The sequence below is a fragment of the Vibrio chemaguriensis genome (genome assembly GCF_012275705.1).
GTDB lineage: Bacteria > Pseudomonadota > Gammaproteobacteria > Enterobacterales > Vibrionaceae > Vibrio > Vibrio diabolicus.
Map to the genome: position 1 here is coordinate 1 of NZ_SHOE01000008.1, position 57671 is coordinate 57671.

Genomic DNA, 57671 nt, shown 5'->3' on the forward strand with positions numbered 1-57671 from the left:
TTGTATACGGTTAGTATGGGCTACGTTGCGTCGGATGTGTCCATGCCTCGCTTCACAGTGTGAGTGCATCGGCTTCTGTCTGTATTGTGTTTCTTAGTGTTTTTTTTTTTTGCTATTCGTCGGCAGCGTCAGATGTGTATAAGAGACAGTCTATACACAGATAGATCAAGAGAATGGTGATGGGGTTCAAGGTGTTAAGATTAATGAGTTGAATGATAAAAAAGAGAAAGGTGTTCAAGTAACTTTCCCTATAGGTTTATTTAATAATGAACCTAGAAATGATACTCCTATATATTTTAGATTCAGAATAAAAATTCTAGATAATAAAGCTATAAATAGAATATCCAATGTCACAAAATCGAAATCACCTACGATATTAGGAGACTTTTCCAAAATAGAAGTGACTGACTTTAGAATAAATGAGGCAAGAAATCTTCCATATAAAATAAGAAAGAAGGTTATTGATTTTCAGTCTATAAATGTTATCCATTTCTTTTTAATTCGTGAAGCTACATCGGAATTTAAAGTGTCTCACTCCAATTATGAGCGTTGTCGATTATTAGAAACAGAGCTTTGGGATAAATATTTAGGGCTAAAAGATACAAAATCCCAAAAATTAATTTATCATTGGAAACAGAAAACCTCCGGATACATTTCAGAAGAAGATGAAATGAGTAATTCAAAGTCAGATCTTTTTATTAATCATTTTTCTGCTTTTGCCAAATTTTCTTCAAATACGATCCCAAAAAGAGCAGCAGGGTTTGTATTGCTTTTATCCATCCTTATAGGTATAGCTTCAGGTTTGGCTACTAATTATATATGGAACTCAACGAGCAATAGTATTCTTGTTACAGAAATACAGGACAACGATGTAAATATGCCACTAAAGACCACCTCGACCTTTGCATGTGACATGTACTGGCCAACCCCAAAACCAGAGAATTTATAGTGACAGGTATAATAACCAAACCATCATTTAAGATTGAGCTAGTTGAAAGAAACTTTGATGTATCTAAGATTACTCCTGCGCTCGAGAATGTCGCCCCTCTATATCCTAACTTTAATGTCTGGTTAAGGGACAAGTTCCTTCGAAACTTTTATATTGGAGATAGAGATATATTAGTTGCACATAATGGAAGTGATCTCTGTGGTGTAAGTTTGCTAAAGAAATCGACTGAGGAAAATAAGATATGTACTTTCTATGTTATGCCTAAGTTTCAGGGGAGGGAGCTTGGTAACAAATTACTTGAGAAGTCATTAAACTACTTTGACGGTAAAGATGTTTTAATTTCTGTTTCTAACGAGCGCCTAAGCGAACTATACCCTACTTTAAGTTCAAAAGGCTTTGTACTAGACAGTTGTGTCGAGCATATGTATCGAAATGAAAATATAGAACATTTCTTTAAAACTAAATAGAAAGCACCACATTAGAGGTGCTTTCTATGCCATTAAAATAGTATCTTTTTATCTAACTCTGACAAGTCAATGATCGTTTCAAACTGCTTATCAGTTAGGTGCATTACACCCCAGTAATCATTGCGATCTAGACCTGCAACATCGGCTAGTAATTTTCTATTTGGTCGTTTTGGTAAAGCTGCATTGTATGTAAAATTAATCACATATATATATTGCTTCTCTCTATATATTTTTCTCAGTTCTTTTTCTGTGAAAACACTAAATTTAATACATTCTTCGACAAAGTTGTCTTCATTTTTGTACTTATGAATGGTGTGAACATCTTCGACAACACATAGTGAAGTGGCTACGCTTCTATGCTCTGCAGGACCTTGATTATCAGTGGTTCTATAGATAACAACGACATCACCACGATTAAATTCTAAAACGCCTTTCATTTTACAAATGTAAATTTTATGGATGCTATTGGAATGAGATATGTCTTTTACGATATTGTCGGATTCGTTGTGTAGCCTAGAGTCTGGAAAAAGCTTTGTATGAAAATTTGGGTAGATACTTAGCAAGTATTTTTTGTTATCACTAGTACTAATGAATGGATAGTCTTTATCAACATCCCCGACTTTTTGGCTTAAATCGCGTAACAATACATCTTCGATCCCATTTTTAGACGGTTTCGTGCCGTACTTTTTAAAACCATACTTTTCGAACAAAGATACTAAGTACTTGTGCTTATCTCCAAACACAGTCACATAAATATCATCAACTTGTGGGTCGTTTGCTAGAGCGTAATCGAAAATTTTCTTTAGATATCTATCTCCACGGCGTGTTTGCTGTGGGTTAAATTTGAAAGTCCCCACTTTCATATGTTGAGTGTTTGGAAGCAATGGAACAGTGTCATCACCAGGGCCCTGTTCAAATTTACAATATAAAAAGCCTTCGATGGTGCCTTCGGTGTTGTATAGAACTAGAGCCTTGTTATCAGACTTTTTTTTGAACCAATCTGAAAACTCCTCATAATCCTCTTTTAAAGTTTTAAAAAATGCATCTTCAAGGTTTATATCTGCAAAGCGTTGGATTTTTAAGTTGTCCATGACTTCTCCTAGCCTATGTTAATACGTTAATTTTTAAGAGTGTTTTATATTGAGTGTGGATGCTTTTTCCTCTATTTTTTCTTATCGTCTCTTCGTTTTTATGATTGGTTTAGTTACTGGTTATTACATTTGACTAAGCTATATAATCGAATAATAAATAACTAATAGAGAACAAGGGTAACATCATGTTTTACAGTTCATTGTGACAAATACCCCTTTTATTATGTAGGTATAGTAATAACTGCTTTTGTTAACAATTTAGTTACTAATCGAAGTTTTCCTTATATGTTAGTAACGCAATCTGCCTTCACCTGTTTACGTCTTCTCAGTTCCTCTCTGGCCCATTTTGAAGACTCCTGCATATCTTTCCTCAAATCTTTAAGTTCAGTGTCTGTGAGGCGCCTTAGCGGCTCTGTATTGGGTTCTTTTCTTTTCATGTTACCTCCATTGATCAAGTTACGTTGATCTCAATGGTTTAATTCATTCCCTTCCTGGCGTTCAACAATCAATCATCTCACCATATGCACTAATGCTCAATAAGTAACCTATGCTGACAGCTGGTGACCAAGTTACCAATGAGGGAGTCCAGAGGGGCTTGCCCCTTTGGGCATAGCGCAGCGTGAACTCCATACTTTTGTGAAATGTTTATTCATAGTGAGGAACGAGCTATGAATAAACTAGTGAAGTACTTAACCTTTAGGTTAATGAAAATACCGCTAGCAAAAACGGCACCTCCAAGCGACTCTAACTTTTCTGCAAAAGCTATCCCTACATTAATGATAGTGTTCACTTAAAACGGATTTAAGCTGTTTGATATGTATTACGAGGGCATTTCAGGGGGAAGATTGGCTTTTTTGTGTGAATATTGTGGTTTATTATCTTGGATGATTTGTTTCAGACGTGACGAGTTGACCAAAGTTAATTGGCATGAAAAATAATTGCTCTCAATAAAGCGGAGAGGGGCTGAAGTCTAGATAGTTAGGCCTTGTCTCAAACTCACCAAGTACCGATTCTGTTTGTATGCACTCGTCAGAAATTATTTTTTCTCGTTTCTCGTTTGCGAGCTTGCTGGAGTACTTTGGCCATACGTTACTAAGACCCCTTTTCTTTAGCTTTTGCAAAGCATAATTTCTCTGTTCATCAATCCAGCCTGGTTTGAAATTAAGCTCTGTCATCAATTTCATGGTGATACATTTTAGTCCGGCAGCACCACGTATTTTTCCTTCTCTATCCTTCATATCCATAGGCGTGCTAGTTAGATACCCAGCTTTAATTAGCTGATTTATATAGTTATACCAAGTGGATTTTGGTATTGCTTCGTTATACATTTTTTTATATCGCTTGATCATGGCTCTGTGCTTTACTGGATCATTAGAATCAGGTTTTGGGACTCCAATACGGAATGTTGCCCAATCCATATAACTGATTAGCACTGTTAAGACCCGAAACGCTTTGACTCTTGCACGTCGCTGCATATCTCTGTAGGGGCTATTCAAGGAGCGTAGTGACTCGAGCATATAGGGCTTATCTCTAAAGTGCTTCAGCGTATCGATGAAGCGGCGAGTCGCCTCGGGCACCTTACTTTTATTTATTCCGCGTAGAACAATACGTACTTCAGGAGAGTAGCCTTTGTTTGCTGTCGTCTTTGTGTTCTTGTGTGACATGATATCAGTCCTCACAAGCACATGTGGTAGGGTGAAAAAATGAGCACTTTATATATTTAAATCGTGCACTATAATGGGTACCTGTCATGTTAATTTCTCTGCGAAGTATTAATGTGAAAATGTGGGCCGGTGTTGAGAGCACCGGCCTATGTGTTTTTTACTTACGTGAGTTGAATGGCCAGCCTCTAAGGTGATTGAGGCTTTCATATATCGATAGTGTTCCTCGATACGCTCTGTATGCTACTTTGTTCTGGATTGCTTCTAGAAAGTCAGCTAGGCGATAAAGTTGCTTGCTATATTTGGTCGTATGAGCCCATTGAAAAAAGAAGTAAAGTACGAGCATGACCAGGGCCATGAACGCCCAAAAGGCCCCAAAGTCTGTCCAGTTTTGAGGTGGGAAATGCAAATCCATTGTGATTCTCCTATCTGATTAAATGTCTTCTTGGTTACTTCGAGTTTTGATTGTTTCAGCTACGCGGCCTCCCACAGTTTGACCGATACGGTTGCGTGCAATATCTCCAATCCCTTTTGCTAGATTTGCTCCAGTTCCTGCTGCAATTCGTCCTGCTTTAGCTGTGGATGCGATAACGCTGCTTGAGTCCATTTGCATTCCTGATGCTTGGGCGAAGGGGGAGCCACCTGTTCCATATTCTTCGGATGTTGTAGAAGAGTCGCCACCAATAGAGCCCGTCATCGTCTCGGCCATTTCAGAATTGGAAGCCGCCTTGAATGCAGCTTGCAGAGCAGAGGCTCCTCCTGCCGTTCCCATAACTGCACCAGCAGCCATACCACCAGTAGCCATTGCGGCTCCAGCCATCGCGCTAGCACTTACATTTCCTGAGCTAGTAGCAGCACCTGAGCCTGGTATTAAGTTCGCGACTATATTGGGTACGGAGTGAATGAGTAGCATTAGAACTACGGATACTACGAAAATAACCAGTAGCTCTTTCATTGATGTGTTTGCTGATAGTTCGGTATAAAAGCTATCCATAATTGACATAGCGACACCGATCATTAGCGTCATGGTCATAAGCTTTAAGGCTAGGCCGAGCACATTGCGGAAGTAGTTAATAGCAATATCAGAGGTCCATTTTGAGCCGCCAAAACCCAATACGAAGATTCCAGCGTAAGTAAGAACCCAGGCCGAAATTAAAGACAGTAAGACATTAGCTGCGACAACCGTCATGCAAACTAAAATCAGTAATGTGATGATAAATATTGCTAAATTATCAAAGGGGCTTGTATAGCTGTATGCTTCACTTGATTTTGCAATAATGTCGAAAGCTATACTGATTGGTTCTGACGGGGTCAGTTCACGGGGCAATCCGGCCGCTTGAGCACCAATTATTCTTAGTGAATCAATGATGGATGTAGCAAATTCGGGGCCGTTTCTTAGTAGCCACAGGAAGAAGCCGAAGGTGATTATGAATCGGGTAAGCTCGGCAAAAAACTCTCCTATATCAGCCTGCTTTAGTAAGAGAGTTCCTCCTGTCCACACAAGGGAAATCAGCCCCAATGTCCAAAACAACCAACTGGCATAGTTAGTTATCACACCTGCCCAAGAGCTGCTCACTGCAAGAAAGTGAACAGCTACTTCATCCAGTACACCGTTAGTTTCGATTGCTGCATTAGCTGTTGTTGAAACTATGGCTAACCCCGAAAGAGTGAGTAGTCGAAATATCATTACTAGAAACCCTTATTTTGGCTGCGTTCCGTTGGATCACCTAAGTCCCATAAGCAGTTTGCTTGTTCTTTTTCTGCTGTTGTTAGGCTAGGAGAGTCACAATCAATCTGTTCAACGTTTGAGGGCTGACCACAACCGCTCAAAAGAAATGAATAGCTAAGACATAAGGTCATCAATATGAATACTTTCATGCTTAAAACCTCCTGTTTTTCGAACGATCTGTAGATGAAGAAAAGTCAAAGAGCGCTTCATGTGCGGCTTGGTGTCGTGCTTTCTGATCGCTTTCAGCTTGTATGTGTGTTGTCACCGCATTGTATTGAACTGTCATCAGGCTACGTATCTGTAAAAGTTGGCTGCTTTGCTGGCTAGCAAATTGGTTAGCATATTGAATAGCTTCAAGCTGTCCTTCGGCCCCTTGAGCTTGTCGTTGTAGTTTTTCTAGCTGCTTAGCGTCGCTTTGTAAGGCTTTAAATTGCTGACTAATCCCCTTAATCACCGCCTTGCTCGCAGATACTTGAGATTCGGATGAAATACGACGGTTTTCATTCATTGCCGCCCATTCTGTGTCACTGCATCCTTGAGCTGAGAAACACGGGGAATTACGGTAATAAGAAACGTCTTGAAATTTGCCCAGGTAGTCATCGAGGCTACCAAGTTGGTTCTGATAGTAGGCGAGTGTATTGGTCGCTTGGTTAAGTTCATTAATAGTCGATTGAGCTTGGTCCCAGATATAAGAGGCTGGGGCCATTGTGTTTTTTAATTGGTTTTCATACTGCTGAAGCTGCGTTTTGTACTGTTGGATTTGTTGCGCGGTTTGAGTTACCGCTTCCATTGCGGAAAGTATGTTATGAGGCAGGTTTAGACTATCTACTACAGGAATACCTGACCAAGTGGGGCTTACATAGCTCCAAAGCATTCCAATAGTTAGAACGTGAGTTTTAGCGGCTAAAATTTTCCTTGTTAGTATCATTGTGATTCCCTTAACTGACGGTGTGATGTGTTTATCGACTTCTGCTTTTTCTAGATTGTTTTTCTTGTTTCTTTGCCATTTCAGCTACCAAACGAGCTTTACGCTGTCTGTATGCTGAATGTTCTTGAACTTGTGGCTTTTCAAAGCTCAGAACTGCAAGCTGAGAAAGGTTACTGAGCTTATTGCGTCTGATGATCGGTGGAGCTTTTCCAATTGGTGAGATATCACGACGTTGGTTGCTCTTCTTTACATCTTGATTGGAAGAGAGTAATGAGAGCCGCCTTTGCTCTAATGCTTTATCGCTAAAGGTGATAGGTAGGCGGGTATCAACCGCTGCACGAATCACGTAAGCCTTAAATTTAGGGGAGCCGTTAACGCTGATTTGGTTGCCATATCGTGCCATTGCGATTTTTAGTGCTTGGACTATGGATTCCTTATCCGCTTGGCCCGATACCTGAAGGCGTTTACCATCATCACGTATTGCTCCGTTTTTGGAGCGAAACAAAATGGTTCCAGTTTTGGTAATAGAATCAATGACGCTTGTGAAGTTTGTTTGTTCTTTTCCATTGCCTTGTAGAGTGTTGCCGTCTAGCGTTTGTGTTGCCTCTCTTGCTCGCAATGCGGCCAAAGCGTTCTGGTCACCCTGATGGGCTTGATGTTTTAACCAATCGGCCCAAGTTCTTTTGCTATAAGTTTTGTAGATTGCTTGGCGATCGTGCTGATATTGTTGTTGAACTAAAGCAATACTCTTTTGGAGAGATTGGCTTGCCTGGGCATACAGCAAGCGCTTAGTAAACTTACCGCTATTGGTGAGTTTTATTGCCATGCGACGCACTTTGCCTTGTTTCTTGGCATTTAGAACTTGCTGATTTTTCTTTTGACGAAGTGTCTCTAATGCGGTGGCTCTATTAGTTGCAAGGCTCTTTTGCTCTTTCTGATATCTGGCATAAAGATCCGTTGTATCTATTCGAGTCTGAACAGGCTTTTTTTGGTAGCTGCGTTTTGAGTAGGATTTATTATTAATAGTTTGGTGTGGCTGAAATGCGCCGAAGCGGGACTCCAACTTTGGTTTGGATAAATTTCGATCCAACGTGCTAGCCTTTATCGTGACTCCAGTTTCGGATGAAATCACTAAACCATTGCCTTTTGCTGAAAGTGTTAACCCATTTTGGCTTAGAGTCGCGTGTAGCTCAGACCAAGTTTGTGCGGCTTTGATTTCGTTTATACACTCACGCTTAATCCATCCAATTAAGCTTTCAATACCGGAGTGACGCTCCATATCAGCAGCGCGTGCTGCGCTACGATTTTGTTTGGGTGTGTGATTGTCTTGTTGTAGTCCAAATGCTTTTTCTAATCGTTCACATTGTTCTGCAAGCGTACGATGTGAATAGTACGGTTCATGAATGGTATGGCGTGATGGATGAATTTTATTGATCGCCACGTGAACATGAAGGTTGTCAGTATCATTGTGAACGGCACTGATACGTTGGTGTTCACCAAAACCTAGACTTTCACATATACGCTCTTCGATCTTAGAAAGAACATCAGAATTAACCTGTTCTCCAGCACGGAAGCTAATAATCAGGTGGTAAGTCTTGTCACCTTTCGCTCTAGTGTTTGTTTGCTGAGTGGCCAATACCTCGCAGATCGCATCTCTAATTGAATCTGCATCGCAGTTAGTCAGTCGCACCTGACCTAACCGATGTTCTTTACTTTGGGTATCAGTGAGGTAACGGACTAAGCCTGAAAAATCGGACTTACTCGATGAACGCATTGGGATGTGTTTAGCAATCATGGCTAGGACCTTTTCCTAAGAATAGATTCCATGAGCTCGCTCATCTGAGCTTGGGTTGAATCGATGCGATTTAATACTGCTCTAATGGTAGGTGTGCCGATTTGAGCGGTCTTAGCATCATTAGTTAGCCAAAGCTTTAGTAACCCACCAAGTCTGCCAAGATCACCATTAACTCTAACTAGTTCACGTACTTGTTCTGCATCAACGACACTTTTCACTTGGTGTCCTTGTCCAATTCGTCGTAGATAGGTTGAAACACTGAGGCCAGCTTGTTTGGCATTAACCTCAATCGCTTCACGTTCATTAGGTAGGCAGTAGACTTTAAGAGGACTTGTGTTCTTCCTAGTGACTTTTTTTTCATGCTGCATTACGTGTTCTCCTATCGAATCTTCTATCACTGAATTGATCCCGCAGGGCAGGATTACCGTTGAGCGCCGCAGGTGCGAATAAGGGAAGTGAAGAGTCATCGCTATGCTTGCATAGTGGGACTCCTTCACACATCCTGCCCGCAATATCGCCCACATCAGTCATCAAGAAAGGGCGGCGCTACCGCACGGTTATCACGCAATTGCGTAGAAATAGACGTAAAATGGTGCCAAAAAAGGCCTAAAATATGCGAAGTGGCGTGGAAGTTGTGCTCTGGTTATGTTTTAACTTCGATACAGCTGCGTATGCACAGTGTTTGAATATATTCATATCAAGTCCTCTTTATTTGGCTGTGAATTAAAAGAAAAACCGTTTATGTCACGAGAGGTTTTCTGCTTTTCTGATTTCTCTTTTTCGGGTGGAGTAGCCACTGAGGTTTGTGTAATGTATTCCTTCACATAACGCAGGAAAGTCTCGTAGCGAAATGCGATGAGATTTCTTTCTGTTAGGTAAGTCCAAATAGTTTTTAAGTTGTAACCAGCGTTAATTGCTTCCTCTACATCGGTTTTAACGCCAAGAAAAGTTGCAAGTACTTCTTGCTTATTTGGAGGACGGTTGTTTTGTTGTCTTTGAATAACCCAAGCCTGTAGTTCTTTAACGTAATCAGACATATCAAGCCTCCATGTATTGCGACGAAGCTTGGTCAATCAAATTAGCGATATCGGAAACTTTAAAGTAAACACGTCTACCTATTTTGACTCGGTTTGGCTTGAGTTGATTTGCGAGTTCACAGTTAGTCCGAAGAGTAATTCTTAATCCTTCAGGACTGCGATGTAGGATCTCCGCAACTTGAGAAAACGAAAGAAGTGGTGAGCCTCCGTATTTTCGGTACAAAAATTCCTCAGTGGTCATGTCGCTCTCCTTAGTAATATTTAGTAATTATTTCAACTTAAGAGTTGATAATTGCAAATTAACAATATGAATAAACCACTATATCGTCAAGGTACTTAAGTGTTTGATTATTAAAGATGTGTAGCTAAACTTTTCTGGTTTTTGTGTGATTTTTTTCGATATATTGCTAGTCGATTAAGATATATTTGATGAGATTTTAGCGGCTAAATTTTTTGACGAGGGAATATAAAAAGTATTTGGTTTCGATATATCGAATACACAATACTTTATTGTTAAGTATATTTTTATTTGTGTCTGATTTAAATTATATTTTAGTGAAAAAGAAATCCAACTATAGATTGGAGTAATTTCGATATGTCGGAGGTTAATGGAGAGAGTAATAGTCGCTCAATATGTTTAGTAGAGTAATAATTTTTCCAGGAGAATTACGCCAAAGCCATAAATTCTACCGTTTTATTACTGGTGGTAATTTTGAAAGTTGTGATTGTTATCTCACTAATTGTTATGTTAGAACGCGAATTCTGTAGGGCATCATTGGTGGTAGTGAGGAAGTGTGAGGTTTATTGGATAATATTTAATGGAATCTCTTGTTAGATGCTACAAGAGGGTTTTGTAGAAGATGAGCATGTTGGCACTTATTTAGATATTACTGTGTTCACGGTTTTTCGAAGCTATTATGCTCTTAGCTCTTCGACTGTATTTGATACCGTTCACTTGTACGCGCATCGTCAAATCAACGATAATGAATTCACGAGCATGGGCTGAGATGAAAGCAAAAAAAAACCGCCAAAAGGCGGTTTTTATGAAATAAAGTTTGTTTTCGTCGGCAGGGCAATTTTTCAGCGTCGCTTGAGAGAGTGCCGTCTCTATATCTCAAACCAGTGACAGAAGTATATTAAATGCAACGCGAATAGTCAAGACGTTGCAATTTCCGTGAACTCGATTAGCTCATTGTCGATTTGTTCATCCACTTCAGACGTAGTATATAATTCGGCACGAAGATACTGGTCTTTAAGTAGCTCGCGCAACGTTGCGTGTTCCCTCAGGATTTTTGCAAACTCTTGCTTAAGGATATCATTCTCGGATTCTAATTCTGATACGGTGGTCGCCAGTTTTTCTTTATCGTGAGTAAGTATCTCGACTTCCTGCTTACTATCGTTCATGGATTTTTTGATAGTGTAATAGTCACCAAGACCGACATTGTGGGCAAGAGCAGTATTTAGACGTTTTTCATCATCGCGACAGATGCGAACTCTATATGTATCTAAGCGTTGTGCCTGGTGGGAGCTATATTTGCTTAAAGGGGGGAGAATACGGCTATAACCGACTGTTTGAATAAAATGTGACAACACGTACGATTCTTTTCCCAGTTGAGTGCAATCCTTGAGGCTCTCTTCACTTAATTTAAAGACCGAACTATTGGTGGTGTAGTCGTCCGGTTCTTGTGAAGTCAGAGGTACAACTTGCACGCCTCGTCGAGTTGTCTTCAGAACGATCGCGGGTCTTCTTTTATACAATTCTAGATGTTGTACCACATCAGGGTATCGCTTGGCTGAGGTTTGTAGATCAGTCCCTTTATAAATCTTCGGCTTGAACCCGAAATCTACCTCGACAATTGTCCCAAATCGTAATAACTGCATAGCAGACTTATGAACCCGTTTCATAGTCTGCGGCAGGAAAACCTCACCTTCGGTGTCTCTCGGAGAGAGATAAACTGATACGTCATGACCTTTGAATTCAACAACTTTGACAATCCATCGGTGAGCAGTATGTCCATCGAAATAGCAGGTGATGGTGATATTTGCATTGGAAGAGTCAGGGAGCAGGATCTCATTAATATTTGTATACGACTCCACACCAAGCACCGCTGGTTTTTCGGTAGTTTCTTCGACTTGGGTGTCATCGACTAAATAGTAGGTTACTGTTAGCGCCACACGTATCTCGCTGCTTTTATTGGAATTAGCTTTTAGGTCATTATACATGGTCGATAACCTTGCGGTGAATATATCTCAACAAAACACAGCAAACACCAAATGACTGTTGTGCACCTCATATGTCAGCACATCATACGTATCTTTAGCTGCCTGGCCCCTCAAGTGTCAATAAACAAGGCTTATGTAATGAGAATAAGCCGTTATTACTGGGCTAATTCCTATCGTATTGACATTTGAGGGGCGCTTTTAGCTAAGCCTTTTTCCCTTTTGCAATCGCGTCCAGTTCTTCAACCAGGTCTTCAGCTCTTAGGTGAGTGTAGCGGCGTAGCATCTGCATCGATTTGTGGCCGCTGATAGCAGCGACCTGTTGATCACTTAAACCACCTTCTACTAATCGGCTGACGCTTTCGTGTCGCAAGTCGTGAAACTTAAAGTCCTTTAGCCCAATCTTGGCTTTAATCTTCATCCATACTTTATTGAAATTGTAAGGACGTCGTTTGCCGTCTTTGCCTGGTTCGCCAAAGAAGATCAGGTCAGTATCAATTGGCCGTACGGGGTTATTAATCGCTTGCTTAAAGGATTCTAACGCCAGGAGGGAAAGCGGAACGGTTCTCGGCATCGTGTTTTTGGTTTCAACCAGGAAAACTACACGTTTTTTCAAATCAACTTGAGAGCGGCGTAGAGAGGTTATCTCTGATGAACGCATACCCGTTTCTAAAGCTATACGGACAATCCAGGTTAACATCGGGTTCGAGTGTGCCTCAACGGCTTCTAGGAGCTTTAATTCTTCTTCTGGAGTCAAACGTCGTTCTCGCCCAGAAGGAGGGGAGGGCTTACGGATATTTTGTACCGGATTAATTACTAAGCCTATGCCCCATTCTTTAATCGCGATGTTGTATAGGTGACTGAGTAGCGCCAGGTCTATACGAACTGTGTTTGGCGAACGAGGTTTCGGCGCAGGACTCCCTTTAGCGTCGCATCGGTCTAAGCCAGCTAGACGGTCATCACGGTATTTGGCAATGATATCAGGAGTGAGGGCTGCTAGAGAGTATTGGCCTAAAGCTTTGATGATAGGTTTGGAATGTCTTGCATCACATGCAGCGGTGGCCGGACGCTTCGTGGGAGATACTTCAGCTAAATAACGTTGCAGAGCATCCTCTATCGTCATCCGTTCTGAAGAAGAGCGTTTGATATACACGCCACGAACAATTTCATCTTCAGTACGCCTAGCCCAATCTTCTGCATCACGTTTGAGGCGAAAAGTTTTGGATGTAGTTGGCCAGCCTGTTTTTCTAATAACAGCTTTCCATGTGCCTGAAGGGGTTTTGACTAAGGTTGCCATAAAAGTACTCCCGAATACTCACTGTACTGATTTTGTACCTCGGGAAGGATAGAAAGGCAACATTCAAAAGAAGATAAGCGGTAAGTGCTTGATTTGAATGGTGGCCCCTCCCAGACTTGAACTGGGGACCAATCGATTATGAGTCGACTGCTCTAACCACTGAGCTAAGGGGCCTTAATAGGACAACGATTATAGGGGAAGCGTTGCAAGGTGTCTAGATACCAACTAGGGCAATTGCGCTTAGTTTTTATCCACTTAGCACAGTCGATAATAAAAAAGGTGACCTAAAGTCACCTTTTTTTGATTTCTAAAGCTTATATGCGCTGCGTTTATTCGTCTAGGAAGCTGCGCAGAGTCTCTGAGCGGCTTGGGTGACGAAGTTTACGTAGTGCTTTTGCTTCGATCTGACGGATACGTTCACGAGTAACGTCGAACTGCTTACCAACTTCTTCTAGAGTATGGTCAGTGTTCATGTCAATACCAAAGCGCATACGAAGTACTTTCGCTTCACGTGGCGTTAGACCTGCAAGCACGTCTTTTGTCGCCACTTTAAGGCTAGTTGCAGTTGCAGAATCTAGCGGCAGTTCTAGCGTTGTATCTTCGATAAAATCACCTAGATGCGAATCTTCGTCGTCACCGATTGGTGTCTCCATTGAGATAGGCTCTTTAGCGATTTTCAGAACTTTGCGAATCTTGTCTTCTGGCATCTGCATGCGCTCAGCCAGTTCTTCCGGTAATGGCTCACGACCCATCTCTTGCAGCATTTGACGAGAGATACGGTTTAGCTTGTTGATCGTTTCGATCATGTGTACCGGAATACGAATCGTACGTGCTTGGTCCGCGATTGAACGAGTGATTGCCTGACGGATCCACCACGTTGCGTAAGTCGAGAACTTGTAACCACGACGGTATTCGAACTTATCTACCGCTTTCATCAGACCGATGTTACCTTCCTGGATAAGATCCAAGAACTGTAGGCCACGGTTGGTGTATTTCTTCGCGATAGAAATTACAAGACGCAAGTTCGCTTCAACCATCTCTTTCTTCGCACGGCGAGCTTTTGCTTCACCGATAGACATACGACGGCTGATGTCTTTAATGTTCTGTACGTTTAGAGAAGTCTCTTCTTCAATCATTTTTAGCTTAGCGATTGAACGACGGATTTCTTCTTCGTTACGTTTGATCTTTTCAGCGTATGGCTTGTCTGAAGCAAGAACTTCATCCAACCAAGCTTCACTTGATTCATTACCAGTGAACAGCGCGATGAATGATTTCTTCGGCATTTTGCCGTATTCAACCACAGACTTCATGATCAGGCGTTCTTGAGTACGAACGCGATCCATAGCAGTACGCAGTTCATTCACTAGGTGATCAAACTGTTTAGGCGTTAGACGAAACTCGCGGAATACGTCTAGCATCATTTCATTAGCAACGGTTGCTTTCGGGCTGTTATAGCCGTACTCGTTGATTGCTAATTGAAGATTTTGATAGGTGCTGCGTAGTTGGTTGAATTTCTCTAGCGCTAACTCTGGATCGATACCTACATCTTCTTCAGAATCATCTGAATCGTCATCGCTATCTTCGTCGTCATCAACGTCTTCATCGTCTTCTTCTTCTAACTGAGATTCAGTCAGTTCAGAACCGATGTGTGTTGCTGTTGGGGCAGCGGTGTCGTCAGCATCTGGGTCTACAAAACCTGAAATAAGGTCAGTAAGACGTAGTTCTTCAGCTTGAACTTTGTCAAATTGCTCAAGAATGTACGGAATCGTACCTGGGTATTCAGCAACAGACGATTGAACTTGGTTAATACCTTCTTCAATACGTTTTGCGATGTCGATTTCGCCTTCGCGAGTTAGAAGTTCGACAGTACCCATCTCACGCATGTACATACGTACTGGGTCTGTTGTACGACCAATCTCACTCTCTACGCTAGACAGTGCAGCGGCTGCAGCTTCGGCTGCATCTTCATCGGTAATATTTGTGTCATCGTTCAGTGCTAAATCATCAGCATCAGGAGCAGTTTCTACTACCTTAATGCCCATGTCGTTGATCATCTGAATGATGTCTTCTACCTGTTCTGAATCTACGATTTCAGCAGGTAGGTGGTCATTTACTTCGGCGTAGGTCAGATAGCCTTGTTCCTTGCCTTTAATAACAAGTGACTTTAGCTGTGACTGCGGATTGTGATCCATAGACGGTATCCAACTTCGTAATCTGGTGAAGGAATCAGTATGCGAAATGCAAACCACTTACTATAACAAATTAAATCGTTGCTGACTAATTAAACAGGGTTACGCTTTTAAATCTAGCATAAGTGCTAGCAGCTCCCTTTTCTCTTCGGCTGATAAACCGACACTTCTTGCTTTGGCCTGCAGGTTTTCAATTTGTTTTTCTACGCACTGGGCAATAATTTTATCCAGTGAGTCTAAAAATATTTCTTCTTGGTTGTCCTCATCGAGTGGAATGTCCCAACTCGCGAGACGAGACAGAAGGGTCTCATTTTGGCTGTTTCGCCAATGCTCTAATAATTGGCCTGTGTTGATATGGGGATGCGCTTGGCATTTATCAAGTACATCAACAAATAAACTTAGACCAGGAATGGGCAAATCTCTAACGCTAGTTAGATCTGGCACCATACTTACGTATTGTGGGTTTTGAATCAGTAACGCGATCACTTCTCGCATCGGCGTTCGCTTGATTTCTTTATGAGGTTGAGGCCTTTTATCCTCTTTACCTTGTTTTGAAATTAGCTGCTGTAGTTGGCGCTCATCAACCAAACCCAAACGGCGGCCAAGCAATTCTCTCAAGTATAGTCTTAAAGTGCCGCCAGGGACTTTATCAATGAGAGGAACCGCAAGAGTACTCAGTTTTGCCATGCCTTCTTTCGTGCTCATATCGACCTGCTGAGTCAATGAGCTGAACATGAATTCAGACAAGGGCATCGCATTAGACACTTGCTGCTCAAATGCTTGTTTTCCGTTTTGTCGGATATAAGAGTCGGGATCTTCTCCATCCGGCAAAAACATGAATTTTAACTGGCGACCATCAGTTAGGTAAGGCAATGCATTTTCCATGGCACGCCACGCGGCTTCACGGCCTGCGCGGTCACCGTCGTAACAACATACGACGGTGCTTGTTTGCCTGAATAACACTTGCAAGTGATCGCCCGTTGTAGAGGTACCCAATGAGGCAACGGAATAATCTACGCCATATTGAGCAAGCGCGACAACATCCATATAGCCTTCAACCACTAAAATTTGTGGTGGCTCACGGTACGCTTGTAGTACTTCATAAAGGCCATACAATTCTTTACCTTTATGAAATATCGGGGTTTCGGGTGAGTTGAGATATTTCGGTGTCCCATCACCTAATACTCGACCACCAAAGCCTATTACTCGGCCGCGTCTGTCTCGAATAGGAAACATCACTCGACCACGGAATCGGTCGTAGCGGTTGCCTTTGTCGTTTTCGATCAACATGCCGCCTGTGACGAGCATGTCTTGGTTTTCTTTATTCTGGCCAAAGTTCTTACGAACTAAATCCCATTCATCAGCCACATAGCCGATGCCAAATTTCTGGACGATTTCACCAGACAGGCCGCGATCTTTTAGATACTCAATCGCCACTTTACTTCCTGGCTGCTTGAGTTGGTTACGATAAAATTGAGCAATGCTGCCCATTAAGTCGTATAGATTACGTTTTTCACTGCTGCTTGCTTGTGGGCCTGACTGGAACGAACCATTACCGCCGCTACGTTGTTCGCGAGGAACATCTAAGCCCAAGTATGAAGCGAGTTCTTCAATGGCTTCGACGAATTCTAGCCGGTCGAATTCCATCAAAAAGTCGATGGCATTTCCGTGCGCACCACAACCAAAACAATGGTAGAACTGCTTTTCTTGACTGACGCTGAATGACGGCGTCTTTTCGTTGTGGAACGGGCAGCATGCGCCGTAGTTTTTGCCTTTTTTCTTAAGTTTCACACGTGCGTCGATGATATCGACAATATCAAGTCGAGCTAGAAGGTCATCGATAAAACTGCGAGGGATGTGTCCAGCCATAAAACCTAACAAAAAAAGAAGATGATGAGTGGAGTGAATGCTTTAAAAGAATAAGCGTGTTGCTCACTTATTTCATTCCATTCATCCAGATACAAACAAGCCGTGCGTTCCAAAGGATAGCACGGCTTGCTGCAATTGGGTGGGGTATCTTAAGCCAGTTTAGCGCGAACTAAACCGCTTACTTTACCCATATCTGCGCGCCCTTGAATTTGCGGTTTCAGAACGCCCATTACTTTGCCCATGTCTTGCATGCCAGCTGCGCCAGATTCAGCAATCGCGTTCTCGATAAGAGCCGCTACTTCTTCGTCTGTCAGTGGTTGAGGCATAAAGTCCTCAAGAACGGTAATTTCTGCTTGTTCCGCATCAGCAAGATCTTGACGACCCGCTGCTTCATACTGCGCTACAGAGTCGCGACGTTGTTTAACCATTTTGGTCAATACTGCAAGAATGTCGTCATCGTTCAGAGTGATCTGCTCGTCAACTTCACGTTGCTTGATTGCTGATAGGGCTAAACGAATAGTACCAAGGCGTAATTTGTCCTTGGCTTTCATCGCTAATTTTTGCTCTTCTTTGAGTTGATCAATCAGAGCCATAACTAAATTCCTTTTGGAGCTCAGTTATTAGTACAGGCGAACGCGACGAGCGTTTTCGCGAGCTAGCTTCTTAGCGTGACGCTTTTGAGCTGCTGCTTTAGCGCGTTTGCGAACTGTAGTTGGTTTTTCGTAGTGCTCACGACGACGCACTTCAGAAAGGATACCTGCTTTTTCGCAAGAGCGCTTGAAACGACGTAGAGCAACGTCGAACGGTTCGTTTTCACGTACTTTAACTACTGGCATATGCCTTTCACCTCAGGGGTTATTCGTTAACGCTGGCATTCAACAGACCAAATCACAATTGTTTGGTCTCTTACCAGCTTGATCAAAAATGGTGCGGAATTTTAATCCGATCACAACTACTTTGTAAAGCCTTTTGTCGATTATTGTCTGTACAAAATTTGTTTGCAGCACCAAGGCGAGGTAATATGACGCCCAAATTTCCTCTATACAGAAAGCATACTGAGAAAACCATGCGCATTATCGGTATTGAAACCTCTTGTGACGAGACTGGCATCGCGATTTATGACGATGAAAAAGGTCTGCTGTCACACAAGCTTTACAGCCAAGTAAAACTGCACGCAGATTACGGTGGTGTGGTGCCTGAGTTGGCTTCACGTGACCATGTAAAGAAAACCATTCCTCTTATTAAAGAGGCACTAAAAGAAGCGAACTTAACTTCGAAAGACATTGATGGTGTCGCGTACACCGCGGGGCCGGGTCTCGTTGGTGCACTATTAGTGGGCGCTACTATTGGTCGCAGTATTGCTTATGCTTGGGGAGTGCCTGCTGTACCTGTTCATCATATGGAAGGTCACCTGTTGGCTCCAATGCTGGAAGATAACCCACCGCCATTCCCGTTTGTGGCAGTGTTGGTGTCGGGTGGTCACTCGATGATGGTCGAAGTGAGAGGCATCGGTGAGTACAAAATTTTGGGTGAGTCGATTGATGATGCGGCGGGCGAAGCGTTTGATAAAACAGCGAAGCTAATGGGGTTGGATTACCCAGGCGGCCCGCTGTTGTCTAAACTGGCAGAAAAAGGCACGCCGGGTCGTTTTAAGTTCCCGCGCCCAATGACTGATCGCCCTGGCTTGGATATGAGTTTCTCTGGCCTGAAAACCTTTACAGCAAATACGATTGCTGCGAATGGCGATGACGAGCAAACTCGCGCAGACATCGCATTGGCATTTGAAGAAGCCGTGTGTGCAACATTGGCGATTAAATGTAAACGCGCGCTTGAGCAAACAGGCATGAAGCGTATTGTTATTGCTGGTGGTGTGAGTGCTAACCGTCGTTTACGTGCAGAGTTAGAGAAGTTAGCGAAGAAAGTTGGCGGCGAGGTTTACTACCCACGAACTGAGTTCTGTACGGATAATGGTGCGATGATCGCTTACGCTGGTATGCAGCGTTTGAAGAATGGCGAAGTGGCCGATATGTCGGTAGAGGCTCGCCCACGTTGGCCGATTGACCAACTGACGCCAGTCGCTTAATCAAACTTATGCGGTAGGTTTGAAATAGATTCACTACGATAAAGGTCTCTGCTCATAAGAGGCCTTTATTTTTAGTTATTCAATGAAAAGCTTCGTTTACACTCTGACTGATGCGAGCAGTTCGGTATCGCTTCAGTGATAGGATGGTGCGGAAGAATAAGAAATGGATATAACAATGAATAAGTTTGAAATTGAAGGTCAGCAACTTGCTTACCTTGATAAAGGTGATGGTCCAGTATTACTGTTTGGTCACAGTTATTTGTGGGATAGCCAAATGTGGGCGCCACAAATTGAAGTTTTAAGCCAGTCATATCGTTGTATTGTGCCAGATTTGTGGGCACATGGTGAGTCAGAAGCAGCCCCTACATCGACAGAGTCATTAGTTGATTATGCACAACATATGTTGGCGTTGATGGATCATTTGGATATTGAAGAGTTTTCGGTGGTGGGCTTATCTGTTGGCGGCATGTGGGGAGCGGAACTGACGGCTCAAGCACCGCAACGTGTGAAATCACTGGTATTGATGGATACCTTCATTGGCTGGGAGCCAGAAGTTACGTATAAAAAGTACTTTGCAATGCTTGATACCATCAGCCAAGTCCAAGCGGTGCCTGCGCCAATTATTGAAGCTGTCGTGCCATTGTTTTTTGCTAATAACGCTGAGCAGGTGAATCCTGAGTTGGTCGCTGCATTCAAACGCAGTTTAGAAAGCCTGAGTGGTGAGCGTGCGGTGGAAGTAGCTCGCATGGGGCGCATGGTGTTTGGTCGCCGTGATGTGATTGAAGATTCGGAAAAATTCGCTCTGCCGACGTTAATTGCGGTGGGCTGTGAAGATAAGCCTCGCCCGGTTTTCGAATCGTATTTAATGAAAGACTGTATCACGGGCAGTGAGTTGGTAGAAATTCCGCAAGCGGGACACATCAGTTGTTTAGAACAGCCGGAGTTCGTCAACCAAATGTTGTTGAACTTCCTGAATCGAGTTCATGCATAACCAATGCATCCCTCTTTAAACGAAAAACTCGGCATTAAGCCGAGTTTTTTTGTGTCAGTTTCTTCTCGCCGATTTTTGGCTCGTCGCCAGACAAAAGCCGACGAATATTTTGATGATGCTTAAATACGATTAAGCAACACAGCATAGCAACAGGTAACGTGTATTGCGGTTTAAACATCCAAGTATAAAACGGAGTGACCAAAACCGTGACGAGAGCCGCTAAGGATGAATAGCGGAATAGCGCGGCTACTGACAGCCAAGTTAACATCACCAATCCTGTTAAGTCCAAACCAATCGGAGCGATAGCGCCAAGCGCGGTTGCGACACCTTTTCCGCCTTTAAAGTGGAAAAAGATGGGGTACATGTGGCCAAGACAGGCAGCAATGGCGATGACGCCAAGAATGATAGGGTCGATACCAAGAAAGTATCCGCCCCATACGGGGATGGTGCCTTTGAGCATATCGCACAACAAGACTGAAACAGCGGCTCCTCGTCCGCCAATACGCAATACGTTCGTTGCTCCAGGGTTGTTGGAGCCTACACTGCGTGGATCTGGCAGTTTTAAGAGTCGACAGATCAAAACCGCACTGGAAACCGAACCCAGTAAATAGGCGGCCATTGTCATTATCAGTGCCAGTGCGTCCATAGAAGTCCTTGATGGATTGGAATTTAATGCTCGGTTCCCGCGTAGTTGCTATCATACCTCGAATTCACATAATGCAGAAATCCTCACTGTGATAGAGCTTGCATTATGTGATTTCTTGTATATAAAGATGCTTTCGCAGTTTATACCTAAGTAACATTGTGATGACCCAAGTAAATGTTACTTAGGTATAGAATACTACGATCAAATTACCCCTCACGGGTATCCGACCTCTGTAATAGAAGGACATAAGATGGCTCTGGATAAAGTTTTTATTGAACAATTAGAAGTAATCACCACGATTGGCGTGTACGACTGGGAACAACAAATTAAACAAAAGTTGGTTCTGGATATCGAAATGGCGCACGACAACAAGCCTGCGGGTAAAAGCGATGATGTGCAAGATGCGCTGGATTATTCACAAGTGAGTGAGGCGGTACTGAGCCATATTGAAAATGGTCGTTTTCTGTTGGTTGAACGTGTAGCCGAAGAAGTGGCAGAGCTTATCATGCAGCGTTTCTCTGTGCCTTGGGTGAAAATCCGTTTAGCAAAACCTGGTGCCGTGCCACAAGCTCGCGCTGTTGGTGTCGTGATTGAGCGAGGTCAAGCATGATCACCACCTATATCGGTGTTGGTACGAATGTAGAAAGAGAGCAACATGCGCTCGCTGCGTATCAGGAGCTGCTACAGCTTGGAGAAAGTCTCCTCGTATCGCCGGTATATGAATGTGAACCTATTGGCTTTAGCAGCCAGAACTTCTACAACTTTGTCGTTGCAATGCGTACCGAGTTGTCATTAGAAGAGTTGAGTCATCAGCTGCGTGAGATTGAATTTAAGTGGGGACGCGAAGAAAATGCGCAAAAGTATCAGGATCGAACACTGGATCTCGATATAGTGTTGTTCGGTGAATGCGTCTCCAAGAAAAAACCTGAGCTACCTCGCAGTGATATCTACAAATATCCTTTTGTCACAAAGCCTCTGTATGATCTCGAACCTCAATTAGTGATCCCAGGCGATGGACGCACAGTCGCAGATATTTGGCATGCAATGCAGCCAGTCGATTCACTCAAACCTGTTTCTTTTTCATTTTTAATTTGAGTTGTTTACATGAGTTATTTTGAAGCCTTTATTCTGGCTCTGATTCAGGGTCTGACAGAGTTTTTGCCTATTTCGAGCTCTGCCCATTTGATCCTGCCCTCCGCCATTTTGGGATGGGAAGACCAAGGTCTAGCTTTTGATGTTGCTGTTCACGTCGGTACATTAATGGCGGTAGTGATCTATTTTCGCCATGAAGTGATCACTCTGTTCCAGGCATTATTTGCTTCGATCTTTAAAGGAGATCGGAGTAAAGAAGCAAAACTTGCTTGGATGATCGTGATCGCCACGATTCCAGCTTGTGTGTTTGGCTTGTTGATGAAAGACATCATTGAAGTGTATCTACGTAGCGCTTATGTCATCGCGACCACAACGATCGTATTTGGTTTGTTGCTTTGGTGGGTAGACAAAAACGCTAAGTTGGTTGCGGATGAATACCAAACGGGTTGGAAGAAAGCCGTGTTTATCGGTATTGCTCAAGCCTTAGCGATGATTCCTGGAACGTCGCGTTCAGGGGCGACCATTACGGCTGCACTTTACCTTGGCTTTACTCGAGAAGCGGCTGCGCGCTTTTCATTTTTAATGTCGATCCCCATCATTACATTGGCTGGTAGCTACTTGGGCATGAAGCTAGTGACCAGTGGTGAACCTGTCCATATTGGTTTCTTACTGACTGGTATCATCACATCGTTTATCAGTGCGTACATCTGTATCCACTTCTTCTTAAAGATGATTTCACGCATGGGCATGACACCGTTTGTGATTTACCGTCTGATTCTAGGTTTCGGCTTGTTTGCGTTCTTGCTTAGCGCCTGATAACGCGACGGATTGGCAGCTTGCTTAACCGCAAGCTGCATACCTAAACCACAACGTCATTCTGAACAGCGACGAAGGAGCGAGATTCAGAATCTTCTCTCCGAGTTTCTTGTGGCGTTGGTCACTTCTAAAACTTCCCTGCGTGCTGATATTATATTCCTAGTCTCGCTAAGGCTCGCTGGAATGACCTGGCATGAATACAATTCGGTTAATTAAGCTGAGCTCAGATCACTTATTCAAAGCGACTCTTACCGCTTCAATCCGTCTCTTTTCTTGTTCATCACGTATTGCCGGGCCTTTAAATCCATCCTTAATGATGCTCTGAACATCTACGGCGGCTGCGGCTTGATAAGCGTGGGTAAAAATCTCAGCTTGAGGATAAGGCTTCTCTTCTAACCCTTTTCGACCTGCATGGTCAGCCTGACAGCATATTAAAATATCTTCTAAGCGCTCAGCTTTGCGCCACACATCGAATTTGTTGAGTATTTTTATGATGGTTTGCGGCTTTAACTCGGCCGCACGATGGATATTGGAGTGCTGTTCGCACACCATCAAGGCTAAATCACGAAACTCATTCGGTACACGGACACGCTCGCACAGCTTTTTGATCAGTTTTAATCCTGTATGACAATGCATTCTGTGGCTTGGCCATTCGCTCTCTGGCGTCACCCCTTTGCCCAAGTCATGCACTTGAGCGGCAAATCTGACGGGGAGTGAGTCACTCAATCTTGCGGCTTGCTCTGCCACCATCAAAGTATGGATGCCTGTATCGATTTCTGGATGCCATTTTGCTGGTTGAGGTACGCCAAATAGAGCATCAATTTCAGGTAAAACAACGGCCAATGCACCACAATCTCTTAGAACCGATAAGAAGATATCAGGGCGAGGGGTGGAGAGGGACTTATGCCATTCTTGCCAAACACGCTCGGGAGTCAGTGTGCTCAGCTCTCCAGATTCTGCCATGTGGCGCATTAACTGCATGGTTTCGTCGGCAACCGTAAAGTTTAGATCAGCAAGCTTTGCAGCGAAGCGAGCGACACGTAAAACGCGTAGAGGGTCTTCAATAAAGGCGTCTGAGACATGGCGTAGCAGTTTATCGTTGAGATCTTTCTGGCCGCCGTAAGGATCATGGAGCTTACCTGCATCATCCATTGCCATTGCATTAATGGTTAAATCACGACGAATTAAATCTTCTTCTAAGGTGACACTTTGATCAAAGAAACACTCAAAGCCAGTGTAACCAGAGCCTGATTTTCTTTCTGTTCGCGCAAGTGCATGTTCTTCTTTGCTTTTGGGGTGCAAAAATACAGGAAAGTCTTTACCAACGGCGGTGTACCCTTGGGACAGCATCGTCTCGGGAGTCGCACCTACGACCACCCAGTCGTTGTCATAACTATCAATTCCGAGCAATTTATCTCGAACTGCGCCACCTACTAAATAAACTTGCACGAATTACCTCTTAATTTATTGATATGCCGTTGGACATTGTAGCAAGCAATGGTACTTTTCTTTACTCCCGAGAGTAGATGCAGCTATGTTTATATTATATCTGACTATTTCCTGGTGGTTTTTTAGCTGGAGAGCCTAATGTATAAGGACTTTTTTGGGTTTGTAGAACAACCATTTTCGATTGTTCCAAACTCGCGTTATTTGTATTTAAGCCAACGTCACAAAGAGGCAATCACACATCTCCAAGCCGGGTTAGGCGATGGCGGTGGTTTTGCTATGCTTACTGGCGAAGTGGGTACAGGCAAAACGACCGTCGCAAAAGCGATGCTGGCGAATTTAGGTGATAACACCAAAGCGGGTCTGATCCTAAATCCCACGTTTTCGAGTCGAGACTTGCTCGAAGCTATTTGCGATGAATTCAAAATTACTTATCCGCCAGATGCAAACCTCAAACAGCTAAACCAAGTGATTCACAAATACTTGCTGCGTAATTATCGCTCAGGCTGGCAGACATTGCTGGTCATTGATGAGGCTCAACACCTTGCTGCCGACGTTTTAGAGCAGTTACGTTTGTTGACCAACTTGGAAACTGATACCAGAAAACTGCTCAAAGTGTTGTTGGTCGGACAGCCTGAATTACAGCGGCTATTACAAACGACGCAACTACGCCAGCTCGCTCAGCGCATTACTGGGCGTTATCACTTGTTGCCGTTGGATGAAAAAGAGACAGAAGATTACATCGCGTTTCGATTACATACGGCAGGTGGTGACCAGCAACTGTTTAATCGTGCTTCTTGTAAACTCATTGCCAAATACAGTCACGGCATCCCGCGCTTGATTAATCTTATCTGTGATAAATCTCTCAACATCAGTTATCACCAAGGTAATGTGGTGGTGGATAAGCAAACCGTTCAGCAGGCTTGTGAAGAGGTGATGCAGTTTCAGGCAGATATTTATCAGCAAGATAAAAAAGAGCGCCGTACTTTCCGTTGGCCTGCTTGGGGCTCAGTCACGGTGGGTCTTATTGCGGCATTAGGTACGGGGTGGGCGGTCGTGAATTATATGCCAGCTCAAGCAACGTCGGTGTTGGCGCAAGTGACCGCACCAAGAGAGGAGCCAACGCCAATAGTCGTCAACCAACAATTGACAGATGATCAGCGTGACTTATTGTTAGCACAAAAACAGTCGAATCTCGCCGTGAATGATTTGTATCGTTTGTGGGGTTATCAAGCATCGGTTCGCGACAATCTTTGTTTGTCAGAGCCCCAATCGACCATGCGTTGTGAGCGTAAAATGGCGACCTGGCCGCTGCTGATGCAACAAAATCGCCCTGTAATTTTGGAGTTGAATTATCAAGGTGATGTTGGGTATGTCATTTTGTACGCCGTCGGCAATGACAAAGTCGAAGTGCTCAATGGTAAGCAGCGTCTGCGTCTGCCTATTTCGTGGCTAAAGCCGATGTGGCAAGGCAATATCATTGAACTGTGGCAAGCACCGTTGAAAGAGACATTACGTTTAGACATGGAAGGTCCTGCGATCGAAGTATTAGACCGATTATTAGCAGAAGCGGTAAGTGAGCCACTGCTTGAAACGTCTATTTTTGATGGTGCGATGAAAGAGCGCGTTGAGTTATTCCAACGTTGGCAAGGTATCGGGGTCGACGGCATTGCAGGTAAGCGAACGCTAGACCGACTTCAACAAAACGTGCAGCCAGATGCGCCTCAACTGGCACGAATCGAGAAGGAGGACGCATAATGTCAGCCATGAAACATATTGGTTTGTTCTTGTTGCCGATCACCGTTGCTGCAATCGGAGTTGCTTGGTATTTAGATCTCCTTACGCCTCATGCTGAAGCTAGTACTTCCGCCCCTAAGGCTAAGATGGAAGCGGAACAACCGTTCAAAGCATTGGACTATCCTGAAACTACTCAGTTGGCGCAATTGCCGAGAGAGTGGCCAAGTGCAGAGCTGTCTCGTGATTTTGGTACGTTTGCAACATCTGATGAATACGTGAGTAATACAGCAAACAAAGACGAGATAGAAACATCTGTATCAACTCAAGGCACTTCAGTAGTTGAAGAGGACCTAGGTTTGTCTCTGGATGATCTTGACTTGTCCTCATTATCTCCTGATTTGGCGCGAAAGGTCGAAAATGCGTTATCCCGAGATGATGCGCCTTCACCACAAACGGTGCGCGTGAACGATTTAGAGCGCAACGCTCACCAATGGCAAGGGCGTTTACCTGCGCTCAATTTGCAAACTCACATGTACGCCAGTGATGAAAATCGCCGCTGGGTGAAAATTAACAATGTTGAATATCATCAAGGAGACGTTGTTGATGGGCAGGTCACATTAAGAGAAATACAACCGCAAGCGGTGATTGTCGAGTTCCAAGGTGAGCAAATTCGTATACCAGCGTTGTATGAGTGGAAAGGGTAACTGTTATAGCAACACATCAAGCCAGCGAAATCATATCGCTGGCTTTTTTATTTTTCAGAACACCTTTTGCATCTATTCTGGTGATGATTTTTAGATACTCAAACAAGCAAAATATAGCTTTTCTAAGTCGTTTAAATAGCACCAATATCGTTCAACTATTGATAGCGCGATTCCAGTCAGCGTTGTGTAAAAAAACGCCACATTGACGAACTTCGTCATCACGACCTGGTCCACGTTAGACCCCATGAAATAACAGGAGTCTACACAGAGACACATGCGTATTCTGATTTTTTCTTTAAGTGTTGTTGCGTCGTTAAGTTACGCAGCAAAGCCGACCCCTTTCCCTATAACACCAGATAATAACGGACAAGATTTTATGGTCAGCGCGACCAACCCTTACGTGAGCAGCACTGGTTATTCAATATTGAAAGAGGGCGGGAACGCCGTTGATGCCATGGTCGCGATGCAGATGGTGATGTCTGTAGTTGAGCCAGATATGACGGGAATTGGCGGCGGTACTTTCGCGCTGTTTTATCAACATGGCAAGCAGAAGTTTTTAGCCCTTGATGGGCGAGATGAAGCGCCGTCTAGCGCTCACCCTGAGATGTTTATTGAAAATGGGAAAGCACTCAGCCGCGATGAAATTTTGGGGCCTCGCTCCGTTGCGGTACCGGGCACCTTACGTTTGCTTTATTCCACTCATGAGCAATACGGCAAATTACCATGGTCTGAGTTGGTTCAACCTGCGATTAAGCTCGCGCGTGATGGGTACGCGATGAATAGCTATACCTATGATATCGTCGTGCGAGAGCAAACGCGTTTGGCTCGCGACCCAGAAATTAAAGCCTTGTATTGGCAAGATGATGAAGTGAAGCCAACAGGGACGTTAATGAAGAACCCTAAAATGGCTGAGACGCTAGAGAAAATAGCTCAGCAAGGCGATCGCTATTTGTATGGTGGTGCACTTGGTCAACATATTGTTGATACGGTGAATAGTCGTATTAACGATCAGCATGAGAAATTGTCGTTAGAGGACTTTAAAAACTATCAGGTGAAATCTCGCGATATTTTTGAAAGCGATTATCGAGGCAACAAAATCGTTTCGTTTGGTTACCCGGCCTCTGGCGGTGTGATGGTTGCTCAAAGTCTGAAATTGCTGGAGCCGTACGATATATCTCAGATGGCATTAACTGATGTAGAGCCTTGGCGTTTAATGACCGAGGCGATGCGCTTAGCAAAAGCTGATCGTATTGCGTATGCAGGAGATCCGGATTATGTGGAAGCACCAGTTGAACAATTGTTATCTAAAACCTATTTGGACCAGAGACGTGATTTAATCCCTGATAATGGCACCTCGAAAGAGAATCCAAAAGCAGGACAGATAACGCAAACTCAGTATGCGCAATATCAAGGCTTCGAGAGCAAAGATACAGGGCATATTTCTATCGTCGATAGAGATGGAAATGCAATAGCGATGACTAGTACGGTAGGAACGGGTATGGGCTCGGGTGTGATGGTCGATGGCGTTATCTTGAACGCGCAAATGGCAAACTTTTCACCTCAACCAACGCTTAACGGTAAGCCTACTCAAAACTCGATTGAAGCGGGTAAGCGTCCACGCTCAGCCATTACGCCATTAATGGTGATGGACAGTGATGATAACTTGCGTTTGGTTGTCGGTTCACCAGGAAGTTCGCAAATCCCGGGGTATGTACTCAAAACTGTGGTTGGCGTGCTCGATTGGAACTTATCAGCGCAAGAGGCTATTGACCTACCAAATATCCAGTACGGCACCAAGATAGACCGCACCAAGCCGTATGACCCAACAGGCTTGCTAGTGGAGAAGAAAACCTTCGCAGAAATGTTGGTGCCGGAGTTTATGGAGCTTGGCTACCCAGTACACGTTATTCCAGTGGTAAGTGGTTTGAATGCAATTGAGCTAAAAGATGGCAAGCTTTATGGCGCAACGGATCGTCGTCGAGCGTCTAGTTCAATGGGGGAGTAGTGCAGATTTCCGTAAAACTAAGCAAACAAAAAAGCCAGTCGAATATCGACTGGCTTTTGCATTCTTTTTATAGATAAAAGGGCGAAGGACTTATGCCCAACCCGCAGGTGAACGTTTTCTACGAGGCATGACATGCGGAAGAATCAAACCAAATAGCAAACCTAAACCTGCAACACCGCCGCCATAAGTGAAGTACTTAAGCAGCATGTCGTCTTTTTGTGTATCCAGTTTAGCGCGCAGTTCGCGGTTTTCTGTCTCAACAGAAGTAAGTTGGTCGCTGATCTCAGAGTATTTATTCTCAAGATCGGAAATTTGTTGGTTACGCGTTTCTAGAGAGGTAACAAGGCCGGCTTTCTCTGCATCAGAAGTTTTACGAGCGTTAGCAAGCTGCTCTTTCACTTCTGCTAGCTCTTTCTCAATGCGAGGAAGGCGAATCGCCATGCTTTCTTGGTTTGTCACAAACTTGCTTTGTACCCAACCAGTACGACCGCGGTCATCACGAACTTGCGTATAGCCAGTATCTCGGTTGGTTTTAATCAGTTGTACTTTAGAACCGGCGTTAACACTACCAATAATACGGTAGGTGTTATTTGGACCTGAGTGCATAAAAGTGAAGAGGTCATCAGAAATATAACGGTCTGCTGCTAGGGCCGCTGGCGCTGCTAGCAAAGTAAACAAAACCGTGATGATTAGTTTTTTCACAGTAAATCCCTTAACGATTTTTCTTGGAGACAGCGTTGGCACCGAATGATTGGAGCCGGAAATAGACGAATAGTATGCAGTTTCAAACTTCGGTGCAACAAAGAAGGGAGGCAAAGCCTCCCTTTCTGTGCGTTTGAGTCAATAATGACAAAGCGCTTACATTCTATTGACGAGTGTCTTAAGCGAACATCGCTTGAAGTCCGTAGAAGAATACAACGGCCAATAGTGCACCTGCTGGTAGTGTAACGATCCATGATGCCACGATGTTACGAACCACGCCCAGGTTTAGTGCCGCGATACCACGAGCAAAGCCAACACCGAGAACCGCACCAACCAATGTTTGAGTGGTTGAGATTGGCAGACCAGTACCAGAAGCTAGAACAACAGTACAAGCGGTTGCTAGCTGAGCTGCAAAACCACGGCTAGGAGTTAGCTCAGTGATACCTGTACCAACGGTTGCCATTACTTTGTGACCCAGTGTAGCAAGACCGACCACGATACCAATACCACCAAGAGGTAGAATCCACCAAGCGATGGTGCTTTTCGTGCTGATTTCGCCCATGTGTTCAACAGTCGATACTACAGCAGACAGTGGACCAATGGCGTTTGCAACGTCGTTTGAACCGTGTGCAAATGCCATTGCACAAGCGGTGATAACCATCAGAACGCTGAAGATACCTTCCACGCCAGAAAAGCTGCGGTCTTCTTCGCGATTAGCGAATTTTTTCTGGATGTATACGTAGCCGCCAACCATCACGAGTGCTGAAACTGCTGCTGCCCACATCCAAGCTTCGCCATTGGTTAGGTGAAGACCAACGTGTTTTAGACCTTTTTTGATAGTTACAAGTGCAATCACCATTGTTGTGATGAACATGTAAACAGGAACAAAACGTTTGGCGTTGAATAACGGGTTCTCAGTATCAAAAATCAGACGTTGTGCGCTGACAAAGATAACGTAAGCAAAGAAACCTGAAATCACTGGTGTAATAATCCAGCTGCCAACAATGCCTTGAACGCTGCCCCAGTCAACCGCTTCAGTACCTACTGATACGCATGCAAAACCAATGATTGCACCGATGATTGAGTGAGTCGTAGATACTGGCCAGCCCATGTAAGAGGCAAGAAGTAACCATGTACCCGCAGCCAAAAGAGCAGACATCATACCGTAGACAAGAACGTCAGGTTGACTAGCAAATAAAGAAGTTTCGATTACACCTTTACGGATAGTGTCGGTTACTTCACCGCCTGCAAGGTAAGCACCTGCAAATTCGAAGATCATCGCAATGATGATAGCTTGTTTTACGGTTAGCGCTTTTGAACCTACTGATGTACCCATCGCATTAGCAACGTCGTTCGCGCCAATACCAATCGCCATCATGAAACCAAAAATCGCTGCAACAATAATCAGGACAGTGCCGTAGTTCGCAAGGATATCCATCGTAATACCTAGTTGTTTTATAACAAGCGGAACAAAATTTTACGCGCGCCAAACCATAAGACGATGAAAATAGTCATCGTCCCTATGACACGTGTTCATTATGCTCTTCGTTATGTAGTTAACTTTATGTTTTAAGATCGAGATAGCATGACTTCCAAACGAGCACCTACGCGCTGCGCTTGGTCGGCAATACCACCTACCCATTCAAGAATCTTGTACAAGAACATGACATCGATAGGGTTCATGTCAGACTCAATCGCCATCAACTGTTGACGAAGTTCAATCTGCATAGCATCGGTATCATCTTCGATGACATCTAATTGATGAATCATTTCAGCGACGAGCGTCACTTCACGACCTTTGAAGCCGGTTTCTAGCAATTCATCAAGTTCGTTGATTACCTTTTGCGCCTGATCGGCCGCATCAAGACAACGTTGAACGTAAGCGAGGAAGTTTGGTTGGAGAGCCTCAGGAATGACAAGTTGACGACCATATACACGGCCAGCAATGTCTTTTGCCAGGTTTGCAAGTTTGTCCTGCTGAGTCAGAAGCTCAAGCATGTCAGTACGGTCTACTGGCATGAACAAACCGCGAGGCAGTTTTAGACGGATTTCACGTTTCAGCACGTCCGCTTCTTTCTCTAGGTGAGAAATTTGTGCACGGATTTCAGATGCTTTTTCCCAGTCACCCTTTGAAGATACTTCAAAGAATTTCACCAAGTGTGAACAACATTCGTTGACACACACAACGTGGCGTTGCAAAGGCTTAATTGGGGACTTTGCAAATAACCCCATAATTGTATTTACTGGCATGGTCATTCAACCTAATAACTATAACCTTAAAAAAACATACACCATTTCTGAGTGCTTGGCGAAATGTTGAACGATGGCTATAAAGGCGCGCATGGTAACGCATTAAATCGCTCATTAAAACTGTTTTAGATCATCATTCCGGCGATATTTCTCTCTTGCCGTGCGAGAAATTACGCAATATCCTGTTTCTATCTGCTTTGAAAGGTATAGCTATGGAAACCGAAATAGAACTGAAGTTTTTTGTTTCTCCTGAATTTTCAGAAACTTTAAAAGAAAAAATTTCTGAGACAAAAGTACTTCAGCATAGTTGTCGTGACTTGGGTAACACCTACTTTGATACCGCCGATAAATGGCTGAGAAAGCACGACATTGGTTTAAGAATTCGCCGTTTTGATGATGTATTCGTCCAAACCGTAAAGACAGCAGGACGCGTCGTCGCAGGCTTACATCAAAGACCAGAATACAATGCTGAGCACACTAGCGACGAGCCTAACCTGTCGCTTCATCCTGTAGACATTTGGCCGCCAGGCAAAGACGCAGCAACGCTGCAATCTGAGCTTATGCCGTTATTCTCGACCAACTTCACACGTGAACAGTGGCTGATTGGCATGCCAGATGGTAGCCAAATAGAAGTGGCGTTTGACCAAGGTATGGTCGTAGCCAAAGGTGAAGATGGGGAAGAGAAACAAGAACCGATTTGCGAAGTTGAACTGGAACTTAAATCGGGCCAAACCGATGCCCTATTTACACTAGCACGTAGCTTTTGCGAGCAAGGTGGCATGCGTTTGGGTAACTTGAGTAAAGCGGCGAAAGGCTATCGACTTGCAAGTGGCTATGCAGGTGATGAAGTAAAATCGTTGGCGCTTGTGGACAGTAGCCCGACGGATACCGTTGAATACTGCTTGATCAACTCTTTAGAACACGCCCTATCTCACTGGCATTATCACGAGCAAATTTATGCTGAGCGTGACAATGTGGAAGCGCTACGTGAAATCAGCAATGCCATTCGTTTTATTCGTCAAACATTGACCATTTTTGGTGGTGTTGTCCCTCGTCGCGCGAGTGCGATTCTGCGCCAAGAGCTTAAATGGTTGGAAGAAGAACTGAGTTGGTTGGATGAGCATGCACACCTTGAAGAGCTCTTAGATGACAAAGGCAATGTGCTGCGTAAGTTGGATGCGCGTAAGTTCTTAGTATCTGAGTTGACTCAGCAGTTACAAGAGCTGCCAAGCCGTGAAGAAGTGCTAGGGTTGCTCAATTCCGCGCGTTACACCGGGTTATTACTGGATCTTAGTCGCTGGATCTTAGCGCGTGGCTGGCAGCCGTTTCTTGATGAAAAAGCGCGCGAAAAAATGGCAAGTAATATCATGCCGTTTTCAGTCACTCAGCTCGATCGCACTTGGGCAGAACTAATGGAAGCTTTCCCTGCAGAGCGCGACCTGACGGCGCAAGAGTACGTTGATCAGCGCTATCGCTTGCTGCGTAACCTCTATACCGGTATTGGTTTCGCGAGTCTATATAACTCGGATGAGCGTAACAGCTTCCGTTTGCCATGGGCGGATCTGGTGCATGGTATTGATGATCTGCTAATGCTGAACCACTTACTTCCGTTGGTTGATATGTTGGAAGACGCAGAAAAAGAGCAGTTAGAACGCTGGTTGCACCGTCAAGAGCGTTCAATTTTGCATGCAATGGATCAAACCCGAGCGATCAGTGTGGAAGTTCAGCCTTATTGGCGTGAATGATCACCTTGAGTACCTGTACAAAAAATAGGACCGCATGGTCCTATTTTTTTGTCTTTGTTTTGCTTTGTTGCAGCTCTTTTTCTATGAAGTCGAGTCGTTCTAGTATTTGCGTTTGTTGGCTTAGGAGCTGCTCGAGCATACGTTCTTTATTGATTAAGCTGTGCGTCTGTTGTTTTGTCGGGGCAGTAAGGATAGAGGTGATAAGACCCGAAATCATACCAAAGATCCCCACACCACAAACAATGATGATGACGGCTAAAAACTTTCCTATTGAGGTCACCGGATAATGATCGCCGTAACCAACGGTTGAGATCGTTACGAATACCCACCACAAAGCATCGGCGCCAGTGCGAATATTCGCTTCTGGGTTTTTCGCTTCAATAAACAGCATTGCACTAGAACCGAGCGTAATGAGGATCACCATCAACAGTAATATTGAGGCGACCGTGGTTTCGCGGCGGTTCTCTTTGAGCTGATGCAAAATGAACTTCGACGAGCGCAGTACTAATACCACTCGAAGAATATGAAAGATACGAGCAAAGCGCAGTGGCTCTATTAATGGGATGCTCGCCACGAAATCTATCCAATGACGTCTAAGAAATAACCACCGATCTGTGGACCGGATCAAATCAATGGTGAGCTGTAATAGAAAAATACTACAGATTATGAAATCCAGACCGATAAGAACTTGACGGGTTTCGTGATCGATCGGGAAAAACAACAAGCCAGAGATCACAAATAGTGCCATAAAAGACAATATTAGTGACAACAGGCCCATCGGTCGTGTGCTGTCTTTGATATCATTGTTTTTCATACGAAGCTCAAAATAAATCGCGTAACCACGCTAAACGCGAACATAACTATAAGTAATATAAAGATTATAGATAAAGACTATATAAGACTCGGTGGAGAACTGACAATGGAAAAGCTGGCATTTAAGCCATGGGAAAGGGTCATATCCGACATTCGACTGGTTCCTAAAATGGTCATGTTGATGGTCTTCAGTACTGTCCTGATAGTGGCAAAACAACTGTGGGACGCGAACACCTTTTACGATTCACTTTTAGCGGCGACACAAAACGCGCAAGTTGCCCAACAGCATTACGAAGCATATTTAACGCAAGTTGCTTGGCAAACTGCCTTATTGATTGTGGTTTTTGTCGTGCTCTTATTAGCGGCGGCTAGAGTGATGCTGCGTCAAACACAGTATCTGAGCGACGCGATCAAACTGATGGCGAGCAAGAACCTCTCCGTGCCATTTGGTATGGATTGTAAAGATGAATACGGAGACGTGGCACGCGAGTTAGAAAAAACACGTCGCCAACTGCACGATGTGATTCAAATGCAAATTAATGCTTCTGATGAGTTATCTACACTTACGGAAGTGATGACGCTGAGCATGTCGGAAACGAAAGAGTCGGCGCAAGAAGAGTTTAACGAAATTGATCAACTTGCGACGGCGATGAGTGAAATGTCGTCGACGGTGCAAACCGTCGCAGAACATGCCCAGACGGCGTCTTCTCTTACAGAGCAAGCTTCCGCACAAGCGATTTCTGGTCAACAGTTCTTGCAAAGTACGATGGCGAAAATGAGTGAACTCTCGTCGGACATCGCTTCATCGGCGCAGGCGGTTAACCAGGTCGAAGAACGTGTTGAATCCATTGGTAGTGTTGTGGGTACGATTCAAGGTATCTCTGAACAAACTAACCTGCTTGCACTGAATGCGGCTATTGAAGCTGCGCGAGCTGGCGAGGCGGGTCGTGGTTTTGCGGTGGTTGCAGATGAAGTTCGTAACCTTGCACAGCGTACACAACAAGCGACGGTAGAAATTCAAGAGATGATTGCTCAGCTGCAAACCAGTGCAGAATCTGCTGTAGAACTCATGGAGAAAAGCGTAGTGGAAGCGGCCGATGGAAACGAGCTGGTTTCTAATGCTGGATCTGAGCTCGATGGTATTGTTGGGCAAGTGACGCAAATTAATGACATGAACTTCCAGATCGCGACGGCGTCTGGTCAGCAAAGTAGTGTTGCAGAAGAGATGAGTCAAAACCTCACCAATGTACGTGAGCTGGTGGAAGCCTCGGTTGTGGTTGTGACAGAGCTGCTAGAAACTTCTGAAATGATGCAAAATAATGCTGGCGAGTTAGACAAGAAGATCAAATCTTTCCAAGTTTAATATTCTATCCAGAACTTTTGATAAAACGCCCACAAACCTTTTGTGGGCGTTTTTATTTGCTTTAAGTCTGGTATAAAGAATGAGTTACCGTGCTTTTCAAACAAGGAAGAAAAATGCAGCTGCCTTCGCCACTGATTTCTATCGCTGAATCTGCCGTACAAAATGCTCAAGAGGCAGGTTATTTTCCCCTTTGGCCAGATGAGATTGCGCAGCAATTTCGCTATGTGGCGGGCTTAAGCCAGTTTATTACCGAGGCCATTCATCGCGATGAAGTTTTAGCCCGTGAGTTGCCAAGCATGTTAGCGCAATCAAGTCGTCAGGAATCTTACCGCTCACGTCTTGCTGCACTGTTGGGACAATGCCCGGATGAGATGTCTGGTCATCGCGTGTTGCGTCAGTTTCGCAACCGAGAAATGGTGTACATTGCGTGGAAGGATTTCACGCATACATGGTCGCTAGAAACGTCTTTAAGCCACTTATCCGAGTTGGCTGAAGCGATGATTTTTGAAACCTATCAATGGCAATATCAAGCGTGTTGTCAGGAGTGGGGAACGCCGACGAGTGAGGAAGGTGAAGTTCAGCCGATGTTGATTATCGGCATGGGGAAACTGGGTGGTGGCGAGTTAAACTTTTCTTCCGATATCGATCTGATTTTCACGTATCCAGAAAACGGTGAGACTCAAGGCGCGCGCCGCAGCATTGCCAATGCCCAGTTCTTTACTCGTCTTGGTCAACGCATCATCAAAGCGCTCGACCAACAAACCTTCGATGGCTTCTGTTACCGCGTAGATATGCGTTTGCGTCCGTTTGGTGAGAGTGGTCCATTAGTCATGAGCTATGCGGCACTAGAGGATTACTATCAAGAACAGGGACGTGACTGGGAGCGTTACGCAATGATCAAAGCTCGAGTGATGGGGTGCGAAATGTACCCGCAATACCAAGAGCTACGTCAAATGCTGCGTCCTTTTGTTTTTCGTCGCTATATTGATTTCAGTGCGATTCAGTCTTTGCGTCGGATGAAATCGATGATCAGTAGTGAGGTTCGCCGCCGAGGTTTGAACAACAACATTAAGTTAGGTGCAGGTGGCATCCGAGAAATTGAATTTATCGCCCAAGTTTTTCAATTAATTCGAGGTGGTCGCGAGCCTTCTCTTCGTAATCGAGGGTTGTTGGAAACGCTGCAAGGCATTGAAGAGCTGGCGTTACTCACTTCGCAAGAAGTCAGCAGTCTAGAGGCTGCATACAAGTACTTGCGTCAATTAGAAAACTTGTTGCAAGCGATGGCGGACAAGCAAACCCAGACGTTACCTGATTGCGAAACCGAACGTTTAAAGCTCGCCACCGCGATGCAAATGACCTCTTGGGACCAACTGATTGAGCAAACTCAGCAGCACATGGCGAATGTCCATCAAGTGTTTGAGTCGTTAATTGGTGATGATGAAGAAGACGAGGGTACTACGGTTGCTCGTCATTTTCATGAGTTATGGGATATGGCGAACAAACAAGATGTGCTTGAACATATCTTGCAGCAGGATATTCAGGTTGAAGACTTTGCTTCATGCGCGAAAACCATCATCAACTTTAAAACCGATCTGGCTAAAAAAACGTTAGGACCGCGTGGACGCGAAGTGTTAAACCGTTTGATGCCGAAGGTGTTTGATGCGGTGTTTGCCCACCCTGATGCACAGTTTGGTTTACCGCGAGTGCTGCATTTACTGCACAATATCTGCACTCGTACGACTTATCTGGAGTTATTGGATGAGCACCCAGCGGCTCTAGTACAGCTCGTGCGTTTGTGTACCGCAAGCCCAATGATTTCAGAGCAGCTATCTCGGTATCCGATCTTACTCGATGAATTGATCGACCCTGCACAGTTATACAATCCAATTCCATTAGACAGTTACCGCGCAGAGCTACGTGATTATCTGGCCCGTATTCCAGAAGATGATATGGAGCAGCAAATGGAAGCGTTGCGTCAGTTTAAGCAAATCTGCATTTTACGTATTGCGGCGGCGGATATTGCTGGTGCATTGCCGGTGATGAAAGTGAGTGATCACTTAACCTATTTGGCGGAAGCTATCGTTGATGCGGTGGTCAGTCAGGCTTGGTTGCAAGTGTCCGAAAAATACGGCGAGCCAACGCATGTAAAAGATCGTGAAGGCAAGGGTTTTGCCGTCATTGGCTATGGCAAAGTCGGTGGTTGGGAACTCGGCTATAACTCCGACTTGGATATCGTCTTCATGCATGACTGCCCAGTCAATGTCTATACAGATGGCAAAAAGGAAATCGACGGTCGTCAGTTCTACCTTCGCCTAGCGCAGCGCATCATCCATATTTTCTCGACTCGCACCGCTTCCGGCATTTTGTACGAAGTCGATACCCGCTTGCGCCCATCTGGCGCGTCAGGTTTGTTGGTTAGCCCAACCGATGCGTTTGAAGATTATCAGCATCAAGAAGCCTGGACATGGGAGCATCAAGCACTTGTGCGCGCGCGCTTGATTTACGGCGATGAACCCCTTGCCATTGCATTTCACAATACGCGACATGATGTGTTGTGCAAAGCGCGCGATCGGGCGGAACTGAAAAAAGCCGTTGTCGAAATGAGAGAGAAAATGCGCGGTCATCTTGGGGGGAAAAAGCCCGGCCGTTTTATGCTCAAGCAAGATGTGGGAGGGATTACCGATATCGAATTTCTCGCTCAGTACTTAGTGCTCAACTATAGTCACGATAAGCCGAAATTAACGCGTTGGTGTGATAATGTGCGCATCTTTGAAACACTCATTGCACAAAATGTCATGGACGAAGACCAGGCAATGCAGTTGATACGTGCCTACACGACAATGCGAAACGAAATACACCGACGAAATCTACTCAATTTAGATGCTGATGTGGTGGAAGATAAGTTTGTTGCCGAAAGGGAGTGGGTAAAACAGGCTTGGAATCAGTGGTTCAGTTAAGACCATATATTTAGCCTCGATAAGGGCTGTGATAAACTCACTTCGATTTAATTTTTGGAGACCAATAATGAAACCAATTCTACCTGATTACAACAGCGCTGGTGTGCTCATCATCGGTGATGTCATGCTAGATCGTTACTGGTATGGCCCAACCGGACGTATTTCTCCTGAAGCGCCGGTTCCTGTTGTAAAAGTAGAAAACAATGAAGAGCGTCCTGGTGGTGCTGCGAACGTTGCGATGAACATCGCATCACTAGGTGGCCATGCTCACATTGTTGGTCTAACAGGGGAAGATGAGCCTGCAAAAGTGCTGACGGAGACGCTGAGCTCACTCAATGTGAAGTGCGATTTCGTTGCACTGCCTGATTACCCAACGATCACGAAGCTTCGCGTAATGAGCCGTGGACAACAGCTTATTCGTCTCGACTTCGAAGATAAGTTTGAAAACACGGATTCTGCACCTGTGCTATCGCGTATGGATGCCGCTCTGCCAAACGTTAAAGCCGTGATTATGTCTGACTACGCAAAAGGCTCGTTAGAGCATGTTCAGGCATACATCCAAAAAGCGCGCGCAGCAAACATTCCAGTTTTCATTGACCCTAAAGGTGCGGATTTTGAACGCTACCGCGGAGCAACACTCTTAACACCAAACATGAAAGAGTTTGAAGATGTTGTTGGCAAAGTAAAATCAGACCAAGAGCTGGTTGAAAAAGCACTTCAGCTTGTTGAAGAGTTTGATTTTGAAGCGCTACTGGTTACGCGTAGTGAAAACGGCATGACGTTGATCCGCCGTGGTCAAGAGCCATTCCACCTTCCGACTCAAGCGAAAGAAGTGTACGACGTGACAGGTGCGGGCGACACGGTTATCTCTGTATTGGCAGCGTCTGTTGCCGCAGGCAAATCCTTCGAAGAAGCGTGTGCACTAGCGAATGCGGCGGCTGGCGTTGTTGTTGGTAAGCTTGGTACCTCGACCTTGTCTGAAATTGAACTGGCAGAAGCGGTACATGGCAGCCAAGACACGGATTACGGTGTAATTTCAGAAAAAGCGCTGATTGAAGCAGTGAAAAAAGCCCGTGCACGTGGCGAGAAAGTCGTTATGACAAACGGCTGCTTTGATATTCTTCACGCTGGGCATGTGTCTTACTTAAACCATGCTGCTGAACTTGGTGATCGCCTGATTGTTGCGGTAAATACCGATGAATCAGTGAAGCGTCTTAAAGGGCCTGGTCGTCCTGTGAACCCAACCGATCGCCGCATGGCGGTATTGGCAGGTTTGGGCGCTGTGGATTGGGTAGTACCATTTAGTGAAGATACGCCGCAACGTTTGATCTCGGAAGTTCTGCCAAGCTTGCTAGTAAAAGGTGGTGACTACAAACCAGAAGAGATTGCTGGTGGTAAAGAAGTCATTGCTGCAGGTGGCAAAGTTCGTGTATTGAACTTTGAGGATGGGTGCTCAACCAGTGAAATCATCAATGCAATCAAAGGCGGTAAGGGCTAAGCCTACGATTTGTTGGCATTGAAACGCTATTTGTTTGTAAAAGGTCGCCAAGTGCGGCCTTTTTGATACTTGATGTTCTGAGATACTCTTCGTCTCTTAACTGCAAGCAATAAAAAACGCCAGCTGATAAATCAACTGGCGTTTTTATTTATTGAGAACTGAAGCATTCAGTCAGCAATTATTTTGCTGCTTTCAAACCTGCATCAACGTCTAAGATGTCTTGTTCGCTTAGCGTACCAACGGCTTGGCGTAGCTGAAGAACACTTAAGATGTAGTCGTAGCGAGCGTTCGATAGGTTTTTATTCGCATCGTATAGACGACGAGTTGCGTCTAGCACGTCAACGATAGTACGAGTACCCACATCAAAACCTGCTTCTGTTGCCTCTAGTGCAGAGCGCGCAGAAATAACGGCTTGCTCATAAGCACGTAGTGCGCCGATAGAGGCGTTAATGTTGTTGTTTTGTGCGCGAACATCTTTTACTACGCTACGGTATTGTGCTTCAAGATCTTCACTTGCAGCCACGTACGCGTATTCAGCCTGTTTGGTTTGAGAGGTGACCTTACCACCCGTGTATAGCGGCACCGCAAGGTTCACACCGATATTGAAGTTGTCTGTGGTGTTGTCACGAGAGCTATGAGACGTATCACCGTAGTTATAACCACCGTCTAGAGACAGCGTTGGTAGATGACCAGAACTTGCTAGTGAAATATTGTCACGTGCGATATCTTGAAGAATACGTGAAGATAGCAAGGTCAGGTTTTTGGTTTTTGCTTCGTCAATTAGCGACTCAGCAGGCACGGTCGATGGACTAGCAGTGAAGCGGCGAGTGTCCAAGATGTTGAGATCTTTGTGCTCTTGACCGGTGATTTCACGTAATGACTCGTAGCTGTTAGTCAGTGCGTTTTCTGCTAACACCTCATCCGCCAGTACTTGGTCGTACTGAGCTTGCGCGTCGTGTACGTCAGTGATCGCAGATAAACCTACTTCAAAACGCTGTTTTGTTTGCTCTAGTTGACGACCCACTGCGGCTTTTTCTGCACGGACGAAGACAAGGTTGTCTTGTGCGCGTAGAACTTCAAAATACGCTTGTGAAACACGAAGAATTAGTGCTTGTTGAGTCGCAGCGTAAGTTGCGTCTGCTTGGCGAGCACTTTTCTCAGCGGTATCTAGCGAGATCCAAGATGCGCGGTTGTAAAGTGCTTGTGAAAAGCTAACGCCAGCGGTTAGAGCGTTGGCATCGTTTGATACGTCATTGACTAGATTTGAGTCGTATTCAGTATCGCCACGAGTTAAGTTGTAACCTGCTGTTAGGTTAATTTGTGGTAATAGAGCACTACGGCTTGAGGTGATTGCTTCGAAAGCTTGGTCACGTTGTGCTGCTACACTGAGCAATTGTGGATCATTTTGTTTTGCTAAGTCGTAGATTTCAGCCAAAGAGTCTGCGAACGCAGACGTACTCATGCTACCTAGCGCTGCACTGATAAATAGTGGAAGCAATTTTTTCATTTTCTATTCCCGCGGTCAATAGATTGGTTAATTCTCAGTAGTTTAACTCAATTTGCACGATATTTACTCTAAAGTTTGCACTTTTTTACACGTAATTATCCAGTTGTGCAATAAATTTTCACCAAAGACTTAAATTAATTTGTAACTATTGTACAAAAAGTTGAGCCAAGTCCTTTGAGCAAGCGAATAACAATGAGTAAACTACAAGATTCACTCAGAGAGGTGTCGAATGCAACAGTGTGACAAACAACAAAAGGATTTTACTTCGCAAGATGTAAAAGTCATCTCGAAAGAAACCTTATTTGAAGGCTTTTTCAAAATGGTGAAATATCGCTTTCAGCATAAGCTATTTGCTGGAGGTTGGAGCGAGGTTGTCGAACGAGAAATGTTCGAGCGTGGTCATGCTGCAGCGATGCTTCCTTATGATCCAAATACGGATCAAGTGGTTATCATTGAACAGATTCGAGTAGGAGCCTTAGAGCATCAACACCCATGGCAGCTAGAGATTGTCGCGGGTATGATTGACCGTGATGAATCAGCTGAAGCCGTCATTCGCCGAGAAGCTGTCGAAGAGGCGGGGATACAAGTGGGGCGTGTTGCGCCAGTCACCTCTTATTATCCTTCTGCTGGCGGTTGCTCGGAAAAGTTGGACGTATTTGTTGGTGAAGTGGACGCATCTAAAGCGCACGGCATTCATGGTTTAGACTATGAGAATGAAGATATTCGCGTACATGTTTTGAGTCGCGAGCAAGCATATCAATGGGTGAAAGACGGAAAATTTGAAAATGGTGCGTCGATTATTGCGTTGCAATGGTTGCAATTAAACCATCAAGAGTTGAAGTCACAGTGGGGGCAACCCCAAATGGTGGAGAGTAAGTAATGGCACAAGTGGCTGAAAAACAGAGGTATCATGTTGATTTAGCGGGTCTAATGAGAACCTATGAGACCAACTACGCTAAATTGAACGCCTTATTGCCTGCTTCTGCCGAAGTTGGGGATGTACGCTGCTATCAAGCGGCGAACATGGTTTACCAACTGACCGTGAATGAAATCACAAAATACACCACAGTTGTTGAGATATGTCAGAGTGATGAAACGCCAGTGTTTCCTTTACCGACGATGTCTGTCAGGCTTTATCACGATGCGAGAGTAGCCGAAGTATGCTCAAGCGGAGAGTTCTCTCGCATAAAAGCTAAGTATGATTATCCCAACGACCAACTGATGCAGAAAGATGAAAAGCATCAACTAAACACATTCCTCGGTGAATGGCTGACGTTTTGTTTACGAAGTGGTATCAGTAGAACACCACTTGCCTTCAATTGATCGTCACGTCACTAAAGGAAAATAACAAATAACGATATAGTGGACGAATCAGGTTTTCATTTTGCAATCATCTAGTGACAGCATCAAACTTTTACAAATTACGGATACTCATCTGTTTGCTGCCGATGAGGGAAGTTTGCTGAGCGTAAAAACGGCCGATAGCTTTAACGCTGTTGTTGCTGATGTTTTACGCCGCAACGTGACGTTTGATTACATCTTGGCGACAGGGGACATTTCCCAAGACCATAGTGCAGAATCTTACCAGCGCTTTGCCGAAGGCATTGAACCGCTAGAGAAAGACTGCTTTTGGTTGCCTGGTAATCATGACTACAAGCCCAATATGGGCAGTGTATTACCTTCGCAACAAATCAAAGCGGCAGAGCATGTATTGCTTGGCGCGCATTGGCAGTTGGTTCTTTTAGACTCGCAAGTTGTTGGCGTTCCCCACGGACGCTTGAGTGATCAGCAGTTAGCGTTACTCGAAGAAAAGTTAACAGAACACCCAGAAAGGCACACACTTGTGTTGCTGCATCACCATCCATTATTAGTGGGAAGCGCGTGGCTTGATCAACATACCTTAAAAGATGCCGAAGCGTTCTGGCACGTTGTCGATCGTTTTGATAACGTGAAAGGCATTCTTTGTGGACATGTTCATCAAGATATGAATGTGCTTCATAATGGTATTCGAGTGATGGCAACACCCTCGACGTGTGTTCAGTTTAAGCCTAACTCGGATGATTTTGCCCTCGATACGACTTCGCCTGGTTGGCGTGAACTGCAGCTGCATGCTTGTGGTGATATTACGACTCAAGTGGGCCGACTTCCTGATGGCCAGTTCCAACCAGACTTCTCTTCTAACGGATACTAACGCGCCCGAGCTCTATGTTCGGGCTCGCTTTTTTGTGCGAGATATCTATGAGTAAACCTTCACTTCTTCTGTATATCCATGGTTTTAACAGCTCCCCACTCTCAATGAAAGCCAATGTGATGAGAGCATACTGCGAGCAGCATCGTCCTGATATCAAAGTGATTGTTCCCCAGTTACCTTGTTATCCTCAACAAGCGGCGAAAATGTTGTTGGATATCATCGAGCAATATAAAGACGACTATAACATTGGTCTGGTGGGCAGCTCATTAGGCGGCTTTATGTCAATGTGGCTAAATGACAAGTTTGGATTTAAAGCGGTTGTGGTCAACCCCGCGGTTAAGCCCTATGAGTTGTTAGTAGATTATTTGGGTGAGCAAACTAACCCTTATACGCACGAAACCTATACACTTGAAGCTTGTCATATTGACGAGTTAAAAGCTCTTGATGTACAAAGCATCGCGTCGCCACATTCTTTCTGGTTGTTGCAGCAAACAGAAGATGAGGTTTTAGACTATCGACAAGCGGTAGATAAGTTTGCAGACGCTAAGCAAACAGTAGAACAAGGCGGTGATCACAGTTTTGTAGGCTTTGAGCGTTATCCTGCACAGATTATCGAATTTCTAGAACTGTAATTCGAAAGCGATTGGAAAAGGCTCATAGTTTTTATTGATATATCCAACCGTTTCTTGACATGGGCGGTATGCTTTCCGACTATGTTTTGCCAAAAGATCTTAAGGGTCGAGGACCCTGGCTACTTTGTTATGCATCATGTTTACAAGCACTTAGTGATGTGAACAGGGTGGCTTTTTCGTTTCCTGAGTATGGGTTCACCCATTGGTGATATTCAGGCAACAAGTAAACTTTGAGAATAATTCCGTATTATGACTGAACAATATAATGCTGGTGCCATTGAAGTACTGAATGGCTTAGAGCCAGTACGTCGCCGACCAGGGATGTATACGGATACAGCGCGCCCAAACCATTTGGGCCAAGAAGTTATCGACAACAGTGTCGATGAAGCGCTAGCCGGACATGCCTCAAAAGTACAAGTCATCCTACATGCCGACCAATCACTAGAAGTGATCGATGATGGTCGAGGCATGCCTGTTGATATCCACCCAGAAGAGAAAGTGTCAGGCGTAGAGTTAATCCTATGCAAGCTGCACGCAGGTGGTAAGTTCTCTAACAAAAACTACCAATTCTCTGGTGGTTTGCACGGGGTAGGTATTTCGGTAGTAAACGCGTTGTCAAAACGCGTTGAAGTAACCGTTCGTCGTGATGGCCAAGTGTATGAAATTGCATTTGAGCACGGTGATAAAGTCTCTGACCTGACCGTAACCGGCACGTGTGGTCGTCGCAATCGCGGTACCAGCGTGCATTTCTGGCCTGATGCGAAGTACTTCGATTCAGCTAACTTCTCTGTTACGCGCCTAGTCAATAATCTGCGCGCAAAAGCGGTTTTGTGCCCGGGCCTAGAAATTACATTAACCGACAAAGTTAATGGTAAAGACTATAAGTGGTACTACGAAGACGGTCTTAAAGACTATCTTGCGGAAGGCGTAAAAGGCTACCCAGTTATTCCTGAAGAACCATTTACTGGTGAGTTCTTGGCGGATACCGAAGCGGCAAACTGGGCGGTAATTTGGCAGCCAGAAGGTGGTGAGATGATCACCGAAAGCTACGTTAACCTGATCCCAACCGCTCAAGGTGGTACGCACGTTAATGGTCTACGCCAAGGCTTGTTAGAAGCGATGCGCGAATTCTGTGAGTTCCGTAATCTATTACCTCGTGGCGTGAAGCTAACGGGTGATGACGTTTTCGACCGCTGTTCTTACGTGTTGTCGGTTAAAATTCAAGATCCGCAATTTGCAGGCCAGACCAAAGAACGTCTGTCCTCTCGTCAAACTGCGGCATTTGTCTCTGGCGTAGTAAAAGATGCGTTCAGTCTTTGGTTGAACGAAAAGCCTCAGCTAGCAGAGCAATTGGCAGAAGTCTGTATCGCTAATGCGCACCGTCGTATGCGTGCAGCGAAAAAAGTCGTACGTAAGAAAGTGGCGTCCGGCCCGGCACTGCCAGGTAAGTTGACCGACTGTTCAGCACAGGACTTAAGTCGCACTGAAATCTTCTTTGTGGAGGGTGACTCTGCGGGTGGCTCGGCAAAACAGGCACGTGACCGTGAATTCCAAGCCGTGATGCCACTACGTGGTAAGATTTTGAACACGTGGGAAGTCTCTGCTGACCAAGTATTAGCATCTCAAGAAGTACACGATATCTCAGTGGCTTTGGGGATTGATCCTGACAGCGATAACCTTGAGGGGTTGCGCTACGGTAAGATCTGTATCCTTGCCGATGCGGACTCGGATGGTCTTCACATTGCAACGCTGCTTTGTGCTCTATTTACTCGTCACTTCCGTGCACTGGTTGAAGCGGGTCATATCTATGTGGCGATGCCGCCTCTGTATCGAATCGACTGTGGTAAAGAAGTGTTCTACGCCCTCGATGACGATGAAAAAGATGGCATTTTAGAGCGCTTGTCGAAGAAGAAAGCCAAAATCAACGTGCAACGATTCAAAGGTCTGGGTGAGATGAACCCACTTCAGTTGCGTGAAACCACCATGGATCCGAACACGCGTCGCTTAGTGCAGCTAACCATTGACGACTCTACGGCGACCATGGAAATGATGGACATGCTGCTGGGCAAAAAGCGTGCAGATGACCGTCGTTCTTGGCTACAAAACAACGGCGACTTGGCAGAGGTGTAACGGATGTCTACAGAAATTACCTACGATGGCGTCGAACAGTTGCCAATGCGCAAGTTCACTGAAGACGCTTATCTGAACTACTCGATGTACGTCATCATGGACCGCGCCTTGCCATACATTGGTGATGGCTTAAAGCCGGTTCAACGACGCATCATTTATGCGATGTCAGAGCTTGGTCTCTCTGCATCAGCAAAATACAAAAAATCTGCACGTACCGTTGGTGACGTGTTAGGTAAATACCATCCGCACGGTGATTCAGCGTGTTACGAAGCGATGGTATTGATGGCTCAGCCATTCTCTTACCGCTATCCATTAGTGGATGGTCAAGGTAACTGGGGTGCGCCAGATGACCCGAAATCATTTGCGGCAATGCGTTATACCGAAGCAAAACTGTCTAAGTTTGCTGAAGTATTGCTAGGCGAACTGGGCCAGGGCACGGTTGAATGGCAACCTAACTTTGATGGCACAATGAAAGAGCCACAAATGTTGCCAGCACGTCTGCCTCATATCTTGCTTAACGGTGTAACCGGTATTGCGGTTGGTATGGCAACAGACATCCCACCGCATAACGTTCGTGAAATCGCAGATGCGACTATTCATTTGATCGACAACCCGAAAGCAGAACTGCCGGACGTGATGCAATATGTTAAAGGTCCGGATTACCCAACAGAAGCAGAAATCATCTCGCCGCAAGCGGATATTGAGAAGATTTACCGCAATGGTCGCGGCAGCATCAAGATGCGCGCGGTATGGCACAAAGAAGGTTCTGATATCGTTATCACCTCTCTGCCACACCAAGTATCGGGTGCAAAACTGCTTGAGCAAATCGCCAACCAGATGCGTGCGAAGAAGCTACCAATGGTTGACGATCTTCGTGACGAGTCGGATCACGAGAACCCAACGCGTATCGTTGTGGTACCTAAGTCAAACCGCGTCGATTGTGATTTGTTGATGAACCACTTGTTCGCATCAACGGATCTTGAGCGCAGCTACCGCGTTAACTTGAACATGATTGGTTTGGATAATCGTCCTCAAGTTAAAGGTCTGGTGCAAATTCTGTCAGAGTGGATTGAGTTCCGTCGCACGACCGTACGTCGTCGTCTACAACACCGCCTAGACAAAGTCATGGCTCGCTTACACATTTTGGAAGGTTTGTTGGTTGCTTACCTAAACCTAGATGAAGTGATTGAGATCATCCGTACTGAAGATGACCCTAAAGCGGTATTGATGGCACGTTTTGGTATTACCGATATCCAAGCGGATGCGATTCTAGACACCAAACTTCGTCACCTAGCCAAACTAGAAGAGATGAAGATCCGTGGTGAGCAAGACGAACTAGAGAAAGAGCGTGAGAAGCTAGAACTGCTACTCGGTTCTGAGCGTCGTCTAAACACACTACTGAAAAAAGAAATCAAAGCGGATGCTGAGAAATACGGTGATGACCGTCGATCTCCATTGGTTGAGCGTGCAGAAGCAAAAGCGCTTACTGAACGTGATCTTGTTCCAAGCGAACCAATCACGGTTGTGCTTTCTGAGAAAGGTTGGATTCGTCACGCGAAAGGCCATGACGTAGATGCAGAAGGCCTGAACTATAAGTCGGGTGATAAATACTTAGCGCACGCACGAGGTAAGAGTAATCAGCCTGCGGTATTCCTAGGTAGTGACGGTCGAAGTTACTCTCTGGAATCGCACTCGCTGCCTTCTGCTCGTAGTCAAGGTGAGCCGATTACCGGTCGTTTGAATATTACGGCTGGTAGCAGTATTCGCCAAGTGATCATGAGTGAAGAAGAGCAGCTGTGGCTGGTGGGCTCAGATGCAGGTTACGGCTTTGTATGTAAAGGCGCTGACTTGCTGTCTAAAAACCGCAGTGGTAAAGCGCTGGTCACTTTACCGGCTAACTCTGAGGTCATGACGCCAAAAGCGATTGAAGATTTAGATTCTGATGAAATCTTAGCAATTACTAACCAAGGTCGCATGCTGCTGTTCCCAATCAAAGACCTGCCACAACTGGCGAAAGGTAAAGGGAATAAGATCATCAACATTCCTGCTGCTAAAGCAAAAGAGCGAGAAGAAGTACTATCTCACTTAATGTCTTTACCAAAAGGTGCATCGTTAACGTTGTACGCGGGTAAGCGAAAATTGGGTCTTAAACCGTCTGACCTTGATAACTTCCGTGGCGAACGTGGTCGCCGAGGTGGGTTACTACCAAGAGGTTTGCAGCGAGTCACTCGCATTGAGGTTGAGCTGGACGATTCCGATACGACGGAAACACCGAGCGATAGCGAGTAACGCACAAATAAAAATCCCAGCCAATGGCTGGGATTTTTTATGCTTCTTGCTTGTCTTCAGCAATCGTGACTTTCAAGCTCATCTCTTTTCCTTTGCGAATGATGCCGACGTCCACGGTGGTGCCAGGACGTAAATCGGTGACGATATCCATGACGCTCTGACGCCCTTGCACTTTATTGCCATCAATACTGATAATGATGTCCTGCTTTTGGAAGCCTGCTGTATTGGCTGGACCATTTGGATCAATACCAAGCACGACAATACCACCTATGTGTTCATTTCCAAGTAGGCGAGCAGTGACCGCATTAATGTCTTGGCCGTCGATACCAATATAGCCACGAATCACGCGACCATCAGCGATGATTTTCTGCATGATCTTGCTGGCTAGTGGCGCAGGGATCGCAAAGGAAATACCGTAAGTTTCTAAATCAGTCGCTTGTTGGAAAGAGGCGGTATTGATGCCGACGAGCTCACCTTGAGTGTTCACTAGGGCGCCACCAGAGTTCCCCTCATTGATGGCGGCATCGGTTTGAATAAATGCTTGGCGACCGTCGCTAATAGATGAGCGTCCTGTTGCTGAAATAATGCCGAACGTTGTGGTTTGCCCAAGGTTGTATGGGTTACCGATGGCTAGGACCACATCACCAACTTGTGGTTTGTAATTAGAGTTAAGAGGAATAACAGGTAAATTCGAACCTTCGACACGAAGTACGGCAATGTCTGTGCGTTTATCCGTGCCAACTAGCTGAGCTGCCGCGGCTCTACCGTCTTGTAATGCGACAACAATTTGGTCTGCTTGAGCAACCACATGGTAGTTGGTAATGATGTAGCCTTTCTCACTGACAATGACACCTGAACCCAGACCTTGAGTCGAGAGTTTACTGCGATCATTTTCAACATATTTACGGCTGTAGATGTTTACTACGGCAGGTGCTGCTCTTCGCACCGCCTGATTAAATGTCAACTCAACGGACGCGATATTAACAGGTTGCGGATCTAGCGCGGCAGGAATTACGTTGTTGCGCAAAGATGGTACCGCCAGTAATACCACTGCGGCAGTAGCCAAGCCTAAAAAGACAGAACGTAATAAAAAGCTGAGCATATCCTCTCCATGCATGAGCGCCAAAATGGCATAGAAGATGAAGAATAGCATTACATTGAAAAATAACAAAAGGGCAGCACGGAATCGTGCTGCCCTTTTCATTAGCTATTGAGCGATAAGGAAAAGTATTCGAGGCTTATTACTCGATGCTATGCATTGAAAACCTTATTTCCTATCACTTTGAAAGTGACTAACGAATAACAAGATAAATAGTACGTTCGCCACGCTGAATATTCAGAGCTAATACGCCTTTGTGCTTATCCACGATTGCACGAAGCTCAGCAAGGTTTTTCACGCGCTGACGGTTTACACCGATAATGATGTCCCCTTGTTGTAATTGATATTGAGCAGCCGGAGAGTTATCTGCAACGCTCGATACTTTAACGCCTTGAATTGCATCACTTGGTGTCGTATTGCTTAACTCAGCACCCTTGAGCCCTTCGTGTAATGTTTCGGCTTTGGCTTTCATATTTGTAGATTCGCCAAGCGTTACATCAAAGGTTTTATTCTTACCATCTCGAACCACACCTAACGTGATTTCTTTTCCTGCGCCCAGCGTTGCCACTTTTGCGCGGAGCTCTGAGAAAGTATTAATCGCTTTGCCGTTTACCGATACAATTACATCACCGGCTTTCAATCCAGCTTTATCGGCTGCGCTGTCCGGTACGACTTGACCAATAAAGGCTCCTTTACTCGACTCGTAACCCAATGCATCAGCCAGCTCAGAGGTTACTTCACCGCCCTGTACACCCAACATGCCGCGTTTGACTTCACCAAACTCTAGAATTTGCTCGGTGAGGTTTTTCATCATGTTGGACGGAATCGCAAAGCCAATCCCCACGTTACCGCCGTTAGGGCCTAAAATCGCAGTATTAATACCGATCAGCTCACCATTAAGGTTGACTAATGCACCACCAGAGTTACCGCTGTTAATTGCGGCATCTGTTTGGATGAAGTTTTCGAAGTTTTCAACGTTTAAGCCACTGCGGCCTAACGCTGAGACGATGCCCGACGTCACGGTTTGACCGAGCCCGAATGGGTTACCAATCGCAACCGTAAAGTCACCTACGCGAAGTTTGTCGGAATCTGCGACTTTAATTTGCGTTAAGTTTTTCGCTTTTTCTAATTTAAGCAACGCAACATCGGCCATCTCATCGCCGCCAACGAGCGTAGCGTCATACTCGCGACCATCATAGAGGCGAACTCGAATCTCATCCGCGCCCTTGATTACGTGGTAGTTAGTGACGATATGCCCTTTTTTCGCATCAATAATGACACCAGAACCTAAACCTCTGAACGGGCGCTCACGCCTTTGCTCCATCGGAAAGTCCGGTCCAAAGAAGAATTGAAATTGTTCGGGAATACGGCTGGTTTGTACTTGTTTGCCTTCTACAGCAATACTCACAACAGCAGGGGTTACTTTCTCAAGCATGGGCGCCAAGCTAGGTAACTGTTGGCCATCCACATTTAAAGGTAATGCGGCGGTGGCTTGAACTGGCGCAATAATAGAGCCCAAACTCAGAGATAGAACGGTGAGCGCAAGCAGTGGTTTTTTCATCCAATAACTCCTCTTGAAACATGTCTGCCAAAAAGAAATATCCGAACGGTTAGTTCACTTTGTTAATAACTAATATAGGGCCTAGTTCGGATAATCAAAGGGGGAGGCAGTTCACATCCAAGTTAGAGCAAAGGTAAGAAGAAAAAGTTCAAAAAAGGGCCGATACAAATGTATCGGCCCTAGTAGGTAGAGGTAAGAGAAGGTTATGATGCTTTTGCGGTTACCGCTTCGGGAGCATTAATGATTTCTTTCTCTTGATCCTTTAAAAGACCCGTTGCGCCATTGGCGTAGTCTTTTGGCTGTTCGTTAAACTCTGGTTGATCTTCTGCAATAGCTTCAGAAGACATTGCCGTTTTCTTATCAAACGGGTTGTCTTGCTCTGGCAAGTTTGGCAAAAGCTCAGAAGAGGTCTTAGCCATATGTTGGTACAGCTTGGTGTAATCTTTACCTAGTGTATCCAACATTTCTGCGGTTTGTGCAAAATGATCGACGAGCTCTTGACGTTGTTGCTCTAGTTCAAACTTGGCCGCTTCAAGTTCTTTCTGCACAGACTTTTGTTTCTTGTATTCAGGGGTGGTTAGTCTACTAATGACTACGCCTACGATTGTACCGACCAGCAAACCCACAATGGCATAAATCCAAGGCATAACTGCTCCTTATAGTTGTTTTAACAAGTCTTTTACTACTTAGTTACACGCGGTGCTAGTCCATGTTACTATGGCTTGAACAGCCGATAAAGAAAAATAGCAGTATGTCTTCGGGGACTGATAACTACTTCTCTCTATTCTCAAAGTTGACCCCGAGGTAACCCTTTTCCCAGTACCTCTATACGACTTAATACGATGACACCACTACAACAATATCAAAAAGACATAGCAGAACACGGGTTTCAGCGTGATGAAGCTCAGTATCAAGCGGTCGTTGCATTAGATAAGCTTTACCATGCTATCGTTGAATTTCAGTCAGCTCCTGTGCCCCAGCTTTCCAAATGGCAAAAGCTCATGGGGAAAAAAATCGACATGCCTGAACCCCCAAAAGGTCTTTACTTTTGGGGAGGAGTCGGACGCGGTAAAACGTACCTCATGGATGCGTTTTTTGATGCTTTACCAACCCAAAGAAAAATGCGCGTACACTTTCACCGCTTCATGTATCGAGTACATGATGAGTTGAAGCTGTTAGGTGATGTCGAAAATCCGCTAGCAAAAGTAGCGGATAAATTCAAAGAAGAAGCGGATGTGGTTTGCTTTGATGAATTTTTTGTCTCTGACATTACGGATGCGATGATCCTTGCAACGTTACTCCAAGAGATGTTCAAGCGGCAGATGATCCTAGTCGCGACTTCAAACATCGAACCGCAGAACTTATATCGTAATGGCTTACAAAGAGCGCGCTTTTTGCCTGCAATTGATATGATTTTGGCACGTTGTGACGTGTTGAATGTTGATAGTGGCGTTGATTATCGCTTAAGAACGCTTGAACAGGCCGAAATATACCATTATCCACTTGATGAACAGGCCAACATTAATCTCAACAAGTATTATCAGCAGCTGACGGGCGAACGTCAGATCGTCGCTCATCAAATCGAAGTTAATCACCGTCAGCTTGAGGTAATTGAAGCGAGTGATGGGGTTCTGCATGCGTCGTTTGCTCAGTTATGCCAAACCGCTCGCAGTCAAAATGACTACATTGAGCTGTCCCGAATTTATCACACGGTATTACTGGCGGACGTTCAACAGATGAACCGAAAAATAGATGACGCTGCGAGGCGTTTTATCGCACTGGTCGATGAGTTTTACGAGCGCAATGTGAAGTTGATTATTTCTGCTGAAGTGCCAATGGAAGACTTATATACTGAGGGGCAGCTCGAGTTTGAATTTAAGCGCTGTTTGTCTCGGCTCACTGAGATGCAAAGTCATGAGTACCTCGCGCGTGAGCATTTGGCCTAAATCTAGTGTGTTCTTAAAAAGTGAAGAAAAAATTAGTGATTTGGCGCAAAAAAAGGTGATTTTTTCTTCGCTCTTCTCTATAATCCTGCGACCCACCGTTACTGCAGACCGGATTATCGAAGTTATTTCGAAATTGAAGGTCGAGAGTACCAACGACTCGAAGGGGTGATGACTGGGCTCTTAGACAGTGTGGGAGCACCAGAACGGTGTTCCTTAAAGTTTAAATTTTAATTAACGGGTTATTATTAGCATGAAAACTTTCGTTGCTAAACCAGAAACTGTAAAACGCGACTGGTACGTTGTAGACGCTGAAGGTAAAACTCTTGGTCGTCTAGCAAGTGAAATTGCATCTCGCCTACGTGGCAAACATAAAGCTGAATACACTCCTCACGTTGACGCTGGTGACTACATCATCGTTATCAACGCTGAGAAAGTTGCTGTAACTGGTAACAAAGCTAAGAACAAAGTGTACTACCGTCACTCTGAGTTCCCAGGTGGTCTAAAATCTATCACTTTTGAAAAGTTGATCGATCGTAAACCTGAGATGGTTCTTGAGCTTGCAGTTAAAGGCATGCTTCCACGTGGTCCTCTAGGCCGTGCTATGTACCGTAAGCTTAAAGTTTACGCAGGCGCTGAGCACAACCATGTTGCTCAACAACCACAAGTACTAGACATCTAATTGGGGATTTCGAAAATGGCAGAGAATCAATACTACGGCACTGGCCGTCGCAAAAGCTCAGCTGCACGTGTTTTTATTAAACCAGGCAGCGGCAACATTGTAGTAAACAAGCGTAACCTTGACGAATACTTCGGTCGTCCAACAGCTCGCATGGTTGTACAACAACCTCTAGAACTTGTTGAACTAACTGAAAAGCTAGACCTTTACGTAACAGTTAAAGGCGGCGGTATTTCTGGTCAAGCTGGTGCTATCCGTCACGGTATCACTCGCGCGCTTATGGAATACGATGAGTCTCTACGTCCTGCTCTACGCGCAGCTGGCTACGTTACTCGTGACGCTCGTTGCGTTGAACGTAAGAAAGTTGGTCTACGTAAAGCACGTCGTCGTCCACAGTTCTCTAAGCGTTAATTTCCTCTTATTGGAAATTCTGCTTTTCAGAGTTATTCTGGAAACTGTGTACCAAAAGCTCGGCTCTATGCCGGGCTTTTTTGTTTTTAAAGAAATAATACCTGCCTATCAATATCCATTTGTATTCACTTATAACTAGGCTCAGAGTAAGGCTTCTTCCTTACTATACGTCATAAGCTTATTTATCTGCTGTGGGTGCCTTTGCGTCTTAATATCCCTGCAACATGTTTTAAAATGCCTACTCGTCTTTTTTGCGTATGCGGCGTGCTACAAAAGTGAAAATACAAATAACGTAAGTTGAATGTGCACTAAGAAATATTTTGCTGTGTAATTAACTGAAAACTACCAAGATAAAAGGTTTGAATAGCTTTCAGCAGAACTTCCATGTTGTGCTTTCTTGTTACAAATCACATCAATTTTTTATAATTCTGCCGCTTTTGTGACGACGCGAGCGATTTGCCTCACAAATGTTACAAAAAGGTAGCTTTATCTTGTCAAAAAGTAGGGTTTTCTTTATCATTTCCCTCCAATAAATAGAACTAAATTCATTATTTGTTAGCCATGCTCTTATAAGCGGAATAATAACGATCCAAAGGGAGCAAATGGGAGAATGTTTGGATGAGCAACGCGCCTTTAAATAACGGTCGCAGGCGTTTTCTAACCGCTACAACGGCAGTTGTTGGTGGGTTAGGGGCAGTCGCCGTCGCCGTGCCTTTTATCAAATCATGGAATCCGAGTGCTAAAGCCAAAGCGGCAGGTGCACCGGTGGAAGTGGATATAAGTAAAATTGAACCAGGTCAGCTGGTTCGTGTCGAGTGGCAGGGGAAACCTGTATGGATTGTTCGCCGCACTCAAAGCGTTCTAGATAACTTAAAAACGATCGGCGATAAGCTTCGTGATCCGCAATCTGAAATGGAACAGCAGCCTGAGTACGCTCAGAATGAGTTTCGTTCGATTAAGGAAGAGTTTTTTGTCGCTGTTGGTTTCTGTACTCACCTAGGTTGTTCACCAACCTATCTACCAGACTCTTTCTCAGAGCAGGTCCAGGGCGTAAGATCTGGCTTCTTCTGTCCTTGTCATGGTTCTAAGTTCGATATGGCTGGTCGAGTGTTCCAAGGGGTACCTGCTCCATTGAACCTTGTCGTTCCTAAGCACATGTATTTGAGCGACACCAAGCTCATTGTGGGTGTTGATGAGGGGGATGCATAATGCAAGCAATGTTAGACTGGGTTGAAAAGCGTATTCCTGCAATGAATGCTTATAAAAAGCATTTGTCTGAATACCCAATGCCTAAGAACTTCAACTTTTGGTACCTTTTCGGTTCTCTGGCGATGCTGGTTCTGGTTAACCAAATCCTAACGGGTATTTGGCTAACGATGAACTACGTTCCTTCTGGTGACGGTGCGTTTGCTTCTATCGAGTACATCATGCGTGATGTAGAGTACGGTTGGCTTCTACGTTACATGCACTCAACTGGCGCATCTGCGTTTTTCGTTGTTGTGTACTTGCACATGTTCCGTGGCCTGATCTACGGCTCATACCAAAAACCTCGTGAACTACTGTGGATCTTCGGTATGTTGATCTTCCTTGTTCTAATGGCTGAAGCATTCATGGGTTACCTACTGCCATGGGGTCAGATGTCATACTGGGGTGCACAGGTAATCATTTCTTTGTTTGGTGCGATTCCTGTTATCGGTGATGACCTAACGCTTTGGATCCGTGGTGACTACATCATCTCTGGTGCAACGTTAAACCGTTTCTTCGCACTACACGTTATTGCACTGCCTATCGTTCTGCTTCTTCTTGTGGTTCTGCACGTATTGGCGCTGCACGAAGTCGGCTCAAACAACCCTGATGGTATCGAAACTAAGCTACCAAAAGGTTCAATGGGCGATGATTACAAGACACAGTTCAAGTTCCACGATTACTACACGAAGAAATACGACATTATCGACTCTATTCCTTTCCACCCATACGGTACGGTTAAGGACTTAGTTGGTGTGGCTGGTTTCTTGTTCTTCTTCTGTTACGTGCTGTTCTTTAACCCAGAAATGGGAGGATACTTCCTTGAACCGCCTAACTTTGAAGCTGCAAACCCACTGAAGACACCAGAGCACATTGCTCCGGTATGGTACTTCACGCCGTTTTACGCAATCTTACGTGCGGTTCCAGACAAACTATTAGGTGTTATCCTAATGGGTGCGTCAATTGCAGTGCTGTTTGTTCTACCTTGGTTGGATCGTTGTAAAGTTCGTTCATACCGTTACCGTAGCAAACTTCATCTGTTGAATATTGTACAGTTCACTATCGCCTTTATCGCTCTGGGTATTTTAGGTGCGTTACCTGCAACACCAACGTACACACTACTATCTCAGATCTTTAGCTTGTGTTACTTCATGTTCTTTGTGTTGCTGTTCTTCTACAGCAAAAATGAAGCAACCAAACCATTACCAGAGAGGGTGACATTCAAATGAAGAAGTGGATTGTAATTCTATTTGCTATGTTGCCATCACTAGCGATGGCAGCGGGGGCTAACGTTCCGCTTGATAAAGCGAATGTTGACCTAACGGATAAAGCTTCGCTACAAAACGGTGCGAAGTTGTTCATGAACTACTGTTTTGCTTGTCACTCAACGCAGTATCAGCGTTATGAGCGTGTAGCAACAGACTTGGAAATTCCAACAGACTTAATGAAAGAAAACCTGATTTTCAATCCTGAAGCGAAAATCGGTGATCTAATGGTCAACGCAATGCCACCGAAGCAAGCGGCAAATTGGTTTGGTGCTCCACCACCAGATCTTACGTTGGTTGCACGAGTTCGTGGTGCTGATTGGTTATACACTTACTTACGCTCTTTCTATGTTGATCCATCTCGTCCATTCGGAGTGAACAACATTGTCTTCCCGAGTGTTGGTATGCCACATGTGCTCGAAGAGCTACAAGGTATCCCGAAGCCGATTTACGATACGAAAATCGTAGATGGCGAAGAAGTACAAGTTGTTGTTGGTACTGAAACAGATGGTACGGGTGAGCTGAGCGAAGGCGAATACGACAAAGCGGTTGGTGACCTAGTGAACTTCTTGGTTTATTCAGGTGACCCAGTGCAGCTTGAGCGTCATGCTTTAGGTTGGTGGGTAATGGGCTTCTTAG

The 57671-nt window shown here is 44.8% G+C and carries 49 protein-coding genes, 1 tRNA gene and 1 pseudogene (1 of these 51 running past the window's edge); 26 read left to right on the forward strand and 25 right to left on the reverse strand.

What is annotated here, in order from left to right:
- The first annotated feature begins 208 nt into the window (after window positions 1-208).
- Together EX191_RS09245 and EX191_RS23075 are read left to right on the forward strand one after the other, a co-directional pair.
- Window positions 209-949, forward strand: coding sequence for a hypothetical protein (locus tag EX191_RS09245; protein WP_193447623.1), 741 nt, complete (start codon window positions 209-211; stop codon window positions 947-949).
- On the forward strand, window positions 949-1416 hold the full coding sequence (locus tag EX191_RS23075) for a GNAT family N-acetyltransferase (protein ID WP_193447624.1): 468 nt from the start codon (window positions 949-951) through the stop codon (window positions 1414-1416). Before EX191_RS09245 ends, EX191_RS23075 begins: the two co-directional genes overlap by 1 nt.
- Before the next feature lie 32 nt (window positions 1417-1448).
- Here EX191_RS23075 and EX191_RS09255 read toward each other — a convergent pair whose 3' ends face one another.
- The 15 genes from EX191_RS09255 to rpsU form a co-directional block, all read right to left on the reverse strand.
- A complete protein-coding gene (locus tag EX191_RS09255) occupies window positions 1449-2507 on the reverse strand; it encodes an N-acetyltransferase (protein WP_193447625.1) in 1059 nt (352 codons plus the stop codon).
- A 944-nt stretch (window positions 2508-3451) separates the two neighbouring features.
- The gene (locus tag EX191_RS09260; RefSeq protein WP_193447626.1) at window positions 3452-4171 is read right to left on the reverse strand and encodes a hypothetical protein; all 720 of its coding nucleotides are present in this window, start codon (window positions 4169-4171) and stop codon (window positions 3452-3454) included.
- A gap of 430 nt (window positions 4172-4601) precedes the next feature.
- Window positions 4602-5855, reverse strand: a complete 1254-nt coding sequence (gene trbL / locus EX191_RS09265; protein ID WP_193447627.1) for a P-type conjugative transfer protein TrbL — start codon at window positions 5853-5855, stop codon at window positions 4602-4604.
- 2 nt (window positions 5856-5857) lie between these two features.
- Window positions 5858-6046: a hypothetical protein gene (locus tag EX191_RS09270; RefSeq protein WP_193447628.1), complete on the reverse strand. Its 189-nt coding sequence runs from the start codon at window positions 6044-6046 to the stop codon at window positions 5858-5860.
- A gap of 2 nt (window positions 6047-6048) precedes the next feature.
- Complete coding sequence (trbJ, locus tag EX191_RS09275; protein WP_193447670.1) at window positions 6049-6822, reverse strand: P-type conjugative transfer protein TrbJ; 774 nt, start codon at window positions 6820-6822, stop codon at window positions 6049-6051.
- Window positions 6823-6856: 34 nt separating this feature from the next.
- Window positions 6857-8620, reverse strand: a complete 1764-nt coding sequence (traI, locus tag EX191_RS09280; protein ID WP_193447629.1) for a TraI/MobA(P) family conjugative relaxase — start codon at window positions 8618-8620, stop codon at window positions 6857-6859.
- 2 nt (window positions 8621-8622) lie between these two features.
- Complete coding sequence (traJ, locus tag EX191_RS09285) at window positions 8623-8988, reverse strand: conjugal transfer transcriptional regulator TraJ (protein ID WP_193447630.1); 366 nt, start codon at window positions 8986-8988, stop codon at window positions 8623-8625.
- A gap of 324 nt (window positions 8989-9312) precedes the next feature.
- Window positions 9313-9657, reverse strand: coding sequence for a TraK family protein (locus EX191_RS09290; RefSeq protein WP_033906075.1), 345 nt, complete (start codon window positions 9655-9657; stop codon window positions 9313-9315).
- Window positions 9658-10812: 1155 nt separating this feature from the next.
- Window positions 10813-11880 (reverse strand): type II toxin-antitoxin system PemK/MazF family toxin, encoded by a 1068-nt coding sequence (locus EX191_RS09295; RefSeq protein ID WP_193447631.1) that lies wholly within the window; start codon window positions 11878-11880, stop codon window positions 10813-10815.
- 202 nt (window positions 11881-12082) lie between these two features.
- Entirely contained in the window at window positions 12083-13174 is a 1092-nt protein-coding gene (locus tag EX191_RS09300) for an integrase (RefSeq protein ID WP_193447632.1), read from the reverse strand.
- A gap of 98 nt (window positions 13175-13272) precedes the next feature.
- A tRNA-Ile gene (locus EX191_RS09305) sits at window positions 13273-13348 on the reverse strand.
- 155 nt (window positions 13349-13503) lie between these two features.
- Window positions 13504-15366: an RNA polymerase sigma factor RpoD gene (gene rpoD, locus EX191_RS09310; RefSeq protein ID WP_005395986.1), complete on the reverse strand. Its 1863-nt coding sequence runs from the start codon at window positions 15364-15366 to the stop codon at window positions 13504-13506.
- A gap of 99 nt (window positions 15367-15465) precedes the next feature.
- Window positions 15466-17232 (reverse strand): DNA primase, encoded by a 1767-nt coding sequence (gene dnaG, locus EX191_RS09315; protein ID WP_193447633.1) that lies wholly within the window; start codon window positions 17230-17232, stop codon window positions 15466-15468.
- 149 nt (window positions 17233-17381) lie between these two features.
- Window positions 17382-17825, reverse strand: coding sequence for a GatB/YqeY domain-containing protein (locus tag EX191_RS09320; protein ID WP_005395984.1), 444 nt, complete (start codon window positions 17823-17825; stop codon window positions 17382-17384).
- A 27-nt stretch (window positions 17826-17852) separates the two neighbouring features.
- On the reverse strand, window positions 17853-18068 hold the full coding sequence (gene rpsU, locus EX191_RS09325) for a 30S ribosomal protein S21 (protein WP_001145625.1): 216 nt from the start codon (window positions 18066-18068) through the stop codon (window positions 17853-17855).
- A gap of 230 nt (window positions 18069-18298) precedes the next feature.
- Between rpsU and tsaD the strand changes: the two genes are divergently transcribed.
- Together tsaD and EX191_RS09335 are read left to right on the forward strand one after the other, a co-directional pair.
- Window positions 18299-19315, forward strand: coding sequence for a tRNA (adenosine(37)-N6)-threonylcarbamoyltransferase complex transferase subunit TsaD (tsaD, locus tag EX191_RS09330; RefSeq protein ID WP_046874179.1), 1017 nt, complete (start codon window positions 18299-18301; stop codon window positions 19313-19315).
- A 175-nt stretch (window positions 19316-19490) separates the two neighbouring features.
- Window positions 19491-20306 carry an alpha/beta fold hydrolase gene (locus EX191_RS09335; RefSeq protein ID WP_193447634.1) on the forward strand — a complete coding sequence of 272 codons (816 nt, stop codon included), beginning with the start codon at window positions 19491-19493 and terminating at the stop codon, window positions 20304-20306.
- A gap of 34 nt (window positions 20307-20340) precedes the next feature.
- On the opposite strand, the gene plsY is transcribed toward EX191_RS09335, so the two are convergent.
- The gene (gene plsY / locus EX191_RS09340) at window positions 20341-20952 is read right to left on the reverse strand and encodes a glycerol-3-phosphate 1-O-acyltransferase PlsY (RefSeq protein ID WP_005379857.1); all 612 of its coding nucleotides are present in this window, start codon (window positions 20950-20952) and stop codon (window positions 20341-20343) included.
- A 250-nt stretch (window positions 20953-21202) separates the two neighbouring features.
- On the opposite strand from plsY, the gene folB reads away from it, so the two are divergent.
- From folB to EX191_RS09355, 3 genes are read left to right on the forward strand one after another with little or no spacing between them, the layout of a single operon-like run.
- Entirely contained in the window at window positions 21203-21562 is a 360-nt protein-coding gene (folB, locus tag EX191_RS09345) for a bifunctional dihydroneopterin aldolase/7,8-dihydroneopterin epimerase (RefSeq protein WP_005395977.1), read from the forward strand.
- The gene (gene folK / locus EX191_RS09350; RefSeq protein WP_012841141.1) at window positions 21559-22047 is read left to right on the forward strand and encodes a 2-amino-4-hydroxy-6-hydroxymethyldihydropteridine diphosphokinase; all 489 of its coding nucleotides are present in this window, start codon (window positions 21559-21561) and stop codon (window positions 22045-22047) included. Before folB ends, folK begins: the two co-directional genes overlap by 4 nt.
- A gap of 9 nt (window positions 22048-22056) precedes the next feature.
- Window positions 22057-22860, forward strand: coding sequence for an undecaprenyl-diphosphate phosphatase (locus tag EX191_RS09355; RefSeq protein ID WP_006743204.1), 804 nt, complete (start codon window positions 22057-22059; stop codon window positions 22858-22860).
- A 228-nt stretch (window positions 22861-23088) separates the two neighbouring features.
- Here EX191_RS09355 and EX191_RS09360 read toward each other — a convergent pair whose 3' ends face one another.
- Window positions 23089-24309, reverse strand: a complete 1221-nt coding sequence (locus tag EX191_RS09360) for a multifunctional CCA addition/repair protein (protein WP_006743203.1) — start codon at window positions 24307-24309, stop codon at window positions 23089-23091.
- A 138-nt stretch (window positions 24310-24447) separates the two neighbouring features.
- On the opposite strand from EX191_RS09360, the gene EX191_RS09365 reads away from it, so the two are divergent.
- The 3 genes from EX191_RS09365 (at window position 24448) to ggt (ending at window position 28752) form a co-directional block, all read left to right on the forward strand.
- Complete coding sequence (locus EX191_RS09365; RefSeq protein WP_005395952.1) at window positions 24448-26064, forward strand: ExeA family protein; 1617 nt, start codon at window positions 24448-24450, stop codon at window positions 26062-26064.
- On the forward strand, window positions 26064-26747 hold the full coding sequence (locus EX191_RS09370) for a general secretion pathway protein GspB (RefSeq protein WP_005395951.1): 684 nt from the start codon (window positions 26064-26066) through the stop codon (window positions 26745-26747). The genes EX191_RS09365 and EX191_RS09370 overlap by 1 nt, the downstream gene beginning before the upstream one ends.
- A gap of 274 nt (window positions 26748-27021) precedes the next feature.
- Window positions 27022-28752, forward strand: a complete 1731-nt coding sequence (gene ggt / locus EX191_RS09375; RefSeq protein WP_193447635.1) for a gamma-glutamyltransferase — start codon at window positions 27022-27024, stop codon at window positions 28750-28752.
- A 90-nt stretch (window positions 28753-28842) separates the two neighbouring features.
- On the opposite strand, the gene EX191_RS09380 is transcribed toward ggt, so the two are convergent.
- The 3 genes from EX191_RS09380 to EX191_RS09390 form a co-directional block, all read right to left on the reverse strand.
- Window positions 28843-29454, reverse strand: a complete 612-nt coding sequence (locus EX191_RS09380; RefSeq protein WP_031780509.1) for a TIGR04211 family SH3 domain-containing protein — start codon at window positions 29452-29454, stop codon at window positions 28843-28845.
- Window positions 29455-29632: 178 nt separating this feature from the next.
- A complete protein-coding gene (locus tag EX191_RS09385; protein WP_005395948.1) occupies window positions 29633-30892 on the reverse strand; it encodes an inorganic phosphate transporter in 1260 nt (419 codons plus the stop codon).
- A gap of 131 nt (window positions 30893-31023) precedes the next feature.
- Complete coding sequence (locus EX191_RS09390; protein WP_031780508.1) at window positions 31024-31704, reverse strand: TIGR00153 family protein; 681 nt, start codon at window positions 31702-31704, stop codon at window positions 31024-31026.
- Window positions 31705-31916: 212 nt separating this feature from the next.
- Here EX191_RS09390 and EX191_RS09395 point away from each other — a divergent pair, with 212 nt between their 5' ends.
- Complete coding sequence (locus EX191_RS09395) at window positions 31917-33449, forward strand: CYTH and CHAD domain-containing protein (RefSeq protein ID WP_005395946.1); 1533 nt, start codon at window positions 31917-31919, stop codon at window positions 33447-33449.
- Window positions 33450-33489: 40 nt separating this feature from the next.
- On the opposite strand, the gene EX191_RS09400 is transcribed toward EX191_RS09395, so the two are convergent.
- Entirely contained in the window at window positions 33490-34263 is a 774-nt protein-coding gene (locus EX191_RS09400) for a potassium channel family protein (RefSeq protein ID WP_164666717.1), read from the reverse strand.
- Between the two features lie 105 nt (window positions 34264-34368).
- Here EX191_RS09400 and EX191_RS09405 point away from each other — a divergent pair, with 105 nt between their 5' ends.
- The 3 genes and pseudogenes from EX191_RS09405 to hldE all read left to right on the forward strand — a co-directional run bounded on the left by EX191_RS09405 (window position 34369) and on the right by hldE (window position 40080).
- Window positions 34369-35625, forward strand: a complete 1257-nt coding sequence (locus EX191_RS09405) for a methyl-accepting chemotaxis protein (RefSeq protein WP_005395942.1) — start codon at window positions 34369-34371, stop codon at window positions 35623-35625.
- Between the two features lie 191 nt (window positions 35626-35816).
- Window positions 35817-38582, forward strand: a pseudogene (gene glnE, locus EX191_RS09410) (bifunctional [glutamate--ammonia ligase]-adenylyl-L-tyrosine phosphorylase/[glutamate--ammonia-ligase] adenylyltransferase); the annotation flags it as partial.
- A gap of 67 nt (window positions 38583-38649) precedes the next feature.
- A complete protein-coding gene (gene hldE, locus EX191_RS09415) occupies window positions 38650-40080 on the forward strand; it encodes a bifunctional D-glycero-beta-D-manno-heptose-7-phosphate kinase/D-glycero-beta-D-manno-heptose 1-phosphate adenylyltransferase HldE (protein ID WP_193447637.1) in 1431 nt (476 codons plus the stop codon).
- A gap of 178 nt (window positions 40081-40258) precedes the next feature.
- On the opposite strand, the gene tolC is transcribed toward hldE, so the two are convergent.
- Window positions 40259-41587: an outer membrane channel protein TolC gene (tolC, locus tag EX191_RS09420; RefSeq protein WP_193447638.1), complete on the reverse strand. Its 1329-nt coding sequence runs from the start codon at window positions 41585-41587 to the stop codon at window positions 40259-40261.
- 229 nt (window positions 41588-41816) lie between these two features.
- On the opposite strand from tolC, the gene nudF reads away from it, so the two are divergent.
- The 6 genes from nudF to parC all read left to right on the forward strand — a co-directional run bounded on the left by nudF (window position 41817) and on the right by parC (window position 48829).
- Window positions 41817-42467, forward strand: a complete 651-nt coding sequence (nudF, locus tag EX191_RS09425; RefSeq protein WP_012842164.1) for an ADP-ribose diphosphatase — start codon at window positions 41817-41819, stop codon at window positions 42465-42467.
- Complete coding sequence (locus EX191_RS09430) at window positions 42467-42910, forward strand: DUF1249 family protein (protein ID WP_005395930.1); 444 nt, start codon at window positions 42467-42469, stop codon at window positions 42908-42910. Before nudF ends, EX191_RS09430 begins: the two co-directional genes overlap by 1 nt.
- A gap of 61 nt (window positions 42911-42971) precedes the next feature.
- Complete coding sequence (cpdA, locus tag EX191_RS09435) at window positions 42972-43778, forward strand: 3',5'-cyclic-AMP phosphodiesterase (protein ID WP_193447639.1); 807 nt, start codon at window positions 42972-42974, stop codon at window positions 43776-43778.
- A 47-nt stretch (window positions 43779-43825) separates the two neighbouring features.
- Window positions 43826-44410, forward strand: a complete 585-nt coding sequence (yqiA, locus tag EX191_RS09440; RefSeq protein WP_046874000.1) for an esterase YqiA — start codon at window positions 43826-43828, stop codon at window positions 44408-44410.
- Between the two features lie 249 nt (window positions 44411-44659).
- Window positions 44660-46540: a DNA topoisomerase IV subunit B gene (parE, locus tag EX191_RS09445; protein WP_006743361.1), complete on the forward strand. Its 1881-nt coding sequence runs from the start codon at window positions 44660-44662 to the stop codon at window positions 46538-46540.
- Between the two features lie 3 nt (window positions 46541-46543).
- Entirely contained in the window at window positions 46544-48829 is a 2286-nt protein-coding gene (gene parC, locus EX191_RS09450; protein ID WP_104971255.1) for a DNA topoisomerase IV subunit A, read from the forward strand.
- A 37-nt stretch (window positions 48830-48866) separates the two neighbouring features.
- Here the strand turns inward: parC and degS are convergent, their stop codons facing one another.
- The 3 genes from degS to zapG all read right to left on the reverse strand — a co-directional run bounded on the left by degS (window position 48867) and on the right by zapG (window position 52136).
- Complete coding sequence (gene degS, locus EX191_RS09455; protein ID WP_193447640.1) at window positions 48867-49931, reverse strand: outer membrane-stress sensor serine endopeptidase DegS; 1065 nt, start codon at window positions 49929-49931, stop codon at window positions 48867-48869.
- A 190-nt stretch (window positions 49932-50121) separates the two neighbouring features.
- Window positions 50122-51489 (reverse strand): Do family serine endopeptidase, encoded by a 1368-nt coding sequence (locus EX191_RS09460; RefSeq protein WP_005395920.1) that lies wholly within the window; start codon window positions 51487-51489, stop codon window positions 50122-50124.
- Window positions 51490-51692: 203 nt separating this feature from the next.
- Window positions 51693-52136 (reverse strand): Z-ring associated protein ZapG, encoded by a 444-nt coding sequence (gene zapG / locus EX191_RS09465; protein ID WP_005395919.1) that lies wholly within the window; start codon window positions 52134-52136, stop codon window positions 51693-51695.
- Between the two features lie 195 nt (window positions 52137-52331).
- Between zapG and zapE the strand changes: the two genes are divergently transcribed.
- The 6 genes from zapE to EX191_RS09495 form a co-directional block, all read left to right on the forward strand.
- Window positions 52332-53435, forward strand: coding sequence for a cell division protein ZapE (gene zapE, locus EX191_RS09470; RefSeq protein WP_005395918.1), 1104 nt, complete (start codon window positions 52332-52334; stop codon window positions 53433-53435).
- Window positions 53436-53685: 250 nt separating this feature from the next.
- Window positions 53686-54114, forward strand: coding sequence for a 50S ribosomal protein L13 (gene rplM / locus EX191_RS09475; RefSeq protein ID WP_012842158.1), 429 nt, complete (start codon window positions 53686-53688; stop codon window positions 54112-54114).
- 15 nt (window positions 54115-54129) lie between these two features.
- Window positions 54130-54522, forward strand: a complete 393-nt coding sequence (rpsI, locus tag EX191_RS09480; RefSeq protein WP_005372876.1) for a 30S ribosomal protein S9 — start codon at window positions 54130-54132, stop codon at window positions 54520-54522.
- A gap of 618 nt (window positions 54523-55140) precedes the next feature.
- Window positions 55141-55731, forward strand: a complete 591-nt coding sequence (petA, locus tag EX191_RS09485; RefSeq protein ID WP_005396462.1) for a ubiquinol-cytochrome c reductase iron-sulfur subunit — start codon at window positions 55141-55143, stop codon at window positions 55729-55731.
- A complete protein-coding gene (locus tag EX191_RS09490) occupies window positions 55731-56996 on the forward strand; it encodes a cytochrome b (protein ID WP_005372880.1) in 1266 nt (421 codons plus the stop codon). The genes petA and EX191_RS09490 overlap by 1 nt, the downstream gene beginning before the upstream one ends.
- Window positions 56993-57671, forward strand: partial view of a cytochrome c1 gene (locus tag EX191_RS09495; RefSeq protein ID WP_193447641.1) — the 5' portion only. It continues 59 nt past the right edge of the window; 679 of the gene's 738 nt are visible here — the first part of the coding sequence; its start codon is at window positions 56993-56995; its stop codon lies beyond the right edge, outside the window. The genes EX191_RS09490 and EX191_RS09495 overlap by 4 nt, the downstream gene beginning before the upstream one ends.

Bases quoted from the DNA above. Each gene is read 5' to 3' on its own strand.
- EX191_RS09255 (WP_193447625.1), bottom strand. From the start codon at position 2,507: ATGGACAACTTAAAAATCCAACGCTTTGCAGATATAAACCTTGAAGAT.
- EX191_RS09260 (WP_193447626.1), bottom strand. From the start codon at position 4,171: ATGTCACACAAGAACACAAAGACGACAGCAAACAAAGGCTACTCTCCT.
- trbL (WP_193447627.1), bottom strand. From the start codon at position 5,855: ATGATATTTCGACTACTCACTCTTTCGGGGTTAGCCATAGTTTCAACA.
- EX191_RS09270 (WP_193447628.1), bottom strand. From the start codon at position 6,046: ATGAAAGTATTCATATTGATGACCTTATGTCTTAGCTATTCATTTCTT.
- traI (WP_193447629.1), bottom strand. From the start codon at position 8,620: ATGATTGCTAAACACATCCCAATGCGTTCATCGAGTAAGTCCGATTTT.
- traJ (WP_193447630.1), bottom strand. From the start codon at position 8,988: ATGCAGCATGAAAAAAAAGTCACTAGGAAGAACACAAGTCCTCTTAAA.
- EX191_RS09290 (WP_033906075.1), bottom strand. From the start codon at position 9,657: ATGTCTGATTACGTTAAAGAACTACAGGCTTGGGTTATTCAAAGACAA.
- EX191_RS09295 (WP_193447631.1), bottom strand. From the start codon at position 11,880: ATGTATAATGACCTAAAAGCTAATTCCAATAAAAGCAGCGAGATACGT.
- EX191_RS09300 (WP_193447632.1), bottom strand. From the start codon at position 13,174: ATGGCAACCTTAGTCAAAACCCCTTCAGGCACATGGAAAGCTGTTATT.
- rpoD (WP_005395986.1), bottom strand. From the start codon at position 15,366: ATGGATCACAATCCGCAGTCACAGCTAAAGTCACTTGTTATTAAAGGC.
- dnaG (WP_193447633.1), bottom strand. From the start codon at position 17,232: ATGGCTGGACACATCCCTCGCAGTTTTATCGATGACCTTCTAGCTCGA.
- EX191_RS09320 (WP_005395984.1), bottom strand. From the start codon at position 17,825: ATGGCTCTGATTGATCAACTCAAAGAAGAGCAAAAATTAGCGATGAAA.
- rpsU (WP_001145625.1), bottom strand. From the start codon at position 18,068: ATGCCAGTAGTTAAAGTACGTGAAAACGAACCGTTCGACGTTGCTCTA.
- tsaD (WP_046874179.1), top strand. From the start codon at position 18,299: ATGCGCATTATCGGTATTGAAACCTCTTGTGACGAGACTGGCATCGCG.
- EX191_RS09335 (WP_193447634.1), top strand. From the start codon at position 19,491: ATGAATAAGTTTGAAATTGAAGGTCAGCAACTTGCTTACCTTGATAAA.
- plsY (WP_005379857.1), bottom strand. From the start codon at position 20,952: ATGGACGCACTGGCACTGATAATGACAATGGCCGCCTATTTACTGGGT.
- folB (WP_005395977.1), top strand. From the start codon at position 21,203: ATGGCTCTGGATAAAGTTTTTATTGAACAATTAGAAGTAATCACCACG.
- folK (WP_012841141.1), top strand. From the start codon at position 21,559: ATGATCACCACCTATATCGGTGTTGGTACGAATGTAGAAAGAGAGCAA.
- EX191_RS09355 (WP_006743204.1), top strand. From the start codon at position 22,057: ATGAGTTATTTTGAAGCCTTTATTCTGGCTCTGATTCAGGGTCTGACA.
- EX191_RS09365 (WP_005395952.1), top strand. From the start codon at position 24,448: ATGTATAAGGACTTTTTTGGGTTTGTAGAACAACCATTTTCGATTGTT.
- EX191_RS09370 (WP_005395951.1), top strand. From the start codon at position 26,064: ATGTCAGCCATGAAACATATTGGTTTGTTCTTGTTGCCGATCACCGTT.
- ggt (WP_193447635.1), top strand. From the start codon at position 27,022: ATGCGTATTCTGATTTTTTCTTTAAGTGTTGTTGCGTCGTTAAGTTAC.
- EX191_RS09385 (WP_005395948.1), bottom strand. From the start codon at position 30,892: ATGGATATCCTTGCGAACTACGGCACTGTCCTGATTATTGTTGCAGCG.
- EX191_RS09390 (WP_031780508.1), bottom strand. From the start codon at position 31,704: ATGCCAGTAAATACAATTATGGGGTTATTTGCAAAGTCCCCAATTAAG.
- EX191_RS09395 (WP_005395946.1), top strand. From the start codon at position 31,917: ATGGAAACCGAAATAGAACTGAAGTTTTTTGTTTCTCCTGAATTTTCA.
- EX191_RS09400 (WP_164666717.1), bottom strand. From the start codon at position 34,263: ATGAAAAACAATGATATCAAAGACAGCACACGACCGATGGGCCTGTTG.
- EX191_RS09405 (WP_005395942.1), top strand. From the start codon at position 34,369: ATGGAAAAGCTGGCATTTAAGCCATGGGAAAGGGTCATATCCGACATT.
- hldE (WP_193447637.1), top strand. From the start codon at position 38,650: ATGAAACCAATTCTACCTGATTACAACAGCGCTGGTGTGCTCATCATC.
- tolC (WP_193447638.1), bottom strand. From the start codon at position 41,587: ATGAAAAAATTGCTTCCACTATTTATCAGTGCAGCGCTAGGTAGCATG.
- nudF (WP_012842164.1), top strand. From the start codon at position 41,817: ATGCAACAGTGTGACAAACAACAAAAGGATTTTACTTCGCAAGATGTA.
- EX191_RS09430 (WP_005395930.1), top strand. From the start codon at position 42,467: ATGGCACAAGTGGCTGAAAAACAGAGGTATCATGTTGATTTAGCGGGT.
- yqiA (WP_046874000.1), top strand. From the start codon at position 43,826: ATGAGTAAACCTTCACTTCTTCTGTATATCCATGGTTTTAACAGCTCC.
- parE (WP_006743361.1), top strand. From the start codon at position 44,660: ATGACTGAACAATATAATGCTGGTGCCATTGAAGTACTGAATGGCTTA.
- parC (WP_104971255.1), top strand. From the start codon at position 46,544: ATGTCTACAGAAATTACCTACGATGGCGTCGAACAGTTGCCAATGCGC.
- degS (WP_193447640.1), bottom strand. From the start codon at position 49,931: ATGCTCAGCTTTTTATTACGTTCTGTCTTTTTAGGCTTGGCTACTGCC.
- EX191_RS09460 (WP_005395920.1), bottom strand. From the start codon at position 51,489: ATGAAAAAACCACTGCTTGCGCTCACCGTTCTATCTCTGAGTTTGGGC.
- zapG (WP_005395919.1), bottom strand. From the start codon at position 52,136: ATGCCTTGGATTTATGCCATTGTGGGTTTGCTGGTCGGTACAATCGTA.
- zapE (WP_005395918.1), top strand. From the start codon at position 52,332: ATGACACCACTACAACAATATCAAAAAGACATAGCAGAACACGGGTTT.
- rplM (WP_012842158.1), top strand. From the start codon at position 53,686: ATGAAAACTTTCGTTGCTAAACCAGAAACTGTAAAACGCGACTGGTAC.
- rpsI (WP_005372876.1), top strand. From the start codon at position 54,130: ATGGCAGAGAATCAATACTACGGCACTGGCCGTCGCAAAAGCTCAGCT.
- petA (WP_005396462.1), top strand. From the start codon at position 55,141: ATGAGCAACGCGCCTTTAAATAACGGTCGCAGGCGTTTTCTAACCGCT.
- EX191_RS09490 (WP_005372880.1), top strand. From the start codon at position 55,731: ATGCAAGCAATGTTAGACTGGGTTGAAAAGCGTATTCCTGCAATGAAT.